This window comes from Streptomyces sp. NPDC030862 (assembly GCF_055571835.1).
This window is the reverse complement of the sequence record NZ_JBVIEN010000006.1, coordinates 172621-229141: the sequence shown is the minus strand read 5'-3', so window position 1 is coordinate 229141 and position 56521 is coordinate 172621. Positions and strand designations below refer to the sequence as shown.

General features: G+C 72.0%; 48 protein-coding genes, 4 tRNA genes and 2 pseudogenes (2 of these 54 running past the window's edge). 33 read left to right on the top strand and 21 right to left on the bottom strand.

Annotated features, from left to right (window positions below):
* The 3 genes from orn to ACZ42X_RS18225 all read left to right on the top strand — a co-directional run.
* On the top strand, window positions 1-588 hold the 3' portion of the coding sequence (gene orn, locus ACZ42X_RS18235) for an oligoribonuclease (RefSeq protein WP_468290656.1). The gene continues 24 nt to the left of window position 1, outside the view; 588 of the gene's 612 nt are visible here — the last part of the coding sequence; its start codon lies off the left edge, out of view; its stop codon occupies window positions 586-588.
* A gap of 100 nt (window positions 589-688) precedes the next feature.
* A tRNA-His gene (locus tag ACZ42X_RS18230) sits at window positions 689-761 on the top strand.
* A gap of 210 nt (window positions 762-971) precedes the next feature.
* Window positions 972-1634: an HAD family hydrolase gene (locus tag ACZ42X_RS18225; protein ID WP_468290653.1), complete on the top strand. Its 663-nt coding sequence runs from the start codon at window positions 972-974 to the stop codon at window positions 1632-1634.
* Here the strand turns inward: ACZ42X_RS18225 and ACZ42X_RS18220 are convergent.
* Window positions 1615-2898 (bottom strand): transcriptional regulator, encoded by a 1284-nt coding sequence (locus ACZ42X_RS18220; protein WP_468290650.1) that lies wholly within the window; start codon window positions 2896-2898, stop codon window positions 1615-1617. The two genes, ACZ42X_RS18225 and ACZ42X_RS18220, sit on opposite strands and share 20 nt — an antisense overlap.
* A 340-nt stretch (window positions 2899-3238) precedes the next feature.
* Here ACZ42X_RS18220 and ACZ42X_RS18215 point away from each other — a divergent pair, with 340 nt between their 5' ends.
* A complete protein-coding gene (locus ACZ42X_RS18215) occupies window positions 3239-3712 on the top strand; it encodes a hypothetical protein (RefSeq protein WP_468290647.1) in 474 nt (157 codons plus the stop codon).
* Between the two features lie 251 nt (window positions 3713-3963).
* Here ACZ42X_RS18215 and ACZ42X_RS18210 read toward each other — a convergent pair whose 3' ends face one another.
* Entirely contained in the window at window positions 3964-4839 is an 876-nt protein-coding gene (locus ACZ42X_RS18210) for a glycosyltransferase family 2 protein (RefSeq protein ID WP_468291209.1), read from the bottom strand.
* Between the two features lie 86 nt (window positions 4840-4925).
* On the opposite strand from ACZ42X_RS18210, the gene ACZ42X_RS18205 reads away from it, so the two are divergent.
* Window positions 4926-5543 (top strand): transferase, encoded by a 618-nt coding sequence (locus ACZ42X_RS18205; RefSeq protein WP_468290644.1) that lies wholly within the window; start codon window positions 4926-4928, stop codon window positions 5541-5543.
* A 61-nt stretch (window positions 5544-5604) separates the two neighbouring features.
* On the opposite strand, the gene ACZ42X_RS18200 is transcribed toward ACZ42X_RS18205, so the two are convergent.
* Window positions 5605-6015, bottom strand: coding sequence for a DUF4345 domain-containing protein (locus tag ACZ42X_RS18200; protein WP_468290642.1), 411 nt, complete (start codon window positions 6013-6015; stop codon window positions 5605-5607).
* 76 nt (window positions 6016-6091) lie between these two features.
* Here ACZ42X_RS18200 and ACZ42X_RS18195 point away from each other — a divergent pair, with 76 nt between their 5' ends.
* The 4 genes from ACZ42X_RS18195 (at window position 6092) to ACZ42X_RS18180 (ending at window position 8178) form a co-directional block, all read left to right on the top strand.
* A complete protein-coding gene (locus ACZ42X_RS18195) occupies window positions 6092-6742 on the top strand; it encodes a TetR/AcrR family transcriptional regulator (RefSeq protein ID WP_468290640.1) in 651 nt (216 codons plus the stop codon).
* A 34-nt stretch (window positions 6743-6776) separates the two neighbouring features.
* Window positions 6777-7364, top strand: a complete 588-nt coding sequence (locus ACZ42X_RS18190; protein ID WP_468290638.1) for a DUF4352 domain-containing protein — start codon at window positions 6777-6779, stop codon at window positions 7362-7364.
* Window positions 7361-7918, top strand: coding sequence for a hypothetical protein (locus tag ACZ42X_RS18185; RefSeq protein ID WP_468290636.1), 558 nt, complete (start codon window positions 7361-7363; stop codon window positions 7916-7918). The genes ACZ42X_RS18190 and ACZ42X_RS18185 overlap by 4 nt, the downstream gene beginning before the upstream one ends.
* A gap of 95 nt (window positions 7919-8013) precedes the next feature.
* Window positions 8014-8178, top strand: coding sequence for a hypothetical protein (locus ACZ42X_RS18180; protein WP_361423031.1), 165 nt, complete (start codon window positions 8014-8016; stop codon window positions 8176-8178).
* 20 nt (window positions 8179-8198) lie between these two features.
* Here the strand turns inward: ACZ42X_RS18180 and ACZ42X_RS18175 are convergent, their stop codons facing one another.
* From ACZ42X_RS18175 to ACZ42X_RS18155, 5 genes are all read right to left on the bottom strand, one after another.
* Window positions 8199-10841 carry a cellulose binding domain-containing protein gene (locus ACZ42X_RS18175; RefSeq protein WP_468290632.1) on the bottom strand — a complete coding sequence of 881 codons (2643 nt, stop codon included), beginning with the start codon at window positions 10839-10841 and terminating at the stop codon, window positions 8199-8201.
* Between the two features lie 61 nt (window positions 10842-10902).
* Window positions 10903-13854, bottom strand: a complete 2952-nt coding sequence (locus tag ACZ42X_RS18170; RefSeq protein ID WP_468290629.1) for a glycoside hydrolase family 48 protein — start codon at window positions 13852-13854, stop codon at window positions 10903-10905.
* Between the two features lie 189 nt (window positions 13855-14043).
* Entirely contained in the window at window positions 14044-14982 is a 939-nt protein-coding gene (locus ACZ42X_RS18165) for a hypothetical protein (RefSeq protein ID WP_468290626.1), read from the bottom strand.
* A 460-nt stretch (window positions 14983-15442) separates the two neighbouring features.
* On the bottom strand, window positions 15443-16471 hold the full coding sequence (locus tag ACZ42X_RS18160) for a LacI family DNA-binding transcriptional regulator (RefSeq protein WP_468290623.1): 1029 nt from the start codon (window positions 16469-16471) through the stop codon (window positions 15443-15445).
* Between the two features lie 305 nt (window positions 16472-16776).
* Window positions 16777-17892, bottom strand: coding sequence for an amidase domain-containing protein (locus ACZ42X_RS18155; RefSeq protein ID WP_468290620.1), 1116 nt, complete (start codon window positions 17890-17892; stop codon window positions 16777-16779).
* A gap of 340 nt (window positions 17893-18232) precedes the next feature.
* Here ACZ42X_RS18155 and ACZ42X_RS18150 point away from each other — a divergent pair, with 340 nt between their 5' ends.
* From ACZ42X_RS18150 to ACZ42X_RS18130, 5 genes are all read left to right on the top strand, one after another.
* Window positions 18233-19651, top strand: coding sequence for an ABC transporter substrate-binding protein (locus ACZ42X_RS18150; RefSeq protein WP_468290617.1), 1419 nt, complete (start codon window positions 18233-18235; stop codon window positions 19649-19651).
* Window positions 19652-19738: 87 nt separating this feature from the next.
* Window positions 19739-20758, top strand: a complete 1020-nt coding sequence (locus tag ACZ42X_RS18145) for a carbohydrate ABC transporter permease (protein ID WP_468290614.1) — start codon at window positions 19739-19741, stop codon at window positions 20756-20758.
* Window positions 20755-21633 (top strand): carbohydrate ABC transporter permease, encoded by an 879-nt coding sequence (locus tag ACZ42X_RS18140; RefSeq protein WP_468290611.1) that lies wholly within the window; start codon window positions 20755-20757, stop codon window positions 21631-21633. The genes ACZ42X_RS18145 and ACZ42X_RS18140 overlap by 4 nt, the downstream gene beginning before the upstream one ends.
* A 236-nt stretch (window positions 21634-21869) precedes the next feature.
* Entirely contained in the window at window positions 21870-23312 is a 1443-nt protein-coding gene (locus tag ACZ42X_RS18135) for a GH1 family beta-glucosidase (protein WP_468290608.1), read from the top strand.
* Between the two features lie 112 nt (window positions 23313-23424).
* On the top strand, window positions 23425-24282 hold the full coding sequence (locus ACZ42X_RS18130; RefSeq protein ID WP_468290605.1) for an alpha/beta fold hydrolase: 858 nt from the start codon (window positions 23425-23427) through the stop codon (window positions 24280-24282).
* A 32-nt stretch (window positions 24283-24314) separates the two neighbouring features.
* On the opposite strand, the gene ACZ42X_RS18125 is transcribed toward ACZ42X_RS18130, so the two are convergent.
* Together ACZ42X_RS18125 and ACZ42X_RS18120 are read right to left on the bottom strand one after the other, a co-directional pair.
* Complete coding sequence (locus ACZ42X_RS18125) at window positions 24315-25712, bottom strand: sensor histidine kinase (protein ID WP_468290602.1); 1398 nt, start codon at window positions 25710-25712, stop codon at window positions 24315-24317.
* Complete coding sequence (locus tag ACZ42X_RS18120) at window positions 25709-26398, bottom strand: response regulator transcription factor (protein ID WP_361422995.1); 690 nt, start codon at window positions 26396-26398, stop codon at window positions 25709-25711. Before ACZ42X_RS18120 ends, ACZ42X_RS18125 begins: the two co-directional genes overlap by 4 nt.
* An 80-nt stretch (window positions 26399-26478) precedes the next feature.
* Here ACZ42X_RS18120 and ACZ42X_RS18115 point away from each other — a divergent pair, with 80 nt between their 5' ends.
* Window positions 26479-27063 carry a hypothetical protein gene (locus tag ACZ42X_RS18115; RefSeq protein ID WP_468290599.1) on the top strand — a complete coding sequence of 195 codons (585 nt, stop codon included), beginning with the start codon at window positions 26479-26481 and terminating at the stop codon, window positions 27061-27063.
* 3 nt (window positions 27064-27066) lie between these two features.
* Here the strand turns inward: ACZ42X_RS18115 and ACZ42X_RS18110 are convergent, their stop codons facing one another.
* The 3 genes from ACZ42X_RS18110 to ACZ42X_RS18100 all read right to left on the bottom strand — a co-directional run bounded on the left by ACZ42X_RS18110 (window position 27067) and on the right by ACZ42X_RS18100 (window position 28701).
* Window positions 27067-27207: a hypothetical protein gene (locus ACZ42X_RS18110; RefSeq protein WP_468290596.1), complete on the bottom strand. Its 141-nt coding sequence runs from the start codon at window positions 27205-27207 to the stop codon at window positions 27067-27069.
* A gap of 97 nt (window positions 27208-27304) precedes the next feature.
* Window positions 27305-28180, bottom strand: coding sequence for a spermidine synthase (locus ACZ42X_RS18105; RefSeq protein WP_468290593.1), 876 nt, complete (start codon window positions 28178-28180; stop codon window positions 27305-27307).
* Between the two features lie 47 nt (window positions 28181-28227).
* A complete protein-coding gene (locus ACZ42X_RS18100; protein WP_468290590.1) occupies window positions 28228-28701 on the bottom strand; it encodes a hypothetical protein in 474 nt (157 codons plus the stop codon).
* A 248-nt stretch (window positions 28702-28949) separates the two neighbouring features.
* Here ACZ42X_RS18100 and ACZ42X_RS18095 point away from each other — a divergent pair, with 248 nt between their 5' ends.
* Window positions 28950-30305 carry a tetratricopeptide repeat protein gene (locus ACZ42X_RS18095; protein ID WP_468290588.1) on the top strand — a complete coding sequence of 452 codons (1356 nt, stop codon included), beginning with the start codon at window positions 28950-28952 and terminating at the stop codon, window positions 30303-30305.
* A gap of 30 nt (window positions 30306-30335) precedes the next feature.
* On the opposite strand, the gene ACZ42X_RS18090 is transcribed toward ACZ42X_RS18095, so the two are convergent.
* Complete coding sequence (locus tag ACZ42X_RS18090) at window positions 30336-30932, bottom strand: histidine phosphatase family protein (protein WP_468290585.1); 597 nt, start codon at window positions 30930-30932, stop codon at window positions 30336-30338.
* Between the two features lie 134 nt (window positions 30933-31066).
* Here ACZ42X_RS18090 and ACZ42X_RS18085 point away from each other — a divergent pair, with 134 nt between their 5' ends.
* From ACZ42X_RS18085 to ACZ42X_RS18055, 7 genes and pseudogenes are all read left to right on the top strand, one after another.
* A complete protein-coding gene (locus tag ACZ42X_RS18085) occupies window positions 31067-31966 on the top strand; it encodes a phosphatase PAP2 family protein (protein ID WP_468290582.1) in 900 nt (299 codons plus the stop codon).
* Window positions 31899-33050: a hypothetical protein gene (locus ACZ42X_RS18080; protein ID WP_468290579.1), complete on the top strand. Its 1152-nt coding sequence runs from the start codon at window positions 31899-31901 to the stop codon at window positions 33048-33050. Before ACZ42X_RS18085 ends, ACZ42X_RS18080 begins: the two co-directional genes overlap by 68 nt.
* 43 nt (window positions 33051-33093) lie before the next feature.
* Complete coding sequence (locus tag ACZ42X_RS18075) at window positions 33094-34689, top strand: hypothetical protein (RefSeq protein WP_468290577.1); 1596 nt, start codon at window positions 33094-33096, stop codon at window positions 34687-34689.
* Window positions 34686-36026 carry an AAA family ATPase gene (locus ACZ42X_RS18070; RefSeq protein ID WP_468290574.1) on the top strand — a complete coding sequence of 447 codons (1341 nt, stop codon included), beginning with the start codon at window positions 34686-34688 and terminating at the stop codon, window positions 36024-36026. Before ACZ42X_RS18075 ends, ACZ42X_RS18070 begins: the two co-directional genes overlap by 4 nt.
* 88 nt (window positions 36027-36114) lie before the next feature.
* Entirely contained in the window at window positions 36115-36459 is a 345-nt protein-coding gene (locus tag ACZ42X_RS18065) for a hypothetical protein (protein WP_468290571.1), read from the top strand.
* A 252-nt stretch (window positions 36460-36711) separates the two neighbouring features.
* Window positions 36712-37238 (top strand): annotated as a pseudogene (locus ACZ42X_RS18060) (bifunctional DNA primase/polymerase).
* Window positions 37229-37302: transfer RNA gene (locus ACZ42X_RS18055), tRNA-Lys, on the top strand. The pseudogene ACZ42X_RS18060 and the gene ACZ42X_RS18055 overlap by 10 nt, the downstream one beginning before the upstream one ends.
* A gap of 68 nt (window positions 37303-37370) precedes the next feature.
* On the opposite strand, the gene ACZ42X_RS18050 is transcribed toward ACZ42X_RS18055, so the two are convergent.
* Entirely contained in the window at window positions 37371-38612 is a 1242-nt protein-coding gene (locus tag ACZ42X_RS18050) for a M6 family metalloprotease domain-containing protein (protein WP_468290568.1), read from the bottom strand.
* A 507-nt stretch (window positions 38613-39119) separates the two neighbouring features.
* On the opposite strand from ACZ42X_RS18050, the gene ACZ42X_RS18045 reads away from it, so the two are divergent.
* On the top strand, window positions 39120-40850 hold the full coding sequence (locus tag ACZ42X_RS18045; protein WP_468291206.1) for a putative bifunctional diguanylate cyclase/phosphodiesterase: 1731 nt from the start codon (window positions 39120-39122) through the stop codon (window positions 40848-40850).
* Between the two features lie 86 nt (window positions 40851-40936).
* On the opposite strand, the gene ACZ42X_RS18040 is transcribed toward ACZ42X_RS18045, so the two are convergent.
* From ACZ42X_RS18040 to ACZ42X_RS18030, 3 genes are all read right to left on the bottom strand, one after another.
* The gene (locus tag ACZ42X_RS18040; RefSeq protein ID WP_468290566.1) at window positions 40937-42643 is read right to left on the bottom strand and encodes a glycosyl hydrolase family 18 protein; all 1707 of its coding nucleotides are present in this window, start codon (window positions 42641-42643) and stop codon (window positions 40937-40939) included.
* 227 nt (window positions 42644-42870) lie between these two features.
* The gene (locus tag ACZ42X_RS18035; RefSeq protein WP_468291203.1) at window positions 42871-43923 is read right to left on the bottom strand and encodes an LLM class flavin-dependent oxidoreductase; all 1053 of its coding nucleotides are present in this window, start codon (window positions 43921-43923) and stop codon (window positions 42871-42873) included.
* 158 nt (window positions 43924-44081) lie between these two features.
* Window positions 44082-44819, bottom strand: coding sequence for a maleate cis-trans isomerase family protein (locus ACZ42X_RS18030; RefSeq protein ID WP_468290563.1), 738 nt, complete (start codon window positions 44817-44819; stop codon window positions 44082-44084).
* Window positions 44820-44901: 82 nt separating this feature from the next.
* Here ACZ42X_RS18030 and ehuB point away from each other — a divergent pair, with 82 nt between their 5' ends.
* The 6 genes from ehuB (at window position 44902) to ACZ42X_RS18000 (ending at window position 48909) form a co-directional block, all read left to right on the top strand.
* Window positions 44902-45792, top strand: coding sequence for an ectoine/hydroxyectoine ABC transporter substrate-binding protein EhuB (ehuB, locus tag ACZ42X_RS18025; RefSeq protein WP_468290560.1), 891 nt, complete (start codon window positions 44902-44904; stop codon window positions 45790-45792).
* Complete coding sequence (gene ehuC / locus ACZ42X_RS18020) at window positions 45789-46448, top strand: ectoine/hydroxyectoine ABC transporter permease subunit EhuC (protein ID WP_468290557.1); 660 nt, start codon at window positions 45789-45791, stop codon at window positions 46446-46448. The genes ehuB and ehuC overlap by 4 nt, the downstream gene beginning before the upstream one ends.
* Window positions 46445-47095 carry an ectoine/hydroxyectoine ABC transporter permease subunit EhuD gene (gene ehuD, locus ACZ42X_RS18015; protein ID WP_468290554.1) on the top strand — a complete coding sequence of 217 codons (651 nt, stop codon included), beginning with the start codon at window positions 46445-46447 and terminating at the stop codon, window positions 47093-47095. Before ehuC ends, ehuD begins: the two co-directional genes overlap by 4 nt.
* Window positions 47085-47825, top strand: coding sequence for an ectoine/hydroxyectoine ABC transporter ATP-binding protein EhuA (gene ehuA, locus ACZ42X_RS18010; RefSeq protein WP_468290551.1), 741 nt, complete (start codon window positions 47085-47087; stop codon window positions 47823-47825). Before ehuD ends, ehuA begins: the two co-directional genes overlap by 11 nt.
* Before the next feature lie 166 nt (window positions 47826-47991).
* Entirely contained in the window at window positions 47992-48750 is a 759-nt protein-coding gene (locus ACZ42X_RS18005) for an IclR family transcriptional regulator (protein WP_356645255.1), read from the top strand.
* Between the two features lie 85 nt (window positions 48751-48835).
* A tRNA-Lys gene (locus ACZ42X_RS18000) sits at window positions 48836-48909 on the top strand.
* A 69-nt stretch (window positions 48910-48978) separates the two neighbouring features.
* Here the strand turns inward: ACZ42X_RS18000 and ACZ42X_RS17995 are convergent.
* The 3 genes and pseudogenes from ACZ42X_RS17995 to ACZ42X_RS17985 all read right to left on the bottom strand — a co-directional run bounded on the left by ACZ42X_RS17995 (window position 48979) and on the right by ACZ42X_RS17985 (window position 52297).
* Window positions 48979-49572 (bottom strand): lytic polysaccharide monooxygenase auxiliary activity family 9 protein, encoded by a 594-nt coding sequence (locus ACZ42X_RS17995; RefSeq protein WP_468290548.1) that lies wholly within the window; start codon window positions 49570-49572, stop codon window positions 48979-48981.
* A 115-nt stretch (window positions 49573-49687) separates the two neighbouring features.
* Window positions 49688-50869 (bottom strand): annotated as a pseudogene (locus ACZ42X_RS17990) (SPFH domain-containing protein); the annotation flags it as partial.
* Between the two features lie 93 nt (window positions 50870-50962).
* The gene (locus tag ACZ42X_RS17985; RefSeq protein ID WP_468290545.1) at window positions 50963-52297 is read right to left on the bottom strand and encodes a peptidoglycan-binding protein; all 1335 of its coding nucleotides are present in this window, start codon (window positions 52295-52297) and stop codon (window positions 50963-50965) included.
* Window positions 52298-52461: 164 nt separating this feature from the next.
* Here ACZ42X_RS17985 and ACZ42X_RS17980 point away from each other — a divergent pair.
* The 3 genes from ACZ42X_RS17980 to glxA form a co-directional block, all read left to right on the top strand.
* Window positions 52462-52535, top strand: a tRNA-Lys gene (locus ACZ42X_RS17980).
* A gap of 404 nt (window positions 52536-52939) precedes the next feature.
* Entirely contained in the window at window positions 52940-54877 is a 1938-nt protein-coding gene (locus ACZ42X_RS17975) for a glycosyltransferase family 2 protein (RefSeq protein WP_468290542.1), read from the top strand.
* Window positions 54874-56521: the 5' portion of a radical copper oxidase GlxA gene (glxA, locus tag ACZ42X_RS17970; RefSeq protein ID WP_468290539.1), read on the top strand. Its footprint extends 305 nt past the window's final position; 1648 of the gene's 1953 nt are visible here — the first part of the coding sequence; it begins with the start codon at window positions 54874-54876; its stop codon lies beyond the right edge, outside the window. The genes ACZ42X_RS17975 and glxA overlap by 4 nt, the downstream gene beginning before the upstream one ends.

Genomic DNA, 56521 nt, shown 5'->3' with positions numbered 1-56521 from the left:
GACTGCGAGATGACCGGGCTCTCGCTGACGGACGACGCACTCATCGAGGTGGCCGCGCTGGTCACCGACTCGGAACTGAACGTACTCGGCGACGGCGTGGACATCGTGATCCGCCCGCCGGACGCCGCGCTGGAGACCATGCCCGAGGTGGTGCGCCAGATGCACACGGCCTCCGGCCTCCTCGACGAGCTCGCCGCCGGCACCACCCTCGCCGAGGCCGAGGAGCAGGTTCTGGCGTACGTACGCGAGTACGTGAAGGAGCCCGGCAAGGCGCCCCTGTGCGGCAACTCCGTCTCCACGGACCGCGGCTTCCTGCTGCGCGACATGCCGACGCTGGAGGACTACCTCCACTACCGGATCGTCGATGTCTCCTCGGTCAAGGAGCTGGCCCGCCGCTGGTACCCGAGGGCGTACTTCAACAGTCCGGAGAAGAGCGGCAACCACCGCGCGCTCGCCGACATCCGCGAGTCCATCGCCGAGCTCCGCTACTACCGCGAGGCGATCTTCGTCCCCCAGCCCGGCCCGGACTCCGAGACCGCCCGCGCCATCGCGTCCCGCCACGTCCTGCCCACCGAACCGGCCGCCTGACACCCGCGCGGAGCCGCCACACGAAAGGCGGGAGCGAGCACCCTCTCGGACCCTGTACACTTTTTCTCGGCCGGTCGGGAAAAAACAAAGACCGGTCGTGGTGGGTATAGCTCAGCTGGTAGAGCACCTGGTTGTGGTCCAGGATGTCGCGGGTTCGAGTCCCGTTACTCACCCTGATTGATCAAGGGCTGACCTGTGGAAACAGGTCAGCCCTTCGTCATGCTCGGCCTAGTGGGAGCAGCGCGGGAACAAGGTCGCGAGCCCGGGAAGGGACGGCCTGGACGGGGCCGACGGCGAGAGCGGTGCCCCGGCCCATCGGCGGCTCCCTCGGGGAGCGCAGGGGGTGCTTTCGTCATGCTCGGCAGCCGTCTACGCTGCCGAGCATGATTCGCGCAGTGGTCTTCGACGTCGGCGAGTGCCTGGTGGACGAGACGCGGGAGTACGGAACGTGGGCCGACTGGCTCGGTGTTCCACGTCACACCTTCGCCGCGATGTTCGGCGCCGTTATCGCGCAAGGCCGCGACTACCGGGAGACCTTCCAGGAGTTCCGGCCGGGCTTCGACCTCTACGCCGAGCGCGAGGCGCGGGCTGCGGCAGGGCAGCCGGAGCACTTCGGCGAGGAGGACCTCTACTCCGACGTGCGCCCCGCGCTGGCGGACCTCCGCGCTGACGGACTGTGGCTCGGGATCGCGGGCAACCAGACCGTACGGGCCGGCGGCATCCTGCGGCAGCTCTTCACCGGCGACGTCGACCTGATCGGCACCTCGGACGACTGGGGGACGAGCAAGCCCGATCCCGAGTTCTTCGTTCGGGTCGCGGACGCGGTGCCCGCCGACCCCGAGGAGATCCTCTACGTCGGCGACCGGATGGACAACGACGTAAAGCCCGCCCGCGCCGCGGGAATGCGCACCGCGCTCATCCGCCGTGGTCCGTGGGCCCATATCCAGTGGCGCACCGAGGAAGCGGTGCAACTGCCGACTATGCGGATCGACAGCCTCACCGAGCTCTCCGAGCGGATCGCCAAGATCAACGCTGCAGAGCGCTGACGGTCGCCCGCCAGCCGAACATCGCGTCGTCCAACTCGGTCACCCGCGGGTGGCCGTTCCAGGGCTGGAGTGCGGTCCGCACGTCCCGGACGCGGTCCATTCCGGTGGCGTACCACGTGGCCGACAGCTGGTCGAGGGCCTGCATGGCCCAGTCGCACGCTTCCTCCGGCTTGCGCTCAGCGGCGGCTACGGCGGCCAGGTCGCCCAGTACGACGGCTCGCTGCTTGCCTGCGGTGGCGGGAAGATCATCCAGTACCGCGAGCAGGGTCGCCCGTGCCTGCACGTAGTGGCCAGCCCGGATCTGCGTGTTCCCCTTGAACGCCGCCAGTCGCACGGGGCTGAACCAGTCCATCCACTCCGGGGTGGCGGCCGCGCCAGGGTCGCTCCCCGCTGCCAGGACATCCTCGGCGTGCCCAAGAAGGTTCAGTGCTGTGCGCGGGTTTCCGCATCGGGTCTCGCACTCGGCCTCGACCGCGTCCAGCCAGGCGAGGAACTCCGCGCCTGCGCGGCCGCGCCGCGCGTAGGAGCGCGCGGCCCGCATCCGCTCCTGCGCGCGGACCCGCTCGCCAACCCAACCCGGGATGAACGCGGTGTGCGCCAGGATGGCGGCCCCGAGGAGGGAGTCGTTGGCCTCACCGGCCGCCTGGAGCGCCCGGACATACGTGTCGGCAGCCGCCTCCGCGTCTTGCAGGTCGAAGAACTCGATACGCCCCGCCATGAGGCTGCTCTCCGCGAGCGCCCGGGCCAGGGTGATGCGGGCACCGCCGGTGGTCTCCGCCATCAGGGCGGTACCGAGGCGTGCGTGCTCCACCACAGTGGGGTGCATGTGTGCGGGCTGCATGGTCCAGTACAGGCGCCTGTGCGCCGCTGTGATCACGGCGTAGTCGGCCGCCGCGCTGGCGGGCTGGTGTCCGTCTGCGCCACCCGGAAGCGGCAGGGCCGCCGGAGCAGCGAGGCCTCCGGCCGACGGTGCGATCGGCGGTCCGGCTGGTGCAGCTCCGTCGGCAGCCCCCCACGTGGGCGTGAACCCAAGCTGCTCCATCGTCATGCCCAGTACCTGGCAGAGCACGCGCTGGTAGTGGGCCTGAGGCCAGGGCGGTGCATCGGACTCCCACCGTCGCACCTGGCGCACGCTCACATCAAGGTGGCCCAACCCAAGTTGCGGCCCTGCGGCGTTGAGGGCGTCGGCGAGGGCCTGCTGTGTTGCGTAGCCGGCGGCGACGCGGGCCGCCTTGAGCTTCGTGTTTCCAGGCGTACGGGCCATGGAGTCCTCCGGCGGTGTGGCTGGCTCCAGCGTAGATTCCGAACCGGGTGAGGCGAAGTCCCCTATATGTCCTCTAAGGGTCCTCCGAGTGGCCTTTAAGAGGATGTTGGACGCCGTCACGATGGCCACCTGCCTTTCTGTCAGATACGCCCTGACCCGACGGGGAGCGACCCGTGAGACCGTGTGTGTACTGCTTGGAACCCGAAGCGGACGTGTGCGTCCGCGTCACCGCCACCGAGGCTGGTGGACAACACCTGTTCGCCCACCGAGCGTGCGCTGAGGACCGCAGCAGGATCCCGCTGTACGAGGTGCTGAAGCCCACGGCACCGGAGGGTGAGCGGTGAACCGCGTGACCCTGCCCGCGGCGCCGTCGGGCCCCGCCCCCGGTGCGATGTGGGTCGCCTCCGTCATGGACCCTCCGTCGATCATCCTGACCCAGTGGGCCGACAGCCCCGACGGCCTCGCCGAAGTACCGCTCGGCGTACGGTTCGACGTCCTGCGCGCCACCGACTCCCTCGGCATGCGGGCCCTGAACGAGCTCGCCAACGCGCCCGTAGCGCTCGGGCCCGTGCTGTACTGCCGGCCGCGCCAGACCGTCGAGTTCCTCGTACCGGCGGGTGCGGCCGAGGAGTGGGACGAGCTGCGCGGCACCGTGTGCGCGGGTCGCGGCGGCGCGCTGCTCTGTCCGGCGCCCGGCATGACCGGACGCGGCCGCAGATGGCTGTACGCGCCCACCGGAGACGGGGTGCTGACGGACCCCGGCATCCTCCGCGTCCGGCTGGAGCCACTCACCCTCCGCGGTTACCGCCTCTAGTCCCGTAGCACCCTCTGCACCCACCTCCCCCGACGCAGTAGACCCCCAATACAAGGAGTCCCTGTGCGACATCGGCATGCCCCTCTCAGCGGTCTGGAAGACCGGACTGTGCTCGTCACCGGAGGAGCGGCCGTACTCGGCTGGAAGCCGACCATCACAGTGGCCGACGGGGTCGCCCGTTACGGCAGGTGGCTACGGCACACGCCTGCGGCCATCCCGGAGTGGCTCCGGGAACAAAGCCGCGCCGGCGCCTAGACGATCGGAGGCCGGCCGAGGCGGGTCATGCGCCACACCGTGCGCCATCGCATCGGCCGCCTCCGTCCACAAGGGGTGCGCAGTCCCTCGGCGAAGCCCGCCCACCACGCGCGCAAGCCGGTGACCGAGCGGTCCCGAGCGAGAGTGAGCGCGGCCCAGACGGTCAGGTACACCGGAACGAGGAGGGCGGGCAGGTGCCGGCGGGCGAGCCAGACGCGGTTGCGGGCGGTCATGCGGTAGTAGACCGCGTGGCGTGCGGGGCTCGTACGCGGGTGCTGCAACAGCAGCTGCGGGTCGTACAGGATCCGCCAGCCGCGATCCAGCGCTCGCCACGCCAGGTCGGTTTCCTCGTGGGTGAAAAAGAACTCGTCCGGCCAGCCGCCGGTCTCGTTCAGCATGCGCATGGACAGGCTGTGCCCCCCGCCCAGGAACGTGGTCACGTACCCGCGGCGCATCGGGTCCTTCGCGCGCAGGCGCGGAATGTGCCGGCGGGCGGTGAAGCCGGTCTCGTCGGCGATGCGGAAGCTGACGATGCCCAGCCGAGGGTCGTCCTGATGGAGGTCGGCGATACGGCGCAGGACACCGGGATCGACGAGCAGCCCGTCGTCGTCCAGGTCCACGACCACGTCGACGACCCCGGAGTCGCGCAGCACGTCCAAGGCGGCGTTCCTGCCACCGGAAACCCCGAGGTTCTGGGGAAGTTCCACCGCGGTCACCCCAGCGGGCAGCGGCGGTAGGCAGGAGCCGTTGCCTACCACGACCGTCATCGTGGGCTGCTCATCCTGCATGGCGACGGAGTCGAGCAGCAACCGCAGCTCGTCGGGCCGATTGCCCATCGTCAGCACAGCGACGCCCACGCGCGGTCGTGTCACGTCCACAGTCCTCTCCTCGGCGGCCAACAGAGCGGCGATGCTACCGCTCGGCCAGCCGCCGGAGAGCATCCCGAAAGGCAGGGAACATGTCGGTCATTCCGCTCGGAGACTATGTCCGGAGCGCAACCACCGGTCGCGCCGCCGAGACGCCGTACGGCGATCTGGCAGCGTACGACCTTGCGGCATTCCTCGCGGACTGGCCCCGGATCCACCGCGAGGCGCTCGCCAAGGTCGAGGACGAGCGGATCCATCCCACCGCCTCCATCCACCCCACGGCGATCGTGGGGGACGACGTCATCGTGGGCCCCTACGTCCGGATCCACGAGTTCACCACGGTCCGCAAGGGCTCCTTCCTGGCTGCGGGCGCCAGCGTCGGATTCAACTGCGAAGTCACGGCCTGCATGAGCGCTGACATGACGAGGCCGGACCGGGAGGTCTTCCTCCGGACAGCGGAAGGGCCGCTGTACCGATGTGGGACAACCCGGTTCGGAGGGCTGATCGGCGACGGTGTCCAGATGGGCACCAACATCACCCTCGGTCCTGGAGTCGCCATCGGACGGCGCAGCCGCATCAACAGCGGCGTCATCCTGGCCGCCCGCGCAATCCCGGAAGACAGCACAGTCACGGCACCGCATACGGCTGATGCCCGCGTTCGGGGACGCCGCGCCCGCACAGCTGGTTCGAGTCCCGTTACTCACCCTTGATGAACAGGCCGTCGACCTGCGAAAGCAGGTCGACGGCCTGTTTGCTTTCCGTCATACGTCGTCATACGCCGGCCGCGCGCGCCGTCCCGTTGAGGACCGCCTTCTCCTCCGCGTCCGCCAGCCAGAAGTACAGCGGCGGCATCACCAGCTCGATCACCGTGAGGACCACCTGGAACGGGTGTGGCCACCCGTGAGCGGCGAAGGAGAGCAGCCGCCCGACCGCGCCCAGCAGGAACACTCCGGCCAGCCAGCGCACCGCCGTCGCCGGGATCGGCGACTGCCGGACCGCCCAGAGCCAGGCGAGCCCGTACCCCGCGAAGATCGCGCCGAAGAAGCGCTGCAGGCTGTCGACGGTCGCACCGGCCGGGCCCACGCCCGGTACCGCCGCGTTCCCGAGCGCCACGTGCAGGAGTCCGATCGCCACGCACGCGACCCCCATCACCCAGGCGAGCCATCGGAGAGTCCTCGCCATGAGCGCCCCACCCCCTCTAGTAGACACGCATCTACTAGAGCGCCACCGGTAGACGTGTGTCAACTAACCTGCGGTGGTGTCCCCACGCCAACGACTCAGCCCCACCGAGCGCCGCGCCCAGCTCCTCGCCGTCGCCGCCCGGCTCTTCGCCGCCTCCCCGTACGACGACGTGCTGATGGAGGACGTCGCCGAGCACGCCGGTGTCTCCCGTGCGCTGCTGTACCGTCACTTCGCGAGCAAGCGCGACCTCTTCGCGGCCGTCTACCAGCAGGCGGCCGACCGGCTGTTGGAACAGGTCCCGCTCGATCCGGCCGGCGACCTGGTGGAGCAGCTCACCGCCGGTCTCGACGTCCACCTCGACTACTTCGTCGCCAACCGCAACGCCGTCCTCGCGGCCAACCGCGTACTCGCCGGCGATCCGGTGATCCAGACCATCATGACCAACGAGCTGGACGTCCTGCGGGCCCGGCTGCTCGACGTCCTCGCGCTCGCCGACGACGGCGTACGGGCAGCCGTGTCGGCCGTCCTGAAGAGCTGGCTGGTGTTCGTCCAGGTCCTCTGCGTCGACTGGCTCACGACGGAGACCTGCACCCGCGACGAACTGCGGGACAGCTGCACGGGCGCCCTGCTGGGGGCCCTCCGGCCGCTCCTCGCCACCGATCCCGCACCCGGCCTCCCGTCACGAAACGGTCGCGATGGCTCCGCATACGCTCCACGCGGCGCATGATGGCTCTCTGATCACGATCAACGCTGGGGGGACCATGCGACGCACCACCATCACCCTGACCGCCCTCGTCTGCCTGGGCGCGCTCACCGCCTGCGGCGGCCCGCAGTCCGGCGGCAGCGGGCCGGAGGTCAAGGCCTCCGCCGACCAGACCGCCACGGGCGCGGCGCCGGCGGACAAGCCCAAGGCCGACAAGCCGAGCGCCGCGAAGGTCGGCGGCACGATCACCCTCAAGGGCATGGAGGACGGCGAGCAGCTCGCCGTCACCCTCAAGAAGATCGTGGACCCGGCCCAGCCTAAGGACGAGTTCTTCAAGCCCCAGGACGGCAGCCGGTGGGTCGGCGCGCAGTTCGAGCTGGTCAACACCGGCACCAAGGTCTACGCGGACAGCCCCGGGAACGGCGCCCAGGTCGCCGACGCCGACGGGCAGCGGTTCGGCACCACCCTCGCCGACATCAGCGCCGGGCCGTCCATGACCTCCGACGCCAATGTGCCGCCCGGCGAAAAGGTGCTCGGCTGGGTCGTGTTCGAAGTGCCCAAGGCGTCGAAGCTCGCCTCCGTGCAGTTCGCGATGAACTCGGGCTTCTCCGACGAGACCGGGCAGTGGAAGCTCGGCAAGGAATGAGCGACGCCACCGCGTCCGCGTGGTGGGGCCTGCTCCCGGCCGGCATCCGGGAGCAGGCCGACGGCCACGTCCTGCAGGACGCGCGCATGCGGGCCCTCCGCGTCGTCTTCGCCGCCGGCCGCGCCCACGGGATGGGCCTCCACGAGGCCGAACTCGTGGTCCACGCCCGGTACGTCCACCACGGCGACCGGGTCGCCCGCACCCCCGACAGCCCGCTCGACCTGGAGTCCCTGGCCGCCCTGGCCGCCGGGGCGCCCGGCCGTATCGTGGCGATCGAGGCCGTGTGGGACGGCGACACCGTCCACGACTGGTTCGTGGAGCTGCTGGCCCTCACCGCCGGCCCGGTCGGCGAGCACCCGCTCGCCACCCTCTACCGGGGCACGGCCGTACGGCACCTCGGCGGCGAGGACGTCGGCGGGCTCCACCCGTCGGCCGTGGCCGCCGACCGCGTCGGCAGGGAGCTGGCCGCCCACCTGGGGGTTCCGTTCCACTTCGGCAGCCCGGAGACCCCGGACGACGAGGCGCCGCGTTACGTGCCCGAAAGCCCCGCCTGAGCCCGCGCGGGTAGCCTGCGGGCATGACGAACCGCCCGACGGCCGACCGTCGGTCAGAGCCCGCAACGGCCCGCCGCCGATGGCCGGGTGGGCCCATGCCCGAGATCACCGAGACCGACTGCGAGCGGTGCGGCACCCGGATCGCGGGGCTGACCGGCCGTTACGCGTGCGGCGTGTGCGGATGGGTCAACCACTGGTCGCAGGGGCACACGGATCTGCCGAGCGCCCGGGACGACCTGGACTACGTGCGCCGCCGCTGACCGGCCGGCCCGGGCGCTGATCACCGCCCCGCCGCCGTACCCTCAGCCGTAGCCGTAGCCGTAGCCGTACAGGACACGGTGGTCGGGAGCGGGTTCGTCCCCGACCACGAGCCGCTGAGGCCGAAGGTGGCCGAACCGCCCGGCGGGACACGGCCGTTCCAGGCGGTGTTCCGCACCGCGACGGCCGCGCCGGTCTGGGTGTGGGTGGCGTTCCACATCTGGGTGACCCGCTGGTCTCCGGGGAAGGTCCAGCCGGCCGACCAGGAACTCCACGCCGCCGCACCCGTGTTCTTCAGCGTCACCTCGGCCTGGAAGCCGCCCTGCCACTGGCCGGTGACCTTGTACGTCGCGAGGCAGGCGCCCCCTCCGTCGGAGGGCTGGGCGGTGTCGCCGTAGATGATGCCGCGGCCGTTGGTCGACACGTACACCCGCCCGTAGACGCGCGGGTCGCCGGTGATGGCGGCGCCGGTCCAGCCCCACTGATGGGCGTCGTCGTTGATGCGCACCCAGCTCGCGCCCGCGTCCGTGGACCGGAAGACGCCGCGTACGCCGCCCACCTTGGCGCCGGCGTAGAGCGCCGGGTACGAGGCGCCGGGGGCGGCCTTGCCGAAGCCGATGGTGTCGGCCTGGTCGACGCCCTGGATCTTGGTGAAGGTGGTGCCGCGGTCGGTGGAGTGCCACAGGCCGTAGGCGCCGTCGGGGTCGCCGCCCGCCAGCCAGATGTCGCCGCCGCGGCCGGGGACGGCCTTGAAGCGGACGTTCCCCTCGGCCGGCAGGCCCGTCGCCTTGGACGCGGTGAAGGTGGCGCCGCCGTCCGTACTGACGTAGAAGACCCCGCCCTTGAAGCCGTAGAACGTCTTCGGGTCGACGCGGTCGGACTCGACGACCGCGCCCGCCGGGACGCCCTGCGAGGCGGTCCAGGAGGTGCCGAAGCCGGAGGCGGTGTGGACGCCCGCGCCGTCCGGGCTCCACACGAAGCGGCTGCCGTCCGCGGCGGCCGCGACGGTGCCGCCGCCGGTGACGCCGGAGGGCTCGGTGCCGGGGAACCAGTGGGCGCCGTTGTCGGTGGAGAAGGCGACGCGCGGGCCGCCGTCGAGGTTTCCGGCGCGTACGACGACGTCGGGCTTGGTCTCGGCGTAGTCGACGCTCGTGGTGGAGGTGAAGTTCGGTGAGGTGAACATCATCGACGGCACCTTGGTCAGGTCCGTGTGGCGGAAGCCGCCGATGTCACCGAGGGCGCTGATCAGGGGCGCGCCGGAGGGCGGGGACGCGAGGTCCAGGACGGCGGTCTCCTCCAGGCCCTGCACCATCGGCTTGATGGTGATCTTGCCACCGGTGTCCCACTGGCCGAGGTTCTCGGTGCCGTAGATCGTGGCGCCGGTGCCGTACATCATCCGCTGGGAGTCGAAGGGGTCGATTTCGAGGGCCTCCGTCATCCAGCCGAGCTTCGGCGTCTGTTCGGGCGGTGCGGGGTTGGCGCCCCAGGTCAGCCACGGGGAGGAGGAGACGTCCATGGTGTAGCGGTGGGAGCGGTCGGGGTACGAGGTGAAGTCCCAGGCCCGCGTCCAGCTCGCGCCGCTGTCGGTGGTGCGGAAGATCTGCGTGTCGGGCCACCAGGAGCTGTAGCCGCTCACCATCACGGTGCCGGGCTTCTGCCGGTCGACGGACAGGCCGCTGAAGCCGTAGTACGCGTCGGCCGCGGGGGTGACGTCCTTCCAGGCGCCCGTGCCGCCGCCCGCCTTGGTGTCGTACCGCCACACCGCGCCCTTGGAGCCGTCGTACGGGCCGCCTGTGTCGCTGTAGGCGAGGTAGAGGTGGCCGTTGGCGGTGTCGAGGACGCCCTTGTGGGCGAGGAGGCCGGTCGGCTGGCCGGGCAGCCGGGTCCAGGTCGCACCGGCGTCCGTGGAGCGGTAGACGGCGTTCTCCTTGTCGGCGACGCCGACGTAGACCGTCTTGGTGGCGGTGCCGGGCGTGCCGGTGGTCTCGTCGAAGGTGACCCACACGATGCCCTGGTTGTCGGAGGCGTAGCCGCTGGTGTCGCTCGGGTCCTGGGCGTAGTTGCCGGGGTTGGGGAAGGCGGTGACCTGGGACCACGTGGCACCGGAGTCGGTGGAGCGCCACAGGCCCTTGCCGCTGGGCGCGCCCAGGTAGAGGACGCTGTTCCGGTGCGGGTCGACGGCGAGGCGCTCGCCCATGCCGCGCCCGGGCATGTTGCCGCCGAGCTTGAAGGGCAGGTCGGCCTTGCGCCAGGTGGCGCCGCGGTCGGTGGAGCGCAGGACGGCGCCGTTGCCGGGGTCCCAGCTGTTGGTGTACGTGCCGACGGCGGCGTACACGCGGTTCGGGTCGACGGAGTCGGTGGCGAGGCTGACGACGCCGGTGTGGCCCCAGTCGTCCCAGCCGATGTGGTCGAGCAGCGGGGTCCACGTCTTGGTGGACTGCTGCCAGCGGTAGGCGCCGCCGATGTCGGTGCGGGCGTAGGCGAGGTTCTTCTCGGCGCGGTTGAAGACGATGCCGGGGACGAAGCCGCCGCCGTCGATGCGGACGTTCTTCCAGGTGTACGCCTCCGCCCGTGGTGCGGCTTCGGCGGCGGCCGTCGGCGGCGCGGCGGTCAGCAGGCCGGCGGCGAGCGCCAGGCCGAGGAGCAGGTGTCGTGTTCTGCGCACGGGTGCGTCCTCTCGGTGGGGGGTGACCCGGGAGGGCCGGTGGCCCTCCCGGGTGACGGGGCTATTCGAGGAGCTCCGCGTACGAGCCCATGGCCAGGGCGATGTCCGCCTGGGCCCAGAAGCGGTGGTACGTGAAGACCGGCGCGGCGCCGCCCTTCAGATAGGCCTCGACCTTGGACCAGGCCGGGTCGTCCTCGTAGAAGGAGCGGATCGAGGCGAAGGTGGCGGAGGAGTCGACCCGGTCGCCGTTCGGCATGGTCCCGGTCCAGGCGCTCGGCACGTAGACGGGGTCGTCGAAGCGGTTGTAGTCGGCGCGGGTCTCCGGGACGGCGATGCCCAGGGGGTCCTGGTGGTGGTCCCACATGCCGTCGAGGAGCGCCTTGGCGACCCGTTTGGCGTCCGCGTCGCCGGACTTGGCGGCGTAGTACGTCAGGGTCTTGGCGTACGCGGCGGCCACGCCGACGTCGTTGGTGTAGTCGGCGACGGTGACGTGCAGCCCGGTGTTGGCGCCGGGCGCGGACGGGTTCCAGGTGTCGGGCCGGCCGGACCACTGGAGGGTGGACGGGATGCGGAAGGTGCCGTCGGGGTTGACGGTCGTCTTGGAGATGGCCCAGTCGACCCACTTGTCGAGGACGCTCTTGGCGAGGGCGTCGCCGCTCTGGTGGTAGTACTCGGCGACCCGCTCCATGGACCACGCCTGGAAGCCGAACCACTGGTTGGACGGCGGGTCGTGGTAGACGGGCTTCTCGTCGTAGAAGAGGCCGTAGAAGGTGGGCGTGCCGGCCGGCGGGGTGGCGTAGCGGCCCTGCCAGCTGTTGGTGGCGCCGCCCGCGATGGCGCCCTCGGAGGACTGGAGCCAGCGGTAGAACTCCACCTGCCGGTCGAGGCTGGTCGCCCAGTCCTGCGCGCCCGTCGCCGACTTGGGCTTCAGTGGCGCGTACTCGCTGAGCGCGTACGCCGCGAGCGGGTTCTGGTAGCCGCCGTGGGCGTGGCTGGAGCCGATGCGCCAGGCCCAGCCGGCGCTGCTGTCGGTGGCGCCGCCCCAGGCGTAGTACCAGCTCAGCAGGTAGTGCGCGCTGTTCTTGCCGGTGCCGGCGGGGCAGGTGGCCGGGCCGACGCAGTTGCCCGACTTCTTGAAGTACTTGTCGAACATGGCGTACCGCAGGTAGTCGCCCATCTTGGCGGCCTTGGCGACGGTCGCCGTGACCTGGGCGCCCTTGCCCTGCTGCTTGGCCCAGACATCGGCCCAGTAGGCGGCCTGAACGGCGCGGGCGTCGGCGTCGGGGGCGTTGGTGAACTTCCACTGCTTGGCGTACGAGGCGTCCCCGGTGAACAGGTCGAGGAAGCCGTTGCGTCCGCCGTAGGTGAAGTTGTCGCAGGTGGGGTGGGTGACGGTCTCCCAGACGGACTCCTGGGGGCCGCGCTGGAAGGTGTTGATGTACGACGGGCCGGTGGCCGTCGGTCCGGCGGAGCACGTGCCGGGCTCGTTGCCGAAGCCGTAGACGTTGTCGACGTCCTGGATCCAGTGCATGCCGTAGATCTCGTCCGTGCCGTACGCGCTCTTCAGCTCGCCCGCGATGGGGTCGGCGCCGGCGGGGACGCCGGAGTCGAGACGTGCGGGGTACTGGGACGGCAGGTCGTGCTCGGGGGCGTACGTGGCCGGCTTGGAGGCGTTGTAGAAGGAGTTGGTCGGCTGGTCGGCGCGGGTGGGGATCATGAACTTCTCCATGGTGTCCCACGCGCCGTTGAACTTCGTCCAGTCGCCGGTGATCTTCCCGTACATGGCCTGGAGCCAGATCAGGTAGCTGTACGCCTCCGACGTCGTCTCGTGGCCGTGGTCCGGCGCCTCGACGATGAGCGTCTCGACCGAGTGGTACGGGATGCCCTCCAGCGAGAAGTAGCCGTTGGCCGGGTTGGTGATCCTCGCGTGCAGGTCGAGGAAGCGGGCGTCGTACGTCGAGTCGGCGGCCAGCTGCGTGACGGTGACCTCGGCCTTGGTGTGGCCGGGGGCGCTCGCGGTGAAGACGGCCGAGCCGGTGCCGGTGGGCGCGGCGGTGACGGTCACCTTCTGGGCGGTGTTCCAGTTCGCCGGGGTGAAGGTGAGGGTGGCGGGCGCGGCGGTGAGGTTCGTGTTGCCCGAGGTGCGGGCGGCGGTCACCGTGACGTTCGCAGACGGCTGGGTGGAGAGCTTGAGGTCGAACGTGCCGCTGGTGCCCTGGCGTACGCCGAGCTGGGCGGGGCTCGCCACGAGCGCGGCGCCGGCGGCGACGGTGATGCCGACGGGCGCGGACTCGGCGGCGGCGCCCTGGTTGTCGTACGCCTTGGCGTACAGCGAGTGGGAGCCGGCGGTAAGGCCGGTCGCGCTGTGGGTGAAGGGCGCCGTGGTGTCCGTACCGAGGAGGGTGGTGTCGCTGTAGAACTCCACCTTGGTGACGGTCGCCCCGTCGGCGGCCGCCGCGGTGGCGGCCAGCGGGACGGGGTCGCCCGCCGTGAAGACGGCGCCCGCGGCCGGGCTGGTCAGCACGGCGACGGGCGGCTTGTGCGCCCCGGCGCAGGGCTCGCCGTTGACGGCGAAGGCGGCGGGGGCGGGGTTGGCGCCGGTGTAGGTGAACTGCCCGCCGGCGGTGACGGCCGCGCCCGCGGCGACGGTCCGGTTCCAGTCGGCGTTGCGGAGGGTGACGGTCTTGCCGGACTGCGACCAGACGCCGTTCCAGCCGTTGGTGAGCTTCTGGTCGCCGGCCTGGTCGTAGGTGACGGTCCAGCCGGTGAGGGGAGCGGTGCCCCGGTTGGTGAGCGTGACCTCGGCGGTGAAGCCGGAGCCCCAGTCGTTGGCCACCTTGTAGTCGACGCTGCACTGGACGGCGGCGGCCTGGACCGCCTCGGCGGGTGCGGGGGCGCCGACGGCGGTCATGCCCAGCGGTAACGCGAGGGCGACGACGAGGGCGGCGGTTGAGCGGGGCCTTGACCTGCCTCTGATCCAGCTTCTGGTTCTGGTTCGGGTTCCCGGTGACATGTGCCTGCTTCTCCTCGCGGCTCGGGGAGGGTCGGGGGTGAGCACAAGCGGTGAACAGGTGGGAGCGCTCCCACTATGGGGAGGGCCGCAGGAGGGGTCAAGGTGCGGGAAGAGTCGAAGAAATTCGACGGGGCGGCTACGCCATAGCCCGCGCGCGGGCTATGGCGTAGGGGCGGTGGGCAGGGGTGATCAGCCCTTGGCGAGTACGTCGGCGGCTCTGCGCATCCGGTCCTCGTTGGACTTCTTCACCTCGGCGAGCGCCTTCGCGTTCTTCTCCAGCGTGCGCTTCTGGTACGCGGTCTCCACCGCCAGCCACACCCCGGCCAGGTTGGTTTCGGCCTTGCACGTCACGTCCGCGGTCGCGATGCGGCGTTCGGTGTCCGTCGCCGTCTCCGACTTACCCCACTCGGGGTCGTTGTTGGCCGCCCAGGGGTCGTCGTAGTCGTGCCCGGCCTCGCCCATGCAGTCGCTCCACTTGGCGAACGCCTTCACGACCTGGGGGTCCCGCTCGGCGCGCTCGGCGTCCTCGACGACGAGCCGCTCGATGTAGTCGTCGCTGGTGGTGTCGGCCTTGTTCATGGACTTCTTGCCGTTGAGCTGGGCCCGCGCCTCCAGTACGCACGCGCCCGCCGCCTGCTGCGCGGCCTCGGACGTATCCTGCCCCGCCTCCCGCTCCTTGGCGCCCGGGCCGGTCTGTGCGGGGCCGTGGTAACCGGTCCGGCCGGCCTCCGCCGGGTCGAGGACGCCGTACCTGCGGACGTGCCGGTTCCCCCCTGCCGGGGCGGGCCGCTGCGGCGCGGCCCACGAGAAGCCCTGCGCGGTCATGCAGGTCGCGACGAGCTTGTCCTGCGCGAGCTGGAGTTGGCGCGCCTGCGCGGGAGTGAGCTCGTACGCGTCCAGGGGGAAGGTGAGTTGCTCCGCGCTGGTGACGGTGGTGACCGCACCGATCGCGATGGGGCCGCTCCCGGCACCGTCCGCGGAGTCGGCCGCGCCCGTGCCCGCGCACCCGGACAGTGTGACGGCGGCCAGCGTGACAACGGCCAGCGCAGGGGCGACCGGTGCGGAGCGGCGCCGCGTGGGGCGAGGGCAGGGGCGGAAGCAGAGGCGGGGGAAGGGCGCTGCGGCCAAGGCAGGGTCCGTTCTGGAAAGGGGGGCACCAGGCACCGGTCAGAAGCCGCACTGGCTGCAGCCGCTGACACCGCCGTCCCGGGCAGGAGGGGGAAACGTGGGGGGAGAACCAGAAACGGGAAAGGTGGTCCCGCGCGCACCATCAGCGGCGTCTGTATGGCCGGAAAGAAGCGGTGCGGGGGAGAACATATGGGTCCCGGGCGATCTTTGACAAGGCCCGAGGGCTCGTCGCTGACCAGCAGGTTCGCCTGCTTGTTTCGGCCCGGCGCCCTACCCGGAGTAACCCGTTCCGTCGCCGCCCTTACGCCGGCCCGCGTCGGCTCCGCTCACGTCGGCTCAGGTCGGCTCACGCCGCTTGCGCCGTTCCCCTCACTCTCGCTCCCGGCGCTCACGCCGGCCCGCGTTGGCCCGTGTCGCCGCCGCCCACGCCGGCTCGCGCCGCTGACGCGGCTCACGCCCCTCACGTCGACTCCCGTACCACCAGCTCCGTCGGCAGCACCACCTGTCGCGGTTCCGCGGCCGTGCCCGTGACCTCCTGGAGGAGGATGCGGGCCATCCGGCGGCCCATCTCCTCGATCGGCTGGCGCACGCTCGTGAGCGCCGGGTCCATCAGGCGCGCCACCGCCGAGTCGTCGACGCCGATGAGCGCCACGTCGTCCGGTACGCGGCGGCCCGCGTCCCGCAGGACTCCGCGGGCGCCCGCCGCCATGACGTCCGACGCGGCGAAGACGCCGTCGAGGTCGGGGCAGCGTTCCAGGAGCTCGCGCATGGCCCGGCGGCCGCCCTCCTCGGTGAAGTCGCCCGCGGCCACGAGCCGGTCGTCCGCCGGGAGGCCCGCCGCCTCGATGCCCTGGCGGTAGCCGTCGAGGCGGCACTGCGCCACGTACATGTCGAGCGGCCCCGTGATGGTGGCGATCCGGCGGCGGCCCCGCGCGGCGAGGTGGTCGACCGCCGAACGGCCGGCCCCGACGTTGTCGGAGTCGACGTACGCGCCCGGCTCCGCCTCGGAGCGGCGGCCGTTGAGCACGGCGGGCAGCCCCAGCTCCTGGACCAGGTCGGGCAGCGGGTCGTCGCCGTGGACCGAGACCAGCAGGACGCCGTCCACGCGCTGTGCGGCGAGGTACTGCTCGAAGCGCTGCCGCTCCTTGCTGGAGCGGATCAGCGTGAGCAGCAACTGCATGTCCGCGTCCGCCAGCTCGGCACTGACGCCCCGGATGATGTCGAGGAAGTACGGCTCCGCGAACAGCCGCGCCTCGGTCTCCGGGATGACGAGCGCGACGGCGTCCGTGCGGGCGCCCGCGAGCGCGCGGGCCGCGCGGTTGGGGACGTACCCGAGCTCGGCGATGGCCTGGCCGACCGCCTCCTTCGCACGGTCGCTCACCCGCGGCGAGCCGTTGATCACCCGCGACACGGTGCCGCGCCCGACCCCCGCCCGGGCCGCGACCTCCTCCAGCGTGGGCCTGCCGGTCTGCCGTCCGCTCACCGCCATCGGCCTCCCATCGAACGTTTCTCCCTCAGAAGAGGTGGTGACCCAGTCAACCTAGAGGGTGCCCCCTGCACGGCCCGAAGGGGAGTACCGGTTTCACCCCCATGATCTTGGGAGCGCTCCCACCGTAAGCCACGAGGCCACCGGGACGCCAGCCGCCGATCGCCTGGTTCGACGCCGCCCGCATCCACCGCGCACCTGCGGCAGAGCGCGGACGCGAGCGCGGGGGGCGTGCGCGGGCGCGGGGGCAGGGAGCGTGCGCGGGCGCGAGGGCGGCGGGTTCGCCGGACCCCCGCGCCGCCGGCGCGTCAGGTGCGGTAGGCGTAGTAGAGCGCGTTCGGGTAGGACGCGATGAGGCTCGCCACCGACTTCCGGTAGGTGTCGGTCGAGTGGTAGGTCAGGTACGGCGTCCCGTAACGGCTCCGATACGTGGTCATCATGGTGTGGTCCTTGGACCCGTCCCGGTCGAAGTCCACCTGGAGCACATCGCCGATGCCCATGTCGTACACGTTGCCCAGGTTGGTCGTCCGCTTGCTGTGCAGCGCAAACCACGACCACTCGTTGGCGCCTACGAACGATATGGAGGCGCCCAGGGTGGGGTCGTACCACCAGTTGGTGTAGTCCGAGTAGAGCCCCGGATCGTGCTTCCAGCCGCCCGCCTTCAGGGCCTGGCTGATGAAGTTCGTGCAGTCACCGCCGGCGCTGTTGTACGCCGGGTAGGCGGGGTTGTAGTTGCTCCAGTACTTCTCGGCGTAGGCCGCCATCGCCTGGTAGTCGTAACCGGCGGTGCCCGGGGGCTTCTGCGTCTGCTGCGAGGGCCGCCGGGTCGAGGCGGGCGTCGCCGAGGGTACGCCCGCGTCCGCCGCGGCCGCCGCCGTCCGCGCCGCGAAGGGCTCGTTGATGGCGACGGGCCCCTCGTCCGTCGACCTCATGCCCGTCAGTTCCCACGTGCCGCGCGGCGTGAAGGCGAAGCTCAGCTCGTGGTGGGCCTGGAATCCGGTGGTCGCCGGCTCGTCGCCGCGGATCCTCTTGTACGTCAGGGTCGTGGTCTCGGTGACCCTGACCGTGGCGCGGCGGTCCTTCACGCGCGTCTTGTCCACGCGTACGTCGGTGGTGGCCGCGGTGTACACCTCACCCAGTGCGGCGAGCCGGTCCTTCCGGGACCGCAGTGAGGACACCGCCTCCTTCTCCGACCGCGCCACCCCGGCGGACAGGCCGGCCCTCCGGTCCGTCATCGGCATGGAACGCCGTGCCTGGCCGTTGTCGAGCAGGGCCGCCGTACGCTGCGTCAGTACGGCGTCGGCCAGTTTCTCGAACGAGGCCGTCGTGGCGCCGTCCACCGTCGGCTTCGCGGCCGCCTCGGCCTCCGGGTCGCCACCCGCGAAAGCGGTGGGCAGCAGGACGGCCGATGCGGCGACTGCCAATACGGCCCCCAGGGCGGATCTGAACGTCGATCGCTTCACGAAGTCTTCCCCTTGTCACCCGGTCCCGCGCGGGCCGGGCGACGGAATGTTCGCATGACCTTCCGTTATGTGGAGCCATGGTGAATGTCGCAGGATTGCCACAATTCCGCGCCACGGGGCCGGGGAAGCTCCGGCGCCAGGCCAAGTGACCTCCGCCGACGGGCTCTTCGCGGCGCGGGAGCTCGAACAGGCTCCCGACGCCGCTGCGTACGGAGCCGTTCCAATTCGCGCTCATCCCTTGACACCCACCCTCGTGACCCAACATCGTGGGAGCGCTCCCACAGACGACGAGGAGAGTCGAATGCGCACTTCCAGCACGTCCGGCGGCAGAACGCACGCCGGAGCGCCCGGCCGCCGCCCCGCGCACACCTCGGGCACTGCGCGCCCCGCGGGTACCGCGCGCCGCACGCGCACCGCGTACACCGGAGCCGCCGCCGCACTCGCGGCCTGCGCGGTCCTGCTCACCGGTTGTGGCGACGGCGGCGGTTCCGGCCAGGCCGCCGGCGACGAGAAGATCACCCTGCGCATCGGAACCTTCGGCTCCTTCGGCTACGACGACAAGAACGGGGCCAAGCTCTACGCCGAGTACGAGAGGCTCCACCCGAACATCAAGATCGAGGAATCGAACGTCGCGGACGGCCAGAAGTACTGGGACACGCTGAAGCTCCGCCTCTCCCGCAACAGCGGCCTCGCCGACATCCAGGCCATCGAGGTCGGTTACATCGCCGAGGCCACCGGCCCCGCCATGGCGAACAAGTGGGTGGACCTCTCCAAGAGCGGCGGGGCCGACACCTCCGCCTTCCTCGACTGGAAGGTCAAGCAGGCCACGACCGCCGACGGCAAGGTCATCGGCCTCGGCACCGACATCGGCCCGATGGCCATCTGCTACAACAAGGACCTCTTCGCCAAGGCCAAGCTGCCCACCGACCGCACCCAGGTCGCCCGGCTCTGGGCCGGCGACTGGGCGAAGTTCGTCGCCACCGGCAAGACGTACCAGAAGAGCGCCCCGGCCGGGACCGCCTTCCACGACTCCGCGAGCGGCCTGTTCAACGCCGTGCTCTCCAGCCAGCCCCTCCAGTACGCCAACGCCGAGGGCGAGTTGGACTACGCGAACAGCCCCGGCGTGAAGAAGGCGTGGGACCTCGCCGTCGAGGCCGCGCAGAGCGGCATCACCGCCAAGCTGCGGCAGTTCGACGAGAAGGGCAGCTGGAACGCCGGGTTCAAGAACTCCGCCTTCGCCACCGTCGCCTGCCCGAGCTGGATGACCGGCATCATCAAGGACCAGGCCGGACCGGCCAACCAGGGCAAGTGGGACATCGCCGCACCGCCGGTCGCGGGCAACTGGGGCGGCTCCTTCCTCGCCGTACCGAAGTCCGGCAAGCACGCGGAGGAGGCCGCCAAGCTCGCCGCCTGGCTGACCGCGCCCGAGCAGCACGCCAAGGTGTTCGGGGTCAACGGCAACATCCCCTCCACCAAGGCCACCCTCGCCTCCCCCGCCGTCCAGAACGCCAAGATCCCGTACTTCGGCGACACCCCCGTCGGCCGGATCTACTCCGAGGCCGCGGCCGGCATCACCCCCGCGCCGGTCAGCCGCTACGACGGCCAGGTGAAGACCTTCATCACCGACAACGGCATCCTCGACATCGAGCAGCGCGGCACCGCGCCCGACGCCGCCTGGGAGAACGTCAAGAAGCTGGTCGACGACAAGATCGATCAGTAGCGGGGCGCCCCTGAGGTGGGTGGCCGCCCGGCGCTCCCCCGCCGGACGGCCACCCCGCCCCGTACCGACCTGGAAGGAATGCCCCTCGTGGCCACCTCCGTCCGCGCGGCGGCCGATGGCGGCACCGCGCCACCGCCGCCCACGCCCTCGCCGCCGCCCCGTGCCGTACGCGCGGGCAGCGGCTGGCGCAGCCGCCTCTACCGCTGGGACCTCAAGGCGACCCCGTACGCCTTCGTCTCGCCGTTCTTCCTCTGCTTCGCGGCCTTCGGGCTCTTCCCCCTGGTCTACACGGGCTGGCTGTCGCTGCACCGGGTAGAGCTCGGCGGTGCGGCGGAGTGGCGCGGCTTCGACAATTACACGGGCCTGTGGGACAGCGAGTTCTTCTGGCGGGCACTCGCCAACACCTTCACCATCGGGGTCATCTCGACCGTTCCGCAGCTGCTGATGGCGCTGGGGCTCGCGCACCTGCTCAACTACAAGCTGCGCGGCCGCGGTTTCTTCCGGGTCGCGGTCCTCGCACCGTACGCCACCTCGATCGCCGCCGCGACGCTCGTCTTCGCGCAGCTGTTCAACAGCGACTACGGCCTCGTCAACACCGTCCTGGGGTGGGTCGGTTTCGACCCCGTCGACTGGGAGTCGTCCAAGTGGCCGGCCCAGATCGCGATCTCGGTCATCGTCATCTGGCGCTGGACCGGCTACAACGCGCTGATCTACCTCGCCGCGATGCAGGCCGTTCCCCAGGACCTGTACGAGGCGGCCGCCCTCGACGGGGCGTCGCGCTGGCGCCAGTTCATCAGTGTGACCATTCCGTCCATCCGTCCGACCATCCTGTTCACGATCGTGGTCTCGACGATCGGGGCCACGCAGCTGTTCGGCGAGCCGATGCTGTTCGGCGGCAGCCTCGGGGTGAGCGGCGGCAGCGGCGGTCAGTACCAGACGCTGAGCCTGCTGATGTACGAGAAGGGCTGGGTCACCGGCGCCCTGGGGCAGGCGTCCGCCATCGCCTGGGTGATGCTGCTGCTCCTGCTGCTGATCGGCGCGGCCCGGCTGCTCGTCGCCCGCAAAGGGATCAAGGGCATCAAGGGCATCAAGGGAAGGACGTCATGAGCCTCGGAACACCGCTGAAGCGGCTCCGGCCGGCGCGGCCGGCGGCGGGGCGCCAGCACCACGCGGGCCCGCTGACGTACGTCCTCCTCGGCCTGGCCGCCCTCTTCTCGCTCTTCCCGCTGTACTGGAACCTCGTCGCCGCCTCGCACACCGGCGAGCGCGTGGTGGAGGCCCCGGCCCCGCTGCTGCCGGGACCGCGTCTCCTCGACAACCTCACCTTCGCCTGGAACCAGGTCGACATGGGCGAGGCGCTGGTCAACACCGCGGTGGTGGCCGGTCTGGTGGCGGCGTCGACCGTGGTGTTCTCCACCCTCGCCGGATTCGCCTTCGCCAAGCTGCCCTTCCGCGGCCGCAACGCGCTGCTCGCGCTGGTGGTGGCGACCATGACAATCCCGCCGCAGCTCAGCGTGATCCCGCTGTACCGGATCATCACCGACCTGGGGTGGGTGGACCAGCTCCAGTCCGTCGTGCTGCCGTCGCTGGTGGCGGCGTTCGGGGTGTTCTTCATGCGGCAGTACCTGCTGGAGGCGCTGCCCGTGGAGCTGGTCGAGGCGGCCCGGGTGGACGGCGCGCACAGCCTGCGGATCATCTGGCACGTGGTCTTCCCCGTCGCGCGCCCGGCGATGGCGGTGCTGGGCATGCTCGTCTTCGTCCAGGCGTGGAACGACTTCTTCTGGCCGTTCATCGCCCTCACGCCGGACGGCAACCCGACCCTCCAGGTGGCGCTCGCCGGCCTGGGCTCGGGCAACCACACCATCAACCAGGCGATCGTGCTGACGGGCGCCCTGATCTCGACCGTGCCGCTGCTGCTGGTCTTCGCCCTGCTCGGCAAGCACATCGTGGGCGGCATCACGTCGGGCGCGGTCAAGAGCTGAGGCCCACGCACCGCCGGGGCCGGGCCCCCGGGGGCCCGGGCCGGGGGGCGGGCTCGGGGGGCCCGGGGGCCCGGGGGCGGACGTCCGCGCTAGCGCCGTCGTCGTCCGCCCCCACCCGACCCCCGGCACCCGGCACCCGGCCGCTTCGTGCGCGCCCCCGTCCAGGCCCCCGGTCCACCCCGACATCGCCTTCGTCCTCAACCCACCCCTCCTCTCCTCCCTGGGAGCGCTCCCATATGACTGCGTCCGACGCTCGCCCTCTCACCGCGACCCGCCAGTTCCCGCCCGGCTTCCTCTGGGGCGCCGCCACCGCCGCGTACCAGATCGAAGGTGCGGCCAGCGAGGGCGGCCGCACGCCCTCCATCTGGGACACCTTCTCCCGCACGCCGGGCAAGGTGTTCCAGGGCCACACCGGCGACGTGGCGACCGACCACTACCACCGCTTCCGCGACGACGTACGGCTCATGGCGGACCTCGGCCTGAGCGCGTACCGCTTCTCGGTCTCCTGGTCGCGCGTACAGCCCACCGGCCGCGGCCCCGCCATCCAGAAGGGCCTCGACTTCTACCGCGAGCTCGTCGACGAGCTGCTCGCGCACGGCATCTCCCCGACCCTGACGCTCTACCACTGGGACCTGCCCCAGGAGCTGGAGGACGCGGGCGGCTGGCCGCACCGGGCCACCGCCGAGCGGTTCGGTGAGTACGCCGCCCTCGTCGCCGACGCGCTCGGCGACCGCGTCGGCCGCTGGATCACCCTCAACGAGCCGTGGTGCACCGCCTTCCTCGGGTACGGCTCCGGCGTCCACGCCCCGGGCCGCACCGACCCCGTCGCCGCGCTGCGCGCCGCGCACCACCTCAACCTCGGGCACGGCCTCGCGGTCCAGGCGCTGCGGGCCGCCCTGCCGGCCGACGCCGAGGTGTCGGCCTCGCTCAACCTGCACGAGGTGCGGCCGCTGACCCCGGCGGCCGAGGACATCGACGCGGTACGCCGCATCGACGCGGTGGGCAACCGCGTATGGCTCGGGCCCATGCTGGACGGGGGGTATCCGGAGGACCTGCTGGCGGACACGGCGACGCTCACCGACTGGTCGTTCGTCCGGCCGGGCGACCTCACCGCCATCCACCAGCGCCTCGACTTCCTGGGCGTCAACTACTACACCCCCGCCGTGGTGGCGAAGATCCGCGACGGGGAGGACGCCCCGCGCAACGACGGGCACGGCGCCAGCGCCTACTCGCCGTGGCCGGGCGCGGAGGACGTCGCGTTCCACCAGCCGCCCGGCGCGCGGACGGCGATGGGCTGGGCCGTCGACCCGACGGGTATGTACGACCTGCTGATGCGCCTGGCCGGCGAGCACCCGGGCCTGCCCCTGCTCATCACCGAGAACGGCGCGGCGTACGAGGACGAGGTCGCCGTCGACGGCTCGGTCCACGACCCCGACCGCATCGCCTACGTCCACGGGCACCTGGAAGCGGTGCACCGCGCGATCGCCGACGGCGCGGACGTACGCGGCTACTTCCTGTGGTCCCTGATGGACAACTTCGAGTGGTCGTACGGCTATGCCAAGCGGTTCGGCGCGGTGCACGTGGACTACGAGACGCAGGCGCGGACGCCGAAGTCGAGCGCGCACTGGTACGCGAAGGTCGCACGGTCCGGCGAACTGCCCACGGTGGACGCGCCCTGACGCTTCGACACCCGGGGCCGGGCCCGCGACTTATTTCTGTAGCGGTCACTAGAAAAGGTGCTACGGTTACACCAGAATTCCTAGCGACCGCTACAGAAATGAGGGGCCACCCATGTCATCCACATCCACCGCGTCACCCGTGTCGGTCGTGTCGGTCGCGTCACCCGTGTCGGTCGCGTCGGCCGTGTCACCCGCGCCCGCCTTCGCCCGCACCGTCCGCGGTACCTCCGGCCCCGGCCTCCTCCTCGCCCACGGCGCCGGTGGCGGCATCGAGGCCAACTACGGCCCGATCCTCGACGTCCTGGCGCAGGGGCGCCGCGCCGTGGGCGTCGACTTCCCGGGCACGGGCGGCACGCCCCGCGCCGAGGGCCCCCTCGAAGTGGACGACCTCGCCGACGCCCTGGTCGCCGCGGCCGACGCGGAGGGCCTGGACCGGTTCGCCGTCTCCGGGTACTCGCTGGGTGCTTCGGTGGCCGTGCGCGTCGCCGCCCGGTACCCCGAGCGGGTCACGGCCCTGGTCCTGACCTCCGCATTCGCCCGGCCCGACCACCACACGCGGCTGGCCGCCGAGGTGTGGCGCGAGCTGTTCGTCAGCGGGCAGCGGGAGCTGATGGGCCGCTTCCTCGTACCGCTCGCGCTCAGCCCGGAACTGTTGGAGGCGCTGCCGCCCGAGCAGTTGGAGGCCGCGATCCGTTCCACGGGCGAGACCGCGCCGCCCGGGACGGGCGACCACGCCGACCTGGTGGCGCGCACCGACGTGCGCGCGGACCTGGCGGGCATAGCCGTACCGACGCTGGTGATCTCCACGACCGCGGACAGGCTCATACCGCCCGCCCTGCACCGCGCCGTCGCCGCCGGCATCCCCGGCGCCCGCCTGGAGGAGCTGGCCACCGGGCACCTGCCGTTCGCCGAGGCGCCGGAGCAGTGGGGCAAGCTCATCACGTCGTTCCTCGACGAGCTGGAGGGGTGAGGAGGGGCCCGCTCCGGCCGGGTGGGAGCCGACTAACGCGGGGCACGCCCAGCGCTCGTGCGGCGGCGGCGTACGACGCGGTGCCCGCGCCGCGCCGGGGCGTCGGCACGCCCGTCGCCCAGTCCGATCCAGATCCGGACTTCCGTGCCGCCCAGCACCGAGTGCCCGATCCGCACGTCGCCGCCGGTCGACTCGGCGACCCGGCGCACGATGTCGAGCCCGAGCCCCGTCGAGCCGTCCCGGCCGCCGCTGTTGCCGCGCGCCAGCGCCGCCTCCGGATCGGCGATGCCGGGTCCGGCGTCCGAGACGAGGATGATCACGGCGTCGTCGCCGTTGTGGAGGTCCACCGAGAAGGCGGTGCCCTCCGGGGTGTGGCGGAAGACGTTGCCGAGCAGCGCGTCGAGCGCGGCGACGAGTTCGGGGCGGGCCACCGGGATGCGTACGGGCCGGTCGACACCCGCCACCCGCACCTTGCGCCCCTCGTCCTCCGCGAGCGCGGACCAGAAGTCCATCCGCTCCCGTACGACCTCCGAGGCGTCGCAGCCGGCACCCGGACCGGTGGGCTGCGTCTGGGGCTTTGCCTCCCTGGCCGTACGGATGATGACGTCGACCTCCCGCTCCAGCTGCTCGACGGCCGCGCGCGTCTGGTCGGCGGCGGGCCCGTCGCCCAGGGAGGCGGCGTTGAGCCGCAGCACCGTCAGCGGGGTGCGCAACCGGTGGGAGAGGTCGGCGGCGAGCTCGCGCTCGTTGGCGAGGAGCTGGACGACCTGGTCGGCCATCGAGTTGAAGGCGACCGCGGCGGACTTCAGCTCCGTGGGCCCGTCTTCGGGGACGCGGGCGCCCAGCTTGCCCTCGCCGAGCTCGTGCGCGGCCCGCGCGAGGCGCTGGGCGGGCTGCACCATGCGCACACCGAGCCGGTCGGCGACCGCGACGGACCCGACGACCAGCGCGGCCCCGACCCCGGCGAGGACCAGCCACGCGGTGGCGATGCCGTTGGTGACCTCCCCCTCGGGCACGTACACCTCGACGATCGCGATCCGGCCGGTGCTGATGGCGGTCGGCTGGAGCAGCGCGAAGCCGCCGGACACCTCGGTCGTCGAGGCGCGCGGCACCCGCTGCACGGTGGCGAGGTCCTTCGCGGCGGCCCGCCCCGTACCGATGGTCACGGCCTCGCCGCCGTCCCCCGGGCCGGGGATGTGGACGGCCATGCGCCCGGCGGCCCCGGCCTGTGTGGAGGCGACGGCGCGTTCCAGCTGGTCGCGGTCGGTGGTGATGGAGAGGGTGGGGCCGATGGCGGCGGCCTGCCGCTCGGCGTTGGTGAAGGCCCGGTCCCGTGCCATCTCCTTGATGACGAGGCCCAGGGGCACGGCGAAGGCCACCACGACCATCACCGTCACCGCCAGCGCCACCTTGACGAGCGCCCACCTCACAGCGGCGGCTCCAGCTTCACGCCCACACCCCGCAGCGTGTGCAGGTACCGCGGCCGGGCCGCCGTCTCGCCCAGCTTTCTGCGGAGCCATGACAGGTGGACGTCGATGGTCTGGTCGTCGCCGTACGACTGCTGCCACACCTCGGCGAGCAGTTCCTTGCGCGGGACGACCACGCCCGGCCGACCGGCCAGGAAAGTCAGCAGGTCGAACTCCCGCCGCGTCAGGTCCAGGGGCACCCCGTCGAGTTCGGCCTGCCGCCGCAGCGGGTCGATGGACAGCCCGCCCACCTGGATCAGGCGCGGCGGCGGTACGTCCCCGGCCGCGGCGCGCGAGCGGCGCAGCACGGCGGCCATCCGCGCGGAGAGGTGCTCCACCGAGAAGGGCTTGGTGAGGTAGTCGTCGGCGCCGTCGTTCAGGAGCCGTACGATCTCGGCCTCGTCGTCCCGCGCGGTCGCGATGATCACCGGTACGTCGGTGATGCCGCGCAGCATCTTCAGGGCCTCCGACCCGTCCAGATCGGGCAGTCCGAGGTCCAGGATGACCACGTCGAAGCGGTGATGGGCCACTTCGCGCAGCGCCTCCAGGGCCGTGCCGACGCTCCGCACGGTGTGGCCGGCCTCGGACAGGTGCCGGATGAGGGCGGAGCGCACGAACTGGTCGTCCTCGACCACGAGCACACTTGCCATGGCCCGCACCGTACGCCATCCCTCCTCCGTTCGGCGGAACGAGGGGGACCGGTACGGACGCCGTGGACGGGTAGTGCACTATGGCCCGGATGCGTAGAGGACTCGTACATGCCATGGCGTGGTCGCTCGCCACCGGCGCGGCGGTCACTCTGTCGTGGTGGGGTGTGCACACGGTGATGGCCGGGACGGCGTACGACCCGCCGCGCGCCCTGCCGATCACGGCCGACCGCCCCACGGCACCCGCGGGCGGCGCCGAGCCGCAGTCGTCGTCGACGCGGCGCCCGGGCCCGGATCCGGAGGAGGAGCCGGCCTCGTCCGCTCCCCCGCGCGCCGGCGGGACGCCCGGGTCGAAGCGGCCGGAGTCGCCGTCGCGCGCGCCGTCCGCGCCCGCGTCGCCGTCCCGTACGCCGGAGACGAAACCGTCGGCGAGCGGCCGGCCCACCGGCAGTGTGAAGAGTTACTCGGTCGACGGCGGCCGGGTGGCCTTCGACATGGGGCCCTCCTCCGCCGAGCTGGTCTCGGCGACCCCGGCCTCCGGCTGGCAGATGCAGGTGTGGAAGCAGCCGACGTGGATCCGGGTGACGTTCACGAAGGACGGCCGGGAGATCTCGGTGTTCTGCGTCTGGCACGACACCGCGCCACGCGTCGAGATCGACGAGCGCTAGCGGCTAGCGTTCGGGGTCCCCCTCGTCGACCCGGTACGACTTGATCCACGTCTCGCCGCAGCGGCAGTGGTAGTGCTCGATGAGCTCGCCGGCGTCGGAGACGCCCATGCCTTGGCGGATACGAACATGGACATGCGTACCCATGGGGTTCTCTCTCCTTGAATGGGACAATTGCCCGATTCTGACCTCCGGCCGCGCGCGGGGCAACAGCCCGCCCACCATGCGGACGGATGTAGTCCTCTTACTCGAACGCGTCTGCGGGCGGTGCGGGCGACGGCTTGGCGGCGGCGTCGGTGACGGCCGACGCCCCGCCCGTGAAGTCGGCCAGCGCCCGCCCGTGCTCGACGCGCCCCGGGTGCGGGTCCGTGGCCACCCGGCGGGTCAGCTCGGCGACCGGCAGCGGGGTGTCCGAGGCGAGGAGGACGGCGTTGCCGAAGCGACGCCCGCGCAGTACGGCGGGGTCGGCGGCGAGCGCGAGCTCCGGGAAGAGCGTGGCGGCGGTGGCGATCTGACCCCGCAGGTGGGCCAGCGGCGGCCCGTCGGCGAGGTTGGCGGCGTAGTGCCCGCCGGGCTTCAGCACGCGCCGCACCTCGGCGAGGAACTCCGCACTGGTGAGGTGCGCGGGCGTGCGCGCCCCGCTGAAGACGTCCGCGATGACGAGGTCGGCCCAGCCGTCGGGGATCTTGCCGAGCCCGGCGCGGGCGTCGGCGCCCCGGACGCGTATCCGGGCTCCCGGGTCGAGCGGCAGCTCACGGCGGACCAGCGCCACGAGCGGTGCGTCGAGCTCGACGATCTGCTGGGTGGAGCGGGGCCGGGTGGCGGCGACGTAGCGGGCGAGGGTGAAGGCGCCGCCGCCGAGGTGGATGACGGTGAGGGGGCGGCCGGGCGGCGCGACGAGGTCGGCGATGTGACCGAGGCGGCGCTGGTAGGCGAAGCTCAGGTGGGCGGGGTCGTCGAGGTCGACGTGCGACTGCGGGGTGCGGTCGATGAGCAGGGTCCAGGCGCGGGAGCGCTCGGGGTCGGGTACGAGCTCGGCGAGGCCGCCGTCCACGGCCTCGGCGACGGTCGCCGGGGCCTGCCGCCCGCGCTGCTTGTGCTGTGCTGCTTTCCTCGCCACCAGCCCATTATCGACGCACTGGCGTGCGAGCCGAGGGCCGCGGGAGCCTACTGGCAGTTGTCGGCGGCCTCGATGAGGCGGGCGGCCTCGCCGAGCGCCCGGCGCAGCACGGCCGGGTCGGTGACCGCGTCGGGGCCGGTGGGCGGCAGCAGCCAGCCGGCCCCGGCGACCGGCGGCTCGCCCGGTTCCAGGTCGGGGATCCGCAGGCCCCGCCCCGCCGTCTGCGTACAGGCGCTGCCCGGCATGTCCCAGTCGGCGGCGGTGCCGGGGGGTACCAGGAAGCCGAGGGTGTCGCGGTGGTCGTCGTGCAGGACGGGGCCGACGGCGGGGGCGCCGCCGCGGCGGAGGATGTCGACCGCCTCCAGGCCCTGACGGGTCGGCACGGTCACCAGATCGCAGGGTTCGCCGGCCGCCTCCGGAGGCGGGGCGCCCACGTCCTGCGTCGGCCGGTGCTGGGCGGTGGTGTGCGGTTCCGCGTGCTGGGACTGGGACTGGTAGTGCGACTGCTGCTGCGACGCCATGCCGACCTCCAACAAGGGATCCCTCCTCGCTCGAGTCCCCGTGTGGAGACACGTTCCGTCTCTCCGGAGGGTTCAACGCCGACACGCGTCAACAGCTACGGCGGCACGCCGCCGCAAAGGATGGCAGTTCATGGCGGATCGTGGGCGAGATATCCCGTTTGTTGCCAAACGCAGCGTGCGCACCCCGTCACAGCAGGTACGTTCTTCCTCCGCCGGACCAACGGCAGCACGCAGGAGAGGGCTCGGCCATGGCGTCGTCACGGGCAGTTCCCAATCTCGCCTTCCGCCGGCTGCGCGGCCGGCGCTCCCCGGCCGAGTTCGCGGCCGCGGTCCGCCGGTCCGCCCGGGAGATCGGCGAACAGGTCGCATGTGACGCCCGCTACATCGGGCGCGTGGAGTCGGGCGAGATCCGCTGCCCCAACTACGCGTACGAGCGGGTGTTCCTGCACATGTTCCCCGGCCTCACCCTGGCCGATCTGGGGTTCGCGGCACGTGAGCAGGTGCGCGGCCGGGCGGCCCGCGCCCCCGCCGGCCCCCCACCGGCGGCACAGATCACCCTCCGGAACGATGAGGAGAGCGACGTGCTGCGTCGCGCATTCATGACGAGCGGTACCGCCACGGTGGCGGCCGCCTCGCTCGGCCTCGGCGGCCTGGCCGGTGCCGGCCTCGGCACCATCCCCGCGCCGCGCGCGGGCCGCACGTTCGGGGAGACGGAGGTGGAGGCCGTCGAGGAGGCGGTACGGCGCATCCGCCTGCTCGACGACCGGTACGGCGCGGACGGGCTGTACCGCAGAGCCGCCGAGCCGCTCCGCATGGCGTACGCGCTCCTCGACTCGGGGAAACCGGCCCGCCAGTCGACCGCCGACCGGATGCAGGCGGGCACCGGCGAGCTGGCCCTCTCCGTGGGCTGGCTCGCCCATGACTCGGGCCGCCTGGAGGACGCCCGCTCCCACTACGCGGAGGCACTGGCCACCGCCCGCGTGGCGGGCGACCAGGCACTGGAGGCGCACGCCTTCTCCAACACCTCGTTCCTCGCCCGGGACGAGGGCCGCTTCCGCGAGGCGGTCCGCGCCGCCCAGGCGGGCCAGCACGCGGCCCGGCAGCTGTCCTCCGCGCGCCTGCTCGCCCTGCTGACGCTGCGCGAGGCGTGCGCCTGGGCGGGCCTCGGCGACCGCGCGGCGTGCGAACAGGCCCTGGGCCGGGCGCACGCGCTCTTCGGGCGGGGCCCGTGCGACGCGGACCCGGAGTGGATGTCCTTCTTCGGCGAGCCCGAGCTGGAGGCGCTGGAGGCCCAGTGCTGGTCGGCGCTCGGCGACTGGCCCCGCGCGGTCCGCCACGCCCGCCGTGCGACGGCCCTCCAGAACCCGCACTTCACCCGGAACCTCGCGCTCTACCGCGCCCAGCTCGCCACGGACCTCGCACGCTCCGGTGCCCTGGAGGAGTCGGCCGCGGCGGGCGAGCGAGTGCTGGACCTGCTGGGCGAGGTCCAGTCGTCCCGCATCCGCGCGATGCTCGTCGACACCGTCCGGATCCTCTCCCCGCAGCGCTCGACGCCGGCGGTGGCGGCCTTCCTGGACCGGCGGGCGGCCTTGGACCGGGTCTGACGCCCCGCCGCACGGGAGCCGGAGCCGGCGTCAGGCCTCCAGGTGGCCCGTGTCGTTCCAGCGCTCGATCGCCGGGGCGCCGTACGCCCAGCCCAGGGCCGAGATGCTCGTCGGGTCGAGGCGGATGCGGGCCGCGAAGGAGACGTCCTCGCCGAGCCAGCGGGCGCCGATGGAACGCAGGATGTGGCCGTGGGCGAAGACCAGCACGTCGCGGTCGGCCGAGCGGGCCCACTCCACGACCTCGTCCGCGCGGGCCGAGAGCTGGGCGAGGGACTCACCCTCCGGGACGCCGTCGCGCCAGATGAACCAGTCCGGACGGAGGGCCTTGATCTCGGCGGGGGTCATGCCCTCGTAGGCGCCGTAGTCCCACTCCATCAGCGCGTCCCAGCGCTCGGCGCGGTCGCCGAAGCCGGCCAGTTCGCAGGTCTCCCGCGCGCGTGCCAGCGGGCTCGTACGGATCTCGACGCCCTCCAGGCCGCCCCACGGGCCGCGGTGCAGCCGTTCGCCCAGCAGCTTCGCGCCCCGGCGGCCCTCCTCGAGGAGGGGTATGTCGGTCCTGCCGGTGTGCTTGCCGAGCAGCGACCACTCGGTCTGGCCGTGCCGGGCGAGCAGGATGCGCGGTGCCATGAGGGCTCTCCCTGAGGTTCACAGAAGGTGCCCCTCCATCATCCCGTACGGGAACGGGGGCCCACGCCGGAGCAACCCCGGCCGCGATCTCCACGTCCATGACAGGAGGGAGCCATGGAGGGGGAACCATTCGGATGCCGCACACCATCGCGAGTCGTCGTCCCCGGTGGTGGACCGAGCTGCTGCTGATCGTGGTGGTGTACGCCGCGTACTCCGGCGGGCGGCTGCTCGCGCGCGGGGATGTGGCCGACGCCGTGGACCACGGGCTCGCGATACTCCGGCTGGAACAGGCGCTGCACCTCAACGCCGAACATCCGCTGAACCGTCTCTTCACCGCGACGCCCGCGCTCGGCATACCCGCCGATTTCGCGTACGCCACCCTGCACTACCTGGTGACCCCCGCCCTCCTGGTCTGGCTCTTCCGGCGCCGGCCCCTCCACTACCGGGCGGCACGCACCTGGCTGATGGTCTCCACACTGCTCGGGCTCGTCGGCTTCACCCTTCTGCCGACCTGCCCGCCCCGGCTGCTGGCCGCCGGGCACGGCTTCGTCGACACCATGGCGCAGTACAGCGCCTACGGCTGGTGGGGCGGCGAGGCGAGCGCCCCGCGCGGGCTCGGCGGCATGACCAACCAGTACGCGGCGATGCCCAGTCTGCACGTGGGGTGGGCGCTGTGGTGCGGGGTGATGCTGTGGCGGTACGGGCGTACACCGCTGCTGAAGGCGCTGGGGGTGGCGTACCCCCTGCTGACCGTGGTGGTCGTGATGGGGACGGCCAACCACTACTTCCTCGACGCGGTCGCGGGATGCGCGGTGATGGGCGTCGGGCTGGTGCTGGCGGGGCCGGTGGCGCGCGGGGTCGACCGCGTACGGGACCGGGTACGGGAACGTTTCGGCGGGGGTTCCGGCGGGGGTTCCGTTCCGGGAACCTCACCGATTGTCAGTGGCGGATGCGAGACTTCCGCGGGTGAGCGAATTCCTGGGCAGCGGGCCCGATCGGCGTCCGCAGACGACACTCCGGCACCGGCTCGCTGAGCTGCGCGGCCCCGCCGCCGCTCCGCATCCGCTGGACGCCCGCGCGCTGGCCGCGCTGGCGGCCAATCCGGGCTGCCGGCGCCGCGCGCTGCTCGACGGAGCGGGGGTCGACAAGGCCGCGCTGGCGTCCGCCCTCGGCTCGCCGTCGGGCTTCGGGCAGTCGCAGTTCGCCTTCATGCGCGGCAACGCCTTCGAGGCCAAGGTCAAGGCCGACGGCGGCCTGGAGCTGCTGCGGCTGCTCGGCGTGGAGAGCCGGGGCGACGTGCGGGTGCCGGACCTCACGGCGGCCGGGCCCGAGGGGCGCGCGGCGCGCACGGCCCTGACGCTGCGTGAGGCGACGGAGGCCGGGGTGTGGTCGCTGCTCGACCATCCGATGCTCGCGCTGGAGGTCGCCGGCTCCCCCGCGTACCTGGAGCCGGACGCCGTCGTCGTACGGCCCGACGGGCGGTGGACGGTCGTCGAGATCAAGTCCTTCCCGATGATCGACGGCTCGGCGGACGCGGCCAAGGTGGGCGCGGCCGCCCGCCAGGCCGCCGTGTACGTGCTGGCGCTGGAGCGGGTCGCGGCGCTGACGGACGGCGCGGAGGTGACGCACTCGGTGCTGCTGGTCTGCCCGAAGGACTTCTCCAACCAGCCGACGGGCTCGCTCGTCGACGTACGCAAGCAGTTGTCCGTGACGCGGCGGCAGCTGGCCCGGCTGACGCGCGTGGAGGACATCGCGGCCGCCCTCCCGGAGGGCGTGACCTTCGATGTGGAGGCGTGCTCGGCGGAGCAGCTGGCGGCGGCGGTGGACGCGGTGCCGCACGCGTACGCGCCGGAGTGCCTGGCGGCCTGCGAGCTGGCGTTCCACTGCCGCGACCGCGCCAGGGAGGCGGGTGCGGTGGAGGCGCTGGGCCGTTCGGTGCGGGGCGAGCTGGGCGGGCTGACGACGGTCGGCGCGGTGCTGGCGGCGGCGCGCGGGGAGGCCGGCGACCCGGACGACCCGGCGGTGGCGGCGCTGCGGCGGGCGGCGGCGCTGCGGGCGGAGGCGGTCGCGCAGGCGCCCGCGCGGATGCCGAAGGAGTACGTCGAATGTGCCTGCTGAGCGTGTCCCTGCTGAGCCCGGGCCTCGCGGAGGGGGTGGGCGCGTGTCGTTGATCTCCACCCTCGCGCGACTGGAGGCCGTCGAGTCCGGGCGGGCGCAGCCGCTCGCCACCGTGCGGCACCGCCATCTCTCGGAGCGGCCGCTCGTCCTCGTACCGCTGACGACCGCCGGTGAGGCCGGTGCTCCGCTCGGGGCGCTGGTCGGGACCGATCCGGAGGAGCCGCGGCTGCTGGTCGTGCCGCAGCCGCGCGACCGGGACCTGCGGTTCGCCTTCCTCGCGGAGCTCGCGGAGGCCGTGATCCCGTACCTCGACGCGTACGCCGACGACGTCGAGCCGGCCGAGCGCAACGAGACGGACCCCGAGACCGGCAAGAAGGTCAAGGTCGAGGTGGAGCTGTGCGCGGACGCGCCGCAGCTGATCGTGCCGAGCCGGGCGGGCGTCGAGTACGTACGGCTGCTGGGGCGGTCCATGCGGTTTAGGCGCACGGCCGAGCAGGATCCGGAGACGCCGTTCCCGGCGCCGCCGCGCGTGCCGCTGCTGGGACGGTGGCTGACGCACTACGGCGAGCGGGCGCGGGTGCCGGGCTCGTCGCTGCTGCTGGCGGCGACGGACCTGCTGAACCGGCACTGGGCGACGGGCCAGTCCTCGCTGGAGGACCAGCACCTGGGGGCGCTGCTCGCCTGGATCGACACTCCTGAGGGTGATGCGGGCGCGGAGGCGGCGCTGCGGGCGGAGCTGGGGCGCGACCGGGACGGGCAGCTGCTGTGCCCGCCGGCCGGTCCCGCGACCGACCCGGCGTTCGACAACCGGCTGCTGGCGCCCGCGATCGAGCGGTACGACCGGGCGCGGCAGGCGCTCGCGGCGGCGGAGGACGGCGAGGCGGCCGACGAGCGGCTCGGCGAGCTGCACCGCGCCGAGCGGGAGGTCCGGCGGCTGATCGTCACCCAGCTGCGGCCCACGTGGGAGGCGGTGTGGCGGGCGGTCGACCTGGCGCGCGAGCTGCCGCCGGGCGCCCGGGTCGCGGACCGCTGGACCCGGGACCGCTGGTCGTTCACCGGCCACCGGGACCGGATCCGGGCCGGTGAGCCGCCGCAGCCGCGCCGCGACGACGCGGTCACGGCCGCGCAGAAGCTCGCCGCGCGCGAGAGCGCCCAGGCGCAGCTGGAGGCGCAGGAGGCGCTGGACGATCCGCTGGTGATGGCGGGGCGGCGGCTGGCCGGTGAGGCGTTCGTGGCCGAGGTGCTGGACGTGACCATGACGTGGACGGAGTCGAAGCGCCCTGCGCCGCGCCCGCTGCTGACGGTGCGCACGGACGACCGGCCGCACCTGGGCGAGAAGGTGAAGGTGTACCGGTCGCTGGACGGCAAGCCGCAGACGGCCGAGTTCGTGCGGTTCGAGGACGGGGAGGCCGGGGCGCTGGTGCTGCGGGTGCTGGACCGCATGGGGCGGGGCAAGGAGCCGGCGGAGGGGTCCGTACCGGAGAAGGGGGACCGTCTGGTGTGGACGCTGTTCGAGCACGACCAGCGGGTCGGGCCGAAGCTGCCGGACCCGGAGGAGACGCCGTGGACCCATGGCGGTCCCCCGCGTTCCGACGCGGGGGAAACGCCCGACGCCGTGACGCCGGAGGACCTGCTGTGACCGCCGTCGTGCCCTTCGATCCCGCCGCGGAGGCCGCCCGCGCGACCCGGGAGATCCTCGACGACACGCTGCACGGGGACGCCCGGGGCGTCGTCGTGGACTCGCCGCCGGGCGCCGGGAAGTCGACGCTCGTCGTGCGGGCGGCGCTGGAGCTGGCGGCGGCCGGGCGCCCGCTGATGGTGGTCGCGCAGACCAACGCCCAGGTCGACGACCTGGTGCTGCGGCTCGCCGAGAAGGAGCCGGACCTGCCGGTGGGGCGGCTGCACTCGAACGACTCCGACCCGTACGACAAGGCGCTGGACACGCTCGACAACGTACGGAAGTCGGCGAAGGCGGCGGACCTGGCCGGGCTCGACGTGGTGATCTCGACGGCCGCGAAGTGGGCGCACGTGAAGGGCGTCGAGCCGTGGGGCCACGCCATCGTCGACGAGGCGTACCAGATGCGGTCCGACGCCCTGCTGACGGTGGCCGGCCTCTTCGAGCGGGCGCTGTTCGTCGGGGACCCCGGGCAGCTGGACCCGTTTTCGGTGGTGGGCGCCGAGCAGTGGGCGGGGCTGTCGTACGACCCGTCCGCGAGCGCGGTGTCGACGCTGCTCGCGCACAACCCCGAGCTGCCGCAGCACCGGCTGCCGGTGTCGTGGCGGCTGCCGGCGTCGGCGGCGCCGCTGGTGTCGCAGGCGTTCTACCCGTACACGCCGTTCCGCAGCGGGACCGGGCCGGGTGAGCGGCGGCTGGCCTTCGGTGTCGCGTCGGACGGGTCGGGGCCCGACCGGGTGCTGGACGAGGCGGCCGAGTCCGGGTGGGGCCTGCTGGAGCTGCCGGCCCGGCACACGCCGCGTACGGACCCGGAGGCCGTACGGGCCGTGGCACTGGTGGTGCGCCGGCTGCTGGACCGGGGCGGGGCGGCGGTCTCGGAGCGGGCGGCCGAGCCGGTGCCGCTGGGCCCCGACCGGATCGCCGTCGGCACGGCGCACCGCGACCAGGCGGCGGCGGTGCGGGCGGCGCTGGCGGAGCTGGGGGTGTTCGGGGTGACGGTGGACACGGCGAACCGGCTCCAGGGGCGGGAGTACGACGTGACGGTCGTGCTCCACCCCCTGTCGGGGCGCCCGGACGCGACGGCGTTCCACCTGGAGACGGGCCGCCTGTGCGTGCTGGCGTCGCGGCACCGGCACGCGTGCATCGTGGTGTGCCGGGCGGGCGTCGCGGAGCTGCTGGACGAGCACCCGTCGACGGAGCCGGTGCAGCTGGGCGTGACGGTCAAGTTCCCGGACGGCTGGGAGGCGAACCACGCGGTGCTGTCGCACCTGTCGGAGCACCGGGTGAGGTGGGCGCCGTAGGACGGCCCTGGGGCGGGGTTGCGCGGCGCGGGACAATGGACGGTGGCCGACCGGAGGGCGGGGGCCGGGACCAGGAGGAGATGGCGACATGGCGGAGACCGAGCGGAGCGAGCAGCGGCGGCTGAAACCCGCGCCCCTGCTCTTCGAGCCTGCGGAGGCCGCCGCCGACCCGGAGCACTTCTTCGACCTGGAGTCGATGGACGACCCGCGCGAGCTCCTCGCGCGCTCCACCGAGCTCGCGCTGGCGTTCCGCGCCGCGACCGACCGGGCGGTGGAGTTCCAGGCGATCGCGGCCGCGCAGCTCGCGGACCCGCGCCGGTTCGACCGGCTGACGGCCGCCGACATCGCGGAGCGCGCGGAGTGGACCGAGGACTACGCGAAGCGGATGGTCGAGTTCGGGCGTGACCTGCTGCGGGACAGCGAGCGGGACTGACGGCGGCGCCACGGGGGACGGCTCCACCACGGAGGGACGGCTCCACCGCGGAGGGACGGCTCCACCGCGGAGGGCTGCCCTATCACGGAGGGACGACGGCGCCACGGAGGGCCTCCGGCACCACCGCGAGGATCGGGCGCTGGCCGACGGCATATGCCGGTCGGGCGAACCTTACTCCCGGAGGGACCCGCTTGTCCGGGTTTTCCCCAACCCTCGGAGAGGGGACTGTCACAGGGCGTAAGTGTGGTGGCCATGAACGTATCCCACGCCACCTCGGACGGCGCCGACTGGCTCGCCTCCGCCGCCCCGCACCCGCAGTCCGTCCTCGACCTCTGGGCTGCGCACCCCGCCGCCCCCGCCGTCCTGCCCTGCGGGCGGGTCTTCGACGTCGTGAGCGGCCCGGCGGTCGCCGGGCGCCGCGTCCTGGACCGGCTGTGGGAGGAGGGCCCTGGATCGGGGCCGGTCGCCGTGCACCGGGGGCGGATGCTGCTGTTCACCGCGCCGGGCACGGCCCAGCGGTTACCGTCGCTGCTGCGCTGGGAACAGTGGGGCGGCGACGACATACCGCCGCTGATCTGCCACGGCGTGGGGGACGCCGTGACCGTGCCGCCGCCCGCGCCGCTGGGTGCGACCGAGGGGCCGCGCTGGGTGGTGGCGCCGGACTCCCGGCGGCCGTGGCTGCCGGGGCCGGAGGTGCTGCTGTGGGCGGTGCGCCGTTATCGATTTCTCCTCGCGCCGAACAGGGTGCTAAGGTCTACGACGTCAGCAGGCGCCGCTAGCTCAGTTGGTTAGAGCAGCTGACTCTTAATCAGCGGGTCCGGGGTTCGAGTCCCTGGCGGCGCACAGACGGAAGAAGCCCCTCGCGGAAGCGGGGGGCTTCTTCGTTCGCCCGCGGTCGTTCGCCGTCGCGGTCAACGGGGCGTGATCTCGACCGTCCACGCGCCCGTGGCGGTGCGGTCCGCCACCTCCACCCGCGTGCCCTCCCCCGGCACCGTGAAGGTCTCCCCCACGCCCAGCGGCGCGTCCGCGAGCGGCGCGTACACCGAGCGGCCCCAGCAGGCGCCGGTGCGCGGGTGGGTGTCGACCACCTCGACCGGTCCGGCGCCGGACGCCGCCTCGCCCCGGACGCGGTAGATCAGCACCCCCTCGGTGCAGGTGCCCACGTCGTTGCCGGTCGCGGCGCGCGCCTCGATCGCCAGCACACTGTGCTCGCCGGTCCTGACGACCGCCAGCCGGGTGCCCACCGACACACCCCACTCGGGCGCCGCGGCCAGCGGCTCCAGCGTGAGGAGGGTCGGCTCCCCCGCCGGAACGCAGCGGACCTGGTGCCCGCCGAGCCAGCCCAGCTTCCACTTGTGCCAGCCGAAGAGCTCCGGCGCCATCGCGAACTGGCTGCCCATGACGTCCCAGTCCCCCACATGGGTGTCCCAGTCGCCCTTGCCGTCCATCGGCCGCCGGTAGAGGTCCGGCAGGTCGAAGACGTGACCGGTCTCGTGGGCCAGCACGTTGCGGTCCGGCGGGTGGCGCTCGAAGACCGTGACGACACGCCGGATGTCGGTGCCGTCGGCGCGCAGCGGGACGTCGAGGTTGACGACCTTCGTGGCGTCCGAGTCGACGCCCGGCGCGTCCGGGTCGGCGACCAGGTAGACGATGTCGTACCGCGAGAAGTCGACGTACGGGTCGGCCACGGCGAGCGCGTCGCGCAGGTAGGCCGCGCGCCGCTGCGGCTCCCAGTCACGCCGTATGGCGTACGCGGTGGAGGGCCGCGGCATCGGCAGCCACTCGCGCAGCAGGTGCGGGCGGAGCGTGAACCGGCCGTACGACGCGCGCTGGAAGAAGCGGCTGGTCGCGGGGAAGTGGTCGGCGGCGATCTCGTCGGGGTGGGTCAGCGGCGGCGCGTCCGGGAAGGACAGGAAGAGCATGACCGCGTCCAGGTCGCGTACCGGCCGCGGGTAGGCGGCGTTCCAGGTGTCCAGGCCCAGCGAGTGGTGCGCGCCGGTACGGGGCAGGGCGCACGGGCCCGCCTCGGGCGCGGCGGAGGCGGGGCCGGCCACGAGGCCCGTCGCGGCGAGCGCCAGGAGAGAGAAGATGCCCGCGGCGGTGGACCGCAGGCGTGCGCGGTCCACTCCCTCGGGTGTCTGCTGACTCTCCACGTCGACCTCCGGGTGCGGGATACGGGACGTCTCACCACCCTGAGGCGATTTGGTGCGATACGTCCTGTTCCGCTGCCCCACTTGGGTGAGCGGGCCGATTTCACGCAAAGTCACAACCGGTCAGGGTGGGATCGGTGCACGCCACACCCGCGCCAGACCCGTGCAGAAACGATCGACCGGGGGCGTGCGGGTGGGGCGGCTCACACCTTCCGGGCGCCTCTCACCCAGTGGCGGCGCTGGAACGGCCGCCGCGACAGCCTCTATGATCGGCACACTTTCGATGGCTGACCATTCCGACCACATCTGTGCGTCACAACTGCCCTGCGGGAGCGAGCGGTGAGCGGAACCTCCAGCGGAACGCCCCAAGCACCGGGAGCTGCGGCAGTCTCACCGACCGACACCGCCGACCTTCCGAACACGCAGAGTCACGAATCCGGCGGTCCGGGCCCCGTGCCCGACACCGAACTGCGCGACTACCGCGCCGCGTTCAACGCCGCCCACCTCGCCATGGCCGTCGTCGACCCCGAGGGACTCGTCGTCGCCGCCAACGACGCCCTCGCCGCCCTCCTCGGCACCGACCCCGACTCGCTGAGCGAGCAGCCGGCCTCCGACCTCGTCGACCTCGCCTCCGACAGCCGCACCTGGCACGCCTACCGCGAGGTGCTGCGCGGCCGCCGTTCCCGCTTCCGCTGCACCCGCCGCCTCAAACACCCGGACGGGCGCTCCCTGTGGGCCGAGGTCACCGTCGCGCCCGTACCGCACAGCCGGCGCGTACTGCTGTCCATCGCCGACATCAGCGACCGGCGCGAACTCCAGGCGCGGCTGCGCCACCTCCAGATGCACGACCCGGTGACCCGGCTGCCCAACCGCACCCTCTTCTTCGAACGGCTCGCCTCCGCGCTGGAGAACTCCGCGTACGACGCGTACGACACGTACGACACGTACGACTCCTACGGCGCGCACGACGCGCACGGCGCGTACGACTCCTACGGCGATGGCGGATCAGGGCGGATCGGCCTCGTCTACCTGGACCTGGACGGCTTCAAGGCCGTCAACGACACCCTCGGGCACCGCGTCGGCGACCGGCTGCTGGCGGCCGTGGCCGCCCGGCTCACCGAGTGCGCGGACAGCGACGGCTACACCCGCAGCGGCGGCCACCTCGTCGCCCGGCTCGGCGGCGACGAGTTCGCGATCCTCGTCGAGGACTCGACCGGTACGGAACAGGTCGCCGACCTGGCCCGCTCCGTACTCGCCGCCGTGCAGCGGCCGTTCGACCTGGCCGGGCAGCGGCTGTCGGTCTCGGCGTCGATCGGGGTCGTCGAACGCGCCGCCGCCGGCACCACCGTGACGGGCCTGATGCAGGCCGCCGACACCACGCTGTACTGGGCCAAGGCCGACGGCAAGGCCCGCTGGACGCTGTTCGACCCCGAGCGCAACGCCCACCGCATGACGCGGCAGTCGCTCTCCTCCACCCTCCGCCCGGCCGTCGAACGCGGCGAGTTCGCCCTCGAATACCAGCCGCTCGTCGGCATGTCCGACGGGACGGTACGCGGCGTCGAGGCGCTGGTGCGCTGGAACCACCCGCAGTTCGGCTCGCTGGCGCCGAATCGGTTCATCGGGATCGCCGAAGAGGACGGCTCGATCGTCCAGCTCGGGCGGTGGGTGCTGCGCACCGCGTGCCGCCAGGCCCGGCAGTGGCAGAAGGAGCACCCGCGCGAGAAGCCGCTGTTCGTCAGCGTCAACGTCGCCGTACGCCAGGTGTGGGACTCCGACCTGGTCGCGGACGTCGCCGAGATCCTGGCCGAGACCGGGCTCGCGCCCCACCTCCTCCAGCTGGAGCTCACCGAGTCGGCCGTCATGGGCTCGGCGGGCCGGCCGCTCCAGGCGCTCCAGGCGCTCAGTGACATGGGCGTCCAGATCGCCATCGACGACTTCGGCACCGGCTACTCCAACCTCGCCTACCTCAGCCGCCTCCCGGTCTCCGTCCTCAAGCTGGACGGCTCGTTCGTCCGCGGCTTCCAGGACGAGGAGCACCCCAACCCGGCCGACGAGGTCATCGTCGAGGCCCTGGTCCAGCTCGCGCACCGCCTCGGCCTCACCGTCACCGCCGAGTGCGTCGAGACCTCCGGCCAGGCGGCGCGCCTGCGCCGCATCGGCTGCGACACCGGCCAGGGCTGGCTCTACTCGCGGGCGGTGGCCCCCGACCGCATCCCCGAGCTGATCGGCGCCGGGGCGTGAAACCGCCCCTGCCCGGGGGTGCTCGCCGGGCAGGGGCGGTGGTCGTGGGGGGTGGGTCTCAGGCCGTCAGGCCGTGTGGTGGCGGGTCAGCAGGCGCCCTGGTCCTGCCAGACGCCCCACTCGCCGGTGGTGCCGGGCTCCTCGCCCTTCGTCCACCACTTGGCCTTCCAGGTCCGCCCCTTGTGGGAGACCTGTGCGCCACCGGTGTACTCCGCCGTCGCGGTCCAGGCCGCGGCCGTGCACCTACCCGGCGTCGGCGTCGGGGTCGGGGTCGGCGTGGGAGTCGGCGTGGGGGTGGGGGTGGGGGTCGGGGTCGGGGTGGGGGTCGGGTCCGGGGTCGACGGCGACGAACCGACCGCGGCCACGATGTCGTTCAGCAGCGTGGTCCGCTCGTCCAGCCCGAGCAGCGAGTACATCATCGCGCCCGCCAGGCCCCGGTTGTGGGCGTAGTCCGCGCGGGCCTGGATGGACCGCTTGTCCAGTCCGGTGAAGAACTCGCCGTCCTTGTAGAAGTACGCGGCCTTCGCCTGGTCGTCCCAGAACGTGGTCGCCGCGTTGTCGACGATGCCGCCGAGCTCCTTGTAGTGCGCGATGCCGGCCTGCTGGCTCACCGGCCGGGCGGCCGAGGCGCCGGTCGCGGGCTGCGCGAGGCCGTTCTTCGCCCCGGCCGGGACGCCCTTCCAGCCGCGGTAGTAGAACTCGTATCCCAGCGTCAGCTTGTTCGCGGGGAAGCCGCCCGCGATGCCGTACGCCGGCTTGCCGTCGATCCAGGCGTCGATGGCGTTGTCGATCGAGTACTTCTCGGTGCCGGGCTTGATCGGGTCGGTCGGGTCGTCGGAGCCGGAGTACAGCGGCGACTGATGGTACGTCGGCCCGTCGCCGTCCCAGGCGCCGTGCATGTCGTACGTCATGATGTTCGCGTAGTCGAGGTACGCGCCGATCTTGTCGGTCTCGATGTGCTTGATCTTGTCCTGCCCGGCCGGCAGGGCTGCGGTCAGCAGGTACTTCTTGCCGCCGTGGGCGGCGCCGTACGCGTCCAGCTGCTTACGGAACTCGGCGAGGAGCAGCGTGAAGTTCTGCTTGTCCTCGGGGCCGTAGTGGTTGCCGAGGTGGCCGTCGGGCGAACCGGGGTACTCCCAGTCGATGTCGATGCCGTCGAAGATCCCGGCAGCCGTGCCGGGGCCGCCGTAACCGCCCTCGACCGGCAGGTCGCCGGCGATGTACTGCTTGATGCAGGAGGCCACGAGCTTCTTGCGGCTCGCGTCCGTCTTCGCGGCGTCGTGGAAGTACTTGGAGTAGGTCCAGCCGCCCAGCGAGATGTTGATCTTCAGCTTCGGGTACTTCGCCTTCAGCTCCTTGAACTGGTTGAAGACGCCCACGATCGGCTGGTCCCACTTGTCGGCGACCCCGTCGACGCTGTCGGCGGCCGAGAAGGACCGCTGGTAGTCGGCGTACGAGTCGCCCGCGCCGTCACCGGCGTTGGGGTTGGCGTCATCGCCCGCCGCCTTGTTGGCCTGGAAGCAGGTGAGCTCGGTGGGGTGGATGTTGCCGAAGGAGTAGTTGATGATGTCCAGCTTGCCCGCGATGCCCCGGGTGTCCAGGTGCTTGGGGTAGAAGGCGTTGCCGTAGACGCTCCACTGGTCGTAGTACGCGATCTTCACCCCGCCGGAGGAGGGCGCGGCGGCCGCCGGGGCGGCAGCGGCGGCGGTGCCGGGACCGGCGAGGGCGGCCAGCGCGCCGGCGGTCAGCGCCACGCTGGCAAGCGCGGCGACGAGGGGTTTGCGGTGCTGCACGTGCGGCCTCCGAGGGGGGTGGCGGTACGGGAGTTGGAGCAGTGATAGCCGCCTCGTGAACAGCGCGTCAATGGTCCGAACCAAACGAGGACTAGACCAATTCGGCGGCGAAAGCCCTCGTCAGGCGCGCGCACGCACCGCCCCCCACCGGTGGTGACGAGCGGTTTAAGGCTCCCTTATGGATCTTGTGCACCCGTTCCCGAGCAGGAACCACCCGGCTCCGCGTCTCAGGCGTCCGGCAGCCCGTACGCGTCCGCGATCAGCTCGTAGCTGTGCAGCCGCGCCTCGCTCCCGTGCGCGTTCGCCGTGATCATCAGCTCGTCCGCGCCCGTGCGCTTCTGGAGGTCGTCCAGCCCCGTCCGTACCGCGTCCGGCGTGCCGTGGACGACGTTGGCCAGCCAGCCGTCGACGAACTCGCGCTCCGCCGGGCTGAAGGCGTACGACTCCGCCTCCTCCGGCGTCGGGATCAGGCCCGGCCGGCCGGTGCGCAGGCGGACCATCGACAGCGCGCCCGTGAGCACCTGGCGCCGCGCCTCCCGCTCGCCCTCTGAGGCGAGCGCGGAGACGCCGATGAGCGTGTACGGCGCGTCCAGCACGGCCGAGGGGCGGAAGGAGTCGCGGTACAGGTCGAGCGCCGGGATCGTGTTGCGCGCCGAGAAGTGGTGGGCGAACGCGAACGGCAGCCCCAGCGCCCCCGCGAGCCGGGCGCTGAAGCCGGACGACCCGAGCAGCCACACGGGCGGGCGGCCCGACGGGCCCTGCACCGGCCCCGGTACGGCGTGGATCCTGGCGTACGGATGGCCGTCGGGGAAGTCGTCGTCGAGGAAGCGCACCAGCTCCGCGAGCTGCTGCGGGAAGTCGTCGGCGCCTTCGTTCAGCCTCTCGGTGCGGCGCAGGGCCGCCGCCGTGGCCCCGTCGGTGCCGGGGGCCCGCCCCAGGCCCAGGTCGACGCGGCCCGGGGCCATGGCTTCCAGGGTGCCGAACTGCTCGGCGATGACGAGCGGCGCGTGGTTGGGCAGCATGACGCCGCCCGAGCCGAGGCGGATGCGCTCGGTGTGGGCCGCGAGGTGGGCGAGGATCACGGCCGGCGAGGAGGAGGCGACCCCGGGCATGGAGTGGTGCTCGGCGACCCAGTGGCGGTGGTAACCGCGCCGCTCGGCCAGCCGGGCGAGGGCCACGCTGGTGGCGACGGCCTCGGTGGCGGTGCGCCCGCTGCCTACGGTGACCAGGTCGAGGACGGACAGCGGTACGGGCGCGCTCCCGAGCGCCGTGCCGCGGATGGCGTCCTCGCCCCGTACGGCGCCATCGCCTTGTACGGCCTCATCGCCTCGTACGGCGTCGTCGTTCACGAAGGACCCTCCTGCGTCGATGCGTGCGTAGTGCACCCATCCGCAACATGAGGCACTCTCCGGTTATTCCGCGCGCCCTCCCCGTGGGCTCATTCCGTGAGCGCTTCCGCGCCCTGCCGCGCGAAGAGCCGCCCCAGCTCCTCCGACCAGGCCCCGCGCCGCTCCGCGAGCCGCAGTCCCTCCCACACGGTCACCTGGTTCCCGGTGAGCACCGGCTTGCCGACGGTCGCCTCCAGCTCCGTCAGGTACGCCACCGTGTGCAGCGCCGTATCGGGCAGGAGCACCGCCTCGGCCTCCGGATGGTCGCCGGTCGCCGCGAGCTGGAGCACCTGCTCCCGGCCCCACCGGGCGAGCTCGGCCGCCGTGACGACGGAGCTCGACCGGGCCGCGACCACGTCGAGCCCGGCGTCCCGGAGGAACCGTACGAAGAGCTCCGTGACGTCCGGCGGATACGTGGCCGCCACCGCGACCCGTCGCGCCCCCAGCGCCCCCGCCGCGTGCGCGAACGCGAAGGCCGTGCTGGACGCCGGCAGCCCGGCCGCCGCCGCGAGGGCCCGGATCTGCTCGTGGGCGCCCTCCCAGCCGTACACGAACGACCCGCTCGTACACGCCCAGACCACCGACTCGGCGCCGGAGAGCCGCAGCTCCTCGACCCCGGCCGCGAGGCGCTCGCGGGCGCCCATCTCCTGGAGGACGTCCACGCGGTGTGCGTCCTCGCCGATGTCGGTGCGGACGATGGGCAGGTTGAGGCCGTTGAGGAGCGACTCCATCCGGGGGAAGTCCTCCTCGGCGGCGTGCCCCGGGTAGAGCAGTCCGACCGTCGTCATGTCATGCCCTCCATGTCACGCGCTCCTGTGCGTCGGCGTTCACGTACGCATACCCCGCGCGGTCTCGGGTAGCCGCGCGCCCATGGCCCGAACAGATCGTCGACTCAGAACGACCCCTTCGATACCCCGGCGCACCCTGCTGCTCGGCTCGGCCGCGGCCGCCCTGGGCGCCACCGCCGCCACCGGCTGCAGCCGCGTCACCTCCGGCAACGCCCTGGACCGGCTCAGATCGCAGGGCACCGTCCGGCTCGGCATCGCCGGCGAGGTCCCCTACGGGTACGTCGACGAGCAGGGAGAGTTCACCGGCGAGGCGCCCGAGCTGGCGAAGGTGGTCTTCAAGCGGCTCGGCATCGACCGCGTCCAGCCCGTGGCCACCGATTTCGCCTCCCTCATACCGGGCCTGAACTCCCGGCAGTTCGACGTCGTCTCGGCCGGGATGTACATCAACAAGGAACGCTGCCAGCAGGTCGTCTTCTCGGACCCCGAGTACCAGATGCTCGACTCCTTCGTCGTCCGCAAGGGCAACCCCCTCAACGTGCGCTCGTACGAGGACGCGGTCCGCGCCAAGGCCAGGTTCGCCACCGCCACCGGGTACGCGCAGCTCGACTACGCCGTGGCCGCCGGGTACCCCGAGAAGGACGTCGTCATTCTCCAGGACCAGGTGGCCGGGCTGAACGCCGTCGAATCCGGCCGCGTCGACGTCTTCGCCGCCACCGCCCTCACCGCGCGCCTGGTCGTGGAGAAGAGCCGGCGGGCCGAGGCGACGGCGCCCTTCTCGGCGGTCGTCGACGGCGAGAAGAAGGTGGACGGCGGCGGCTTCGCCTTCCGCCCCACCGACCACGACCTCCGGGACGCCTTCAACACCGAGATCCACAAGATGAAGAAGAGCGGCGAGCTCTTCCGCATCATGCGGCGCTTCGGTTTCACCCAGGCCGAGATGACCACGCTCACCGCCGAGGAGCTGTGCCGATGACCGCCGGACTCTGGCAGAACTGGGTGCTGCCCGGCATCTGGACCACCCTCCAGCTGCTCGTGTACAGCGCCGCGCTCGGCGCGCTGGTCGCCTTCACCGTCGGCACGGCCCGCACCCACCGCTCGCTGTTCGTCCGCTTCCTGGCGGGCGCGTACACGGAGATCTTCCGGGGCACGTCGGCGCTGGTGCTGATGTTCTGGCTGTTCTTCGTGGTGCCGCCGCTGCTGGGCTGGCAGCTGGTGCCGATGTGGGCGGCGGTACTCGCGCTCGGCCTGTCGTACGGGGCGTACGGCGCCGAGATCGTGCGCGGCGCCCTGGCCTCCGTACCGAAGGCCCAGCGCGAGGCGGGCGTGGCGCTCGGCTTCACGCCCTGGCAGCGGCTGCGGCTGATCCTGCTGCCGCAGGCCGTGCCCGAGATGATCCCGTCCTTCTGCAACCTGCTGGTCGAGCTGCTCAAGGGCACGGCGCTGGTGTCGCTGCTCGGTGTCGGGGACGTCTCCTTCGCCGCGTACCTGGTGCGCCTCGCGACCCAGGAGAGCGCGCAGATCTACTCCCTCATCCTGGTGATCTACTTCGTGATCGCGTTCGTCATCACCCGCTCCATGAAGGCACTCGAACGGAAGACCAAGGCCAATCTGGGGGTGGTGGCCAAGTGACCTGGGACTGGTCCGCGGTGGCGGACTTCATGCCGCGCTTCTGGGACGGGCTGCTGGTCACGCTGCAGATCCTCGTGCTCGGCTCGCTCATCTCCTTCACCCTCGGCCTCGTCTGGGCGGCCGGATTCCGCGCCCGGAGCCGGCTGGTGCGGTGGCCGGTGCACGCGGTGACGGAGTTCATCCGCAACACGCCGCTGCTGGTGCAGCTCTTCTTCCTCTTCTTCGTCCTGCCGGAGTGGGGGGTGCAGTTCTCCGCCCTGACCACCGGCACGCTCGCCATCGGGCTGCACTACTCGACGTACACGGCACAGGTGTACCGGGCCGGGATCGACGCCGTACCGGCCGGGCAGTGGGAGGCCGCCACCGCGCTGAGCCTGCCGGCCCACCGGACCTGGACCGCGGTGATCCTGCCGCAGGCGCTGCGCCGCGTCGCGCCGGCGCTGGGCAACTACGTCATCGCGATGCTGAAGGACACGCCGCTGCTGGCCGGAATCAGTGTGCTGGAGCTGCTCCAGCAGTCCCGGCTGGAGAGCGCGGCGACCTTCCAGTACACCGAGCCGCTGACGGTCGTCGGTGTCGCCTTCATCCTCATCGCCTATCCGGCATCCCTTCTCGTACGAGCCCTGGAGCGCCGCCTTGTCCACTGACCTGATCACTTTCGAGAACGTCACCAAGCGCTACGGCGGGAACACCGTCCTCGACGACCTGTGCTTCTCGGTCGAGGCGGGCCGGCACGTCACGCTCATCGGCCCGTCCGGCTCGGGCAAGACCACGATCCTGCGGATGCTGATGACGCTGGAGAAGCCCGATGCGGGCACCATCCGCGTCAACGGCGGCCGGCTCTTCCCGGCCGACGAGAAGCAGCGGCGCGTGACGCGCAAGCAGATCGGGATGGTCTTCCAGCACTTCAACCTCTTCCCGAACATGTCGGTGCTGCGCAACATCACCGAGGCCCCGGTGCGGGTGCTGGGCCTGGAGAAGGACGAGGCCGTGGAGCGCGGCCGGGAGCTGCTGGAGATGGTGGGGCTCGCCGACAAGTGCGACGCGAGACCGGCTCAGCTCTCGGGCGGCCAGCAGCAGCGGGTGGCGATCGCGCGGGCGCTGGCGATGCGGCCGAAGGTGCTGCTGCTGGACGAGGTGACCTCGGCCCTCGACCCGGAGCTGGTGGCCGGGGTGCTGGACCTGCTCAGGGACATCGCGCGGTCCACGGACATCACCATGCTCTGTGTCACCCACGAGATGAACTTCGCCCGTGACATCTCGGACGAGGTGCTCATGTTCGACGCGGGGAAGGTCATCGAGTCGGGTGCGCCGGAGCGGATCTTCTCCGAGCCGGAGCACGAACGCACCCGCGACTTCCTCGGCGCGGTGCTCTGACCTCCCCGCCAGTGCCGAAAGTAGGCCATTGGCATATGCCAAAGTGTCCCGTTCCTGCATATGACCCCGGGACGGGACACTTTCTTGCCAACGGGGCCTCCTGAAACGGCCCTTGGCGGCTATCGTGGTACAGAAGCATGCGGTCACAACCTGGTAGGGGGAAACCGTGGCGCCGAAGCCCGAGCCGACCGCGCCGTTCCACTCGGTGCACTACGCCCTGCGCGTCCTCGAAACGATCTCCAGGCATCCCGGTGGCGTCACCGACGTCCAGATCGCACGCGAGACCGGACTCCCGACCGGCCACCTGGCCCCCATGCTCCTGATGCTGCGCCGCGAGGGGTACGTGGAGCAGGTCTCCGACGGCGCGTACGTCGTGGGCGACTCCCTCGTCCTGCTCGGCTCCGGCGCCACCCGCCGCGAGGCCCTGCAGAACAAGCTCCAGGAGACCCTGACCGAGCTGCGCGACTCGCTCGGCGCCGCCGTCTACATCAGCCGGTACATCGACGGCGAGGTCAAGGTCACCCAGGTCGCGGACGGGCCGCACACGCCCAAGGTCAACGAGTGGGTCGACTTCCGCTCCGCCGCGCACGCGAGCGCGGTCGGCAAGTGCCTGCTGACGCAGCTGGACGTGAACGGGCGCAGAGACCACCTCTCCCGCCACAAGATCGCGCGGCTCACCTCGCGCACCATCACCAGCGAGAAGGTGCTGTTCTCCAAGCTCGACAGCCAGCCGCCGACCGTTCCCGTCCTGGACCTCCAGGAGTACGCCGTGGGCACGGTCTGCGCGGCGGTTCCGCTGACCGCCGGGTCGGCCGTGGGCTGCCTCGCGCTCTCGCTCCCGATCGAGCACGCGCACCGGCTGCGCTCGGCGGCCGACGCGCTGAACCGCAAGGCGGCCCCGGTGGTGCTGTCGCTGGCGCTTTAAACCCGTACGCGCCAGATGTGAGCCAGCTCACGCACTCGCGGACGGAAGCACGCCTCGGACCAGGTAGTATTAACTCTGTCAGCAGGCGCCGCTAGCTCAGTTGGTTAGAGCAGCTGACTCTTAATCAGCGGGTCCGGGGTTCGAGTCCCTGGCGGCGCACAGACGAAGGAAAGCCCCTCGCGAGAGCGAGGGGCTTTCTCGTGCTTGTGCGGTGCTCGTGCACGCGGCTCAGAACTGGACGTCCGAACAGGCGTAGAAGGCGTTCCCCGTGTCGGCGATCGTCCAGACGGCGAGGATGAGGTGCCTGCCCGTCTTGCCGCTGGGGATCGTCCCGCTGTGCGAGAGCGTGGACGGCGGCTGCTGGGCGTTGTACGGCACCGTGAGGAACGGCTGCGGATCGAGGGCCGCGCGGGTCAGCGGAGCGCTGGAGTTCCAGCCGTTCCTGGTGATGTAGTACCTGAAGTCGGTGGTGCGGTGCCGAGCCGTGAACTGCCAGCGGAAGGTGTGGCTCTGACCGGCGGCCACCCGGGTGGCGGGCCAGGCCCCGCCCCGCGGATCGTCGAGCTGGGCGAAGGTGGAGTTGCCGCCGGCGCATATCCGGCCGTCGGCGGGCCCGCCGGACGGGAAGCCCTTGGGCCCCTCGACCGACTGCGGCTCCCACTGGATGGCACCGCAGTTGGTGACGGTGCCGTTGGCGCAGAGCTTCTGGCGGCTGATGGGTGAGTCGGTGTAGCCGTGGCTGCTGGCGCTGCTGGTGGCGAGGAGAGACGCTCCGGCGACGCCGAGCGCCACCACGGCCGCGCCTAGGGTGCGGTTTCGCATGCTGGTGCTCCAGGTGAACGTGGGGGAAGTTCGATGAGCCGTGGTGCGATCCAGCCGGGAGTTGGTCTGGACCAACTCCCAATGTAGGGACGTCAATTGGACATGTCCATACCAATCACGGGGCTTCGACCGGACCACTGCGACCCGTGTAGAACGCCACCGTCAGGTCCTTGACCAGCGCCTTGCGGTCGTAGTCGTCCAGCTCGACCAGACCACGCGTGGTCAGCCGGTGGACCATGTCGTCCACCGCGTCCACCACCGACGTGAGCACCATGTCCCGGTGCTTCGCGTCGATCGACGCGATGCGCCGCCGCTGCATCGCGGCCGCGATCTCGGGCGCGTACTCGATCCGCGTCGGCTGCGCCGAGAAGACGTCGATGCCGACCGGCGCGCACTCCTCCGACAGCATCCGCGTCAGGGCGTCCCCCACCACCTCCGCGTCCCGCAGCGTCGGCGCGTCCTCATGGAAAGCGTCGGCGGGCAGCTGCGAGAGCACCCGCGCCATCGCCGCCTCCACCTGCTCGCGCAGGTACTGCTCGTGGTCCGCGACCCCGAGCGCCGCCCGCACCGTGTCCCGGATGCGCCACACCACCAGCACCACCACCCGCAGCGCGGTGCCGTTCGCGTCGACGGCCGGCAGCGGCTCGCTGCGCCAGTGCCGCAGCCGTACGTCGACCCGGCGGCGCAGCATGAGCGGGCTCACCCACACCAGCCCGGTCCGCCGCACACTGCCCCGGTAGTCGCCGAACAGCGTCAGCACCCACGCGTATCCGACCCGCCCGCGCCCCAGCCCGCCGAAGGCGAACAGCGTCATCAGCACCCCGAGCGCGAGCAGCGCCCACCAGCCGAGGGCGATGCCGTGGTACGGAGGGGACGGCAGCCGCAGCATCAGCGTCAGCGCCGGGGGCACGACACCCACCCACCACAGCACCGCCGCGCACCCGGCGAGCGCGGCGGCGCCCGCGACGACACCGACCCAGCCGGGCAGCGCGGGCCCGGGCCGCTCGACGAGGCGCGGGTCGCCGGACGGCACGGGCCGCGACCGGCCGGCAGGCGGTGTCTGCGCCGGTGCCTGAGTCGGCACGGACACGCATACGGACACGGCTCCGGGCACGGAGCCCGCGGGCGGCCGCGGCGGCGCCTCGTCCCGTACCGCCGCGTCGGTCGCCGCGGTCGCTCCCTCGGCGCCGGCCTCCCTGCCGTCGCCGCCGGCCTCGCCGCCCTCCCCGTCGTCCCGGAACAGCAGGTGGACCGGGATGGGCCCGGTCGTCTCGTTGCCGATCACCGGCACGCGCCGCACGTGCGGCCCGCCGCTTTCCGGCGTCCCCGTCTGCATCACTCACACCTCGTGGTCACGATTGGTCGTCGGGTCGTCGAGTCGTCGAATCGGTCATCGGAACAGCCGCCGCCACGTCTCCGGTCCCGGATAGCCGTCCGCCTCGCGGCCCCGCCAGCCCTGCGCCCGCTGGAACGTCTCGACATTGCGCCGGTCGGCCTCGCCCCAGCGCGGGGTCGGGCCCGTGCGGTAGTGGGCGCCGAACCCCCGCCGCACCAACTGGCGGCCGAGCTGCTCGACGTACGGGTTCGACTGGCCCGGCCGGAACCAGCCGCGCCCGGGGAAGGCGGGCGTGCCGCTGTTCCGGGCCGCTCCCGGGATGTCGCGGCCCTGACCCCGCACCAGCAGCCGCCAGGTGTGCGGCCCGGGCAGCCCGTCCGCCTCGCGGCCCCGCCAGCCCTGCGCCCGCTGGAACGCCCGCGTGGCCGTGCGGTCGGCGTCGCCCCACCGGGGGCCGGGCCCGGAGCGGTAGAACCGCTCGCCGCCGCGCGCCGCGAGCATCCGCCCCAGTTGGGTCACGTACCGGTTGGCGGCGCCGGGCCCGAAGGAGCCGTCGCCGGGGTACGCCACCGGCGTGCCCCGGCTGCCGGAGGCGGGGAGGGCGCTCAGGCCCTTGTAGCGGTAGGCCACGTAGCGGCTGGAGTTGGTCCAGTACGCCATCGGCGTGGCCTGCTTGCGGGCGTGCGGGCGGGCCTGCTCGTAGGCGGTGTAGTACGTGTGCGTGTAGTCGGTCCAGCCGCCGAAGATCGTGACGTGCGAGCCCTTGTTCGGGTCGGCGGGGTTGTGGAAGAGCAGGATGTCGCCGGGCTGGAGCTCGCTGCGGTCGATGGGGGTGCCGTACCGGTCGAGGGTGCCCGTCCACTCGTTGCCGGGCAGGCCCCAGGCCATCGAGACGAAGCCGGAGCAGTCCTGCCGGTAGCCGTCGTGCCAGTACTTCTCCATCGAGTACGGCACTTGCGCCGCCACCCACAGCTTGGCCCGGTTGATGATCTCGGCGCGGCTGGAGCGGCGCAGCGTGTGGGCGGACACGCCCGCCTGACTCGCCGTCGGCCCGGGCCGCGGCCGTCCGTGCAGGGGCCCTGCCTGGCCCTGCGGTGTGCCGGGGCCCGGGTCGTGGCGCCCCGCGAGGGCGCCGGTGGCCCCCGACCGCTGGGGCGGGTGGGCCGCGGGGGCCGCGACCTCGGCCCCCGGCGCGGCGCCGGCGCCCGCACCCAGGGCCACCCCCGCCACGGTGGCCAGGACCAGGGCGCGGCGGGCGCCGTGCGCGGCGGGGTGGCCGCCGGCGCGCACGGCGAGCCCGAGGGCCAGCTCACGGCGCTGCCGGGCGCAGCCCGCGCACGGGCAGTCGGCGTCGGGCTCGTACTCCTCGAAGACCAGGGCGGCGGCCATGCGGATCCTCTCCTCGCTGCGGTACGGGCGCCAGTGTCGCAACTATCCAGATATGTCGCATTTTGACTGAAGGAAGAGGAAAACCGGCCAGCTGACAGGCCGAGCCGCCGGGCGGATGGTCGGGACCACTCCCGGACATCCGGTAGAGTTATGCAGGTCAGCAGGCGCCGCTAGCTCAGTTGGTTAGAGCAGCTGACTCTTAATCAGCGGGTCCGGGGTTCGAGTCCCTGGCGGCGCACGCGAGGCCGAGGCCCTCTCACCAGTGGTGAGGGGGCCTCGGTCGTTCCTGTGACCACATTCGTGCGATGACCCCTGCGGTGATCCTCGCGCTCCGGGTGGGGGCCGTAGAATCTGGCGTGGACCCGACACACCCCCAAGGGGGCAGCGGGTTCGAACAGTTGGGGGAGCGGCTTTCCGCAGGTGCCCCGGTGACGGAATCGACGGGGTGGGGGCCCCGTTCACAAGCCGATCACAGGACAGGCATCATGCAACCGGAGGGTCTCCAATCCATGTCTGAGGAGACGGCGGCCCGCCACTGATGCACCCGGGCGCCGGCCGCGGGAAGCCGAGGGAAGCGCGCGGCCCGGGTGTGGAACGAACACGACCAATCACGCAGCAAGCATGCGTGCGGGGGGAAGACTCATGACGTCGACGCCGACCGGCGACCGGCAGGACAACGACCCATCCCGGACCACTCAGCTCCGGGTTCCCCCGCGGCTCAGGACCGGGGGCGGGCCCCGGCAGCGACCCGTCGCGAAGCCACTGCCGCGCTACGACTACGAGCACTACAGCCGGCTCGCCGGGCCGCTCACCCAGCCGGCCCCCAACAAGCCGTACACGGTGCAGTACCGGTCCCTCATCTCGCAGGAGCCGCACCGCATCCGGGTCGCGCTGATGCTCGCCGCCGCGCCGGTGCTCTCGCTGGTGCTGCTGGTCTGGCTGCTCCAGCCGTCGCACTGGACGGAGCGCGACTACCCGGCCTTCGACTGGCTGCCGGCCCTCGACGTCGTCATGCTCGTCTCGATCGGCCTGATCGAGCTCTTCCGCTGCATGAACGTCTTGTCGAACGCGCACGCGACGCTCGTCGCCCGTGACCCCATACCCGTCGTGCCGGAGACCGGCACCCGCGTCGCCTTCCTCACCTCCTTCGTGCCGGGCAAGGAGCCCCTGGAGATGGTGACGAAGACGCTGGAGGCCGCGGTGCGGATCCGCCACCGCGGGCTCATGCACGTCTGGCTGCTGGACGAGGGCAACGACCCCGAGGTCAAGGCCGTCTGCGAGCGCCTGGGCGTGCACCACTTCTCCCGCAAGGGCATCGCGAAGTGGAACCAGCCCTCCGGCCCCCACCGCGCCAAGACCAAGCACGGCAACTACAACGCCTGGCTGGACGCGCACGGCGACAACTACGACTTCTTCGCCTCCGTCGACACCGACCACGTGCCGCTGCCGAACTACCTGGAGCGCATGCTCGGCTTCTTCCGCGACCCGGACGTCGGCTTCGTCATCGGCCCGCAGGTCTACGGCAACTACGACAACTTCGTCACCAAGGCCGCCGAGTCGCAGCAGTTCCTCTTCCACGCGCTGATCCAGCGCGCCGGCAACCGCTACGGCGCGCCCATGTTCGTCGGCACGTCGAACGCCGTGCGCATCAAGGCGCTGAAGCAGATCGGCGGCCTGTACGACTCGATCACCGAGGACATGGCGACCGGCTTCGAAATCCACCGCCACAAGAACCCGGCCACGGGCCGCAAGTGGCGCTCCGTCTACACCCCGGACGTGCTCGCGGTCGGCGAGGGCCCCAGCGCCTGGACGGACTTCTTCACCCAGCAGATGCGCTGGTCGCGCGGTACGTACGAGACGATCCTCACGCAGTACTGGAAGGGCTTCGGCACGCTGCCGGCGGGCAAGCTCTTCAACTACACGATGATGATCATCTTCTACCCGATGTCCGCGCTGAACTGGATCCTGGCGGCGCTGAGCTGCGCGCTCTTCCTGGGCCTGGGCGCCTCGGGCGTGAACATCGACCCGACCGTGTGGCTGATGCTCTACGGCAACGCCTCCGCGCTCCAGATCGGCCTGTACGTCTGGAACCGCCGCCACAACGTCTCCCCGCACGAGCCGGAGGGATCCGGCGGTGTGGCCGGCATGGTCATGTCCGCGCTGTCCGCGCCGCTCTACGCCAAGGCACTGATCGACTCGGCCCTCCGTCGCAAGAGCAAGTTCGTCGTCACCCCGAAGGGTGACTCGGCGAGCCCGGACCGGTGGTTCGGGACCTTCCGGTACCACTGGTACTTCATCGGGATCTTCGTCGCCTCCATCGTCGCCGGTTTCGTCCTCGGGAACTCCCACCCCGCGATGGTCGTCTGGGCGTCGTTCGCGACGCTGATCACCGCGTTGCCGATCTTCGTCTGGCGGCACATGCTGCGCCAGGAGAAGAAGCGCCGCCCCGCCCGGCACGCCGGCGGGGGCCGCCCGCCGCAGCCGCCCGCGCCCGCCGTGGACCACGCGCCGCAGGCCAGGCCGAGCTGGGCCGAGCAGAACGACACCATGCAGATCGCCCTTGGGGGACGTAACAAATGAGCAGCCTGCCCGTCCGGCCAAACCACCGGAAGAACCGCGCCCGTCGCATCCTGATAGGCACGGCGGTGGTCGCGGTGGTCGCCGGGTTCAACGGGCCGGCCCTCTACCGGTACGGCTCGGAGAAGTACCACGACTACACGATCAACAAGCCGGAGTACAAGGCCGCCAACGGCCACTGGGACTTCCTCGACGTCCCCTCCGAGTTCCGGATCAACACCATCCACGCGGCGCTGCTGCACACCGGCAAGGTGCTGCTCATCGCCGGCTCCGGCAACAACCAGAAGAACTTCGACGCGAACAAGTTCGAGTCGGTCCTGTGGGACCCGAAGACGAACACGTTCAAGAAGATCCCCACCCCCAAGGACATGTTCTGCGCCGGGCACACCCAGCTGCCCGACGGGAAGCTGCTGGTCGCGGGCGGCACCAAGCGGTACGAGAAGCTGAAGGGCGACGTCACCAAGGCCGGCGGCCTGATGATCGTCCACAACGAGGACCCGGACAAGCCGATCACGCTGCCCGCGGGCACCGAGTTCACCGGCAAGGCCAACGGCAAGACCTTCGTCTCCAAGGACCCGATCCTGGTGGAGAAGGCGAAGAAGGTCTTCGACCCGGCCACGGGCGCCTTCCTGCGCACCGAGCCGGGCCTGGGCCGGATCTACGTCGAGGCCGAGAAGTCCGGCAAGGAGTTCGAGACCGGCACCGAGGACAACTACAAGATCGAGGGCCTGAAGGGCAAGGACGCCCGCAACGTCTACGGCATGGCGCAGAAGCTCGCCCTCGACAAGAAGGACTTCCAGGGCATCAAGGACGCCTTCGAGTTCGACCCGGTCGCCGAGAAGTACATCAAGGTCGACCCGATGAACGAGGCCCGCTGGTACCCCACGCTGACCACCCTGAAGGACGGCAAGGTCCTCGCCCTCTCCGGCCTCGACGAGATCGGGCAGATCGTCCCCGGCAAGGACGAGATCTACGACCCGAAGAAGAAGACGTGGGAGTACACCGGGATCGAGCGCCGCTTCCCGACCTACCCGGCGATCTTCCTGATGGACAACGGCAAGCTCTTCTACTCCGGCTCCAACGCCGGGTACGGCCCCGCCGACGTCGGCCGTGAACCGGGCGTCTGGGACCTGGAGACCAACGAGTTCGACAAGATCCCGGGCCTGAGCGACCCCGACAAGATGGAGACCTCGGCGACGGTCATGCTGCCGCCCGCGCAGGACCAGAAGTTCATGGTCATCGGCGGCGGCGGGGTCGGCGAGTCCCAGGAGTCCAGCGAGAAGTCCCGCCTGGTCGACCTGAAGGACCCGAACCCGCGCTTCAAGGACGGCGCCACGCTGGAGAAGGGCACCCGCTACCCGAGCGCCTCGCTGCTCCCGGACGACACCGTGCTGGTGACCGGCGGTTCCGAGGACTACCGGGGCCGCAGCGGCTCCAACATCCTCCAGGCGCGTACGTACGACCCGAAGACCGGCCAGTACAAGCGCGTCGCCGACCCGGCGGTGGGCCGCAACTACCACTCCGGGTCCGTGCTGCTGCCCGACGGCCGCGTGATGATCTTCGGGTCGGACTCGCTCTTCGCCGACGCCGCCAACACCAAGCCGGGTGTCTTCGAGCAGCGCATCGAGATCTACACCCCGCCCTACC

Excerpts from the sequence above, each read along its gene's own strand:
- ACZ42X_RS18225 (WP_468290653.1), top strand. The coding sequence starts at position 972 with ATGATTCGCGCAGTGGTCTTCGACGTCGGCGAGTGCCTGGTGGACGAG.
- ACZ42X_RS18220 (WP_468290650.1), bottom strand. The coding sequence starts at position 2,898 with ATGGCCCGTACGCCTGGAAACACGAAGCTCAAGGCGGCCCGCGTCGCC.
- ACZ42X_RS18205 (WP_468290644.1), top strand. The coding sequence starts at position 4,926 with ATGTCGGTCATTCCGCTCGGAGACTATGTCCGGAGCGCAACCACCGGT.
- ACZ42X_RS18200 (WP_468290642.1), bottom strand. The coding sequence starts at position 6,015 with ATGGCGAGGACTCTCCGATGGCTCGCCTGGGTGATGGGGGTCGCGTGC.
- ACZ42X_RS18190 (WP_468290638.1), top strand. The coding sequence starts at position 6,777 with ATGCGACGCACCACCATCACCCTGACCGCCCTCGTCTGCCTGGGCGCG.
- ACZ42X_RS18185 (WP_468290636.1), top strand. The coding sequence starts at position 7,361 with ATGAGCGACGCCACCGCGTCCGCGTGGTGGGGCCTGCTCCCGGCCGGC.
- ACZ42X_RS18180 (WP_361423031.1), top strand. The coding sequence starts at position 8,014 with ATGCCCGAGATCACCGAGACCGACTGCGAGCGGTGCGGCACCCGGATC.
- ACZ42X_RS18170 (WP_468290629.1), bottom strand. The coding sequence starts at position 13,854 with ATGTCACCGGGAACCCGAACCAGAACCAGAAGCTGGATCAGAGGCAGG.
- ACZ42X_RS18160 (WP_468290623.1), bottom strand. The coding sequence starts at position 16,471 with ATGGCGGTGAGCGGACGGCAGACCGGCAGGCCCACGCTGGAGGAGGTC.
- ACZ42X_RS18150 (WP_468290617.1), top strand. The coding sequence starts at position 18,233 with ATGCGCACTTCCAGCACGTCCGGCGGCAGAACGCACGCCGGAGCGCCC.
- ACZ42X_RS18140 (WP_468290611.1), top strand. The coding sequence starts at position 20,755 with ATGAGCCTCGGAACACCGCTGAAGCGGCTCCGGCCGGCGCGGCCGGCG.
- ACZ42X_RS18135 (WP_468290608.1), top strand. The coding sequence starts at position 21,870 with ATGACTGCGTCCGACGCTCGCCCTCTCACCGCGACCCGCCAGTTCCCG.
- ACZ42X_RS18130 (WP_468290605.1), top strand. The coding sequence starts at position 23,425 with ATGTCATCCACATCCACCGCGTCACCCGTGTCGGTCGTGTCGGTCGCG.
- ACZ42X_RS18120 (WP_361422995.1), bottom strand. The coding sequence starts at position 26,398 with ATGGCAAGTGTGCTCGTGGTCGAGGACGACCAGTTCGTGCGCTCCGCC.
- ACZ42X_RS18115 (WP_468290599.1), top strand. The coding sequence starts at position 26,479 with ATGGCCCGGATGCGTAGAGGACTCGTACATGCCATGGCGTGGTCGCTC.
- ACZ42X_RS18110 (WP_468290596.1), bottom strand. The coding sequence starts at position 27,207 with ATGGGTACGCATGTCCATGTTCGTATCCGCCAAGGCATGGGCGTCTCC.
- ACZ42X_RS18100 (WP_468290590.1), bottom strand. The coding sequence starts at position 28,701 with ATGGCGTCGCAGCAGCAGTCGCACTACCAGTCCCAGTCCCAGCACGCG.
- ACZ42X_RS18095 (WP_468290588.1), top strand. The coding sequence starts at position 28,950 with ATGGCGTCGTCACGGGCAGTTCCCAATCTCGCCTTCCGCCGGCTGCGC.
- ACZ42X_RS18090 (WP_468290585.1), bottom strand. The coding sequence starts at position 30,932 with ATGGCACCGCGCATCCTGCTCGCCCGGCACGGCCAGACCGAGTGGTCG.
- ACZ42X_RS18085 (WP_468290582.1), top strand. The coding sequence starts at position 31,067 with ATGCCGCACACCATCGCGAGTCGTCGTCCCCGGTGGTGGACCGAGCTG.
- ACZ42X_RS18065 (WP_468290571.1), top strand. The coding sequence starts at position 36,115 with ATGGCGGAGACCGAGCGGAGCGAGCAGCGGCGGCTGAAACCCGCGCCC.
- ACZ42X_RS18045 (WP_468291206.1), top strand. The coding sequence starts at position 39,120 with ATGGCCGTCGTCGACCCCGAGGGACTCGTCGTCGCCGCCAACGACGCC.
- ACZ42X_RS18030 (WP_468290563.1), bottom strand. The coding sequence starts at position 44,819 with ATGACGACGGTCGGACTGCTCTACCCGGGGCACGCCGCCGAGGAGGAC.
- ehuB (WP_468290560.1), top strand. The coding sequence starts at position 44,902 with ATGGCCCGAACAGATCGTCGACTCAGAACGACCCCTTCGATACCCCGG.
- ehuC (WP_468290557.1), top strand. The coding sequence starts at position 45,789 with ATGACCGCCGGACTCTGGCAGAACTGGGTGCTGCCCGGCATCTGGACC.
- ACZ42X_RS17995 (WP_468290548.1), bottom strand. The coding sequence starts at position 49,572 with ATGCGAAACCGCACCCTAGGCGCGGCCGTGGTGGCGCTCGGCGTCGCC.
- ACZ42X_RS17985 (WP_468290545.1), bottom strand. The coding sequence starts at position 52,297 with ATGGCCGCCGCCCTGGTCTTCGAGGAGTACGAGCCCGACGCCGACTGC.
- ACZ42X_RS17975 (WP_468290542.1), top strand. The coding sequence starts at position 52,940 with ATGACGTCGACGCCGACCGGCGACCGGCAGGACAACGACCCATCCCGG.